General features: G+C 60.1%; 50 protein-coding genes (2 of these 50 running past the window's edge). 23 read left to right on the plus strand and 27 right to left on the minus strand.

Annotation, left to right across the window (positions count from 1 at the left end):
• From CYA_RS10185 to nrdJ, 4 genes are all read right to left on the minus strand, one after another.
• A protein-coding gene (locus tag CYA_RS10185) for an argonaute PAZ domain-containing protein (protein WP_041438497.1) crosses the window boundary here: on the minus strand, positions 1 to 1,454 show its 5' portion. 736 nt of this gene lie to the left of the window's left edge; 1,454 of the gene's 2,190 nt are visible here — the first part of the coding sequence; the start codon lies at positions 1,452 to 1,454; its stop codon lies off the left edge, out of view.
• 76 nt (positions 1,455 to 1,530) lie between these two features.
• Positions 1,531 to 1,998 (minus strand): hypothetical protein, encoded by a 468-nt coding sequence (locus CYA_RS10190; protein ID WP_011430981.1) that lies wholly within the window; start codon positions 1,996 to 1,998, stop codon positions 1,531 to 1,533.
• Positions 1,999 to 2,045: 47 nt separating this feature from the next.
• Entirely contained in the window at positions 2,046 to 3,146 is a 1,101-nt protein-coding gene (locus CYA_RS10195) for a hypothetical protein (protein WP_011430982.1), read from the minus strand.
• Between the two features lie 162 nt (positions 3,147 to 3,308).
• Positions 3,309 to 6,728, minus strand: a complete 3,420-nt coding sequence (gene nrdJ, locus CYA_RS10200) for a ribonucleoside-triphosphate reductase, adenosylcobalamin-dependent (protein ID WP_148203206.1) — start codon at positions 6,726 to 6,728, stop codon at positions 3,309 to 3,311.
• Between the two features lie 380 nt (positions 6,729 to 7,108).
• Here nrdJ and CYA_RS10205 point away from each other — a divergent pair, with 380 nt between their 5' ends.
• From CYA_RS10205 to CYA_RS10215, 3 genes are all read left to right on the plus strand, one after another.
• The gene (locus tag CYA_RS10205; RefSeq protein WP_011430984.1) at positions 7,109 to 8,299 is read left to right on the plus strand and encodes a site-2 protease family protein; all 1,191 of its coding nucleotides are present in this window, start codon (positions 7,109 to 7,111) and stop codon (positions 8,297 to 8,299) included.
• A gap of 114 nt (positions 8,300 to 8,413) precedes the next feature.
• On the plus strand, positions 8,414 to 9,721 hold the full coding sequence (locus CYA_RS10210; protein ID WP_011430985.1) for a M16 family metallopeptidase: 1,308 nt from the start codon (positions 8,414 to 8,416) through the stop codon (positions 9,719 to 9,721).
• Positions 9,721 to 11,034 carry a M16 family metallopeptidase gene (locus tag CYA_RS10215; RefSeq protein WP_011430986.1) on the plus strand — a complete coding sequence of 438 codons (1,314 nt, stop codon included), beginning with the start codon at positions 9,721 to 9,723 and terminating at the stop codon, positions 11,032 to 11,034. Before CYA_RS10210 ends, CYA_RS10215 begins: the two co-directional genes overlap by 1 nt.
• A 229-nt stretch (positions 11,035 to 11,263) precedes the next feature.
• Here CYA_RS10215 and CYA_RS10220 read toward each other — a convergent pair whose 3' ends face one another.
• Positions 11,264 to 11,983 (minus strand): DUF554 domain-containing protein, encoded by a 720-nt coding sequence (locus CYA_RS10220; protein WP_011430987.1) that lies wholly within the window; start codon positions 11,981 to 11,983, stop codon positions 11,264 to 11,266.
• A gap of 174 nt (positions 11,984 to 12,157) precedes the next feature.
• Between CYA_RS10220 and CYA_RS10225 the strand changes: the two genes are divergently transcribed.
• Together CYA_RS10225 and CYA_RS10230 are read left to right on the plus strand one after the other, a co-directional pair.
• Positions 12,158 to 12,682, plus strand: coding sequence for a GNAT family N-acetyltransferase (locus tag CYA_RS10225; protein ID WP_011430988.1), 525 nt, complete (start codon positions 12,158 to 12,160; stop codon positions 12,680 to 12,682).
• 3 nt (positions 12,683 to 12,685) lie between these two features.
• The gene (locus CYA_RS10230) at positions 12,686 to 13,396 is read left to right on the plus strand and encodes an esterase/lipase family protein (RefSeq protein ID WP_011430989.1); all 711 of its coding nucleotides are present in this window, start codon (positions 12,686 to 12,688) and stop codon (positions 13,394 to 13,396) included.
• 6 nt (positions 13,397 to 13,402) lie between these two features.
• Here CYA_RS10230 and psb29 read toward each other — a convergent pair whose 3' ends face one another.
• Positions 13,403 to 14,122 (minus strand): photosystem II biogenesis protein Psp29, encoded by a 720-nt coding sequence (gene psb29, locus CYA_RS10235; protein WP_011430990.1) that lies wholly within the window; start codon positions 14,120 to 14,122, stop codon positions 13,403 to 13,405.
• Between the two features lie 152 nt (positions 14,123 to 14,274).
• Here psb29 and proB point away from each other — a divergent pair, with 152 nt between their 5' ends.
• A complete protein-coding gene (proB, locus tag CYA_RS10240) occupies positions 14,275 to 15,390 on the plus strand; it encodes a glutamate 5-kinase (RefSeq protein ID WP_011430991.1) in 1,116 nt (371 codons plus the stop codon).
• 4 nt (positions 15,391 to 15,394) lie between these two features.
• Here proB and arsJ read toward each other — a convergent pair whose 3' ends face one another.
• The 4 genes from arsJ to CYA_RS10260 all read right to left on the minus strand — a co-directional run bounded on the left by arsJ (position 15,395) and on the right by CYA_RS10260 (position 20,875).
• The gene (gene arsJ, locus CYA_RS10245) at positions 15,395 to 16,681 is read right to left on the minus strand and encodes an organoarsenical effux MFS transporter ArsJ (RefSeq protein ID WP_011430992.1); all 1,287 of its coding nucleotides are present in this window, start codon (positions 16,679 to 16,681) and stop codon (positions 15,395 to 15,397) included.
• Positions 16,682 to 16,718: 37 nt separating this feature from the next.
• A complete protein-coding gene (locus CYA_RS10250) occupies positions 16,719 to 17,729 on the minus strand; it encodes an ArsJ-associated glyceraldehyde-3-phosphate dehydrogenase (protein ID WP_011430993.1) in 1,011 nt (336 codons plus the stop codon).
• Between the two features lie 245 nt (positions 17,730 to 17,974).
• Positions 17,975 to 18,853 carry a glutamate racemase gene (gene murI / locus CYA_RS10255; RefSeq protein ID WP_011430994.1) on the minus strand — a complete coding sequence of 293 codons (879 nt, stop codon included), beginning with the start codon at positions 18,851 to 18,853 and terminating at the stop codon, positions 17,975 to 17,977.
• 150 nt (positions 18,854 to 19,003) lie between these two features.
• A complete protein-coding gene (locus CYA_RS10260) occupies positions 19,004 to 20,875 on the minus strand; it encodes an N-acetylmuramoyl-L-alanine amidase (protein ID WP_011430995.1) in 1,872 nt (623 codons plus the stop codon).
• A 342-nt stretch (positions 20,876 to 21,217) separates the two neighbouring features.
• Between CYA_RS10260 and CYA_RS10265 the strand changes: the two genes are divergently transcribed.
• A complete protein-coding gene (locus tag CYA_RS10265; protein ID WP_187147157.1) occupies positions 21,218 to 22,138 on the plus strand; it encodes a hypothetical protein in 921 nt (306 codons plus the stop codon).
• Between the two features lie 55 nt (positions 22,139 to 22,193).
• Here the strand turns inward: CYA_RS10265 and CYA_RS10270 are convergent, their stop codons facing one another.
• The 7 genes from CYA_RS10270 to sufR form a co-directional block, all read right to left on the minus strand.
• Entirely contained in the window at positions 22,194 to 24,485 is a 2,292-nt protein-coding gene (locus tag CYA_RS10270) for a DUF1796 family putative cysteine peptidase (RefSeq protein ID WP_011430997.1), read from the minus strand.
• Positions 24,486 to 24,786: 301 nt separating this feature from the next.
• Complete coding sequence (locus CYA_RS10275) at positions 24,787 to 26,121, minus strand: sensor histidine kinase (protein ID WP_011430998.1); 1,335 nt, start codon at positions 26,119 to 26,121, stop codon at positions 24,787 to 24,789.
• A gap of 25 nt (positions 26,122 to 26,146) precedes the next feature.
• Complete coding sequence (locus CYA_RS10280; protein WP_011430999.1) at positions 26,147 to 26,752, minus strand: tRNA-(ms[2]io[6]A)-hydroxylase; 606 nt, start codon at positions 26,750 to 26,752, stop codon at positions 26,147 to 26,149.
• A 201-nt stretch (positions 26,753 to 26,953) separates the two neighbouring features.
• On the minus strand, positions 26,954 to 28,024 hold the full coding sequence (locus CYA_RS10285) for a 3-deoxy-7-phosphoheptulonate synthase (protein WP_011431000.1): 1,071 nt from the start codon (positions 28,022 to 28,024) through the stop codon (positions 26,954 to 26,956).
• 539 nt (positions 28,025 to 28,563) lie between these two features.
• Positions 28,564 to 29,919, minus strand: coding sequence for an efflux RND transporter periplasmic adaptor subunit (locus tag CYA_RS10290; RefSeq protein ID WP_011431001.1), 1,356 nt, complete (start codon positions 29,917 to 29,919; stop codon positions 28,564 to 28,566).
• An 87-nt stretch (positions 29,920 to 30,006) separates the two neighbouring features.
• Entirely contained in the window at positions 30,007 to 30,132 is a 126-nt protein-coding gene (locus tag CYA_RS15600) for a hypothetical protein (protein ID WP_255322479.1), read from the minus strand.
• Positions 30,133 to 30,182: 50 nt separating this feature from the next.
• Positions 30,183 to 30,911 carry an iron-sulfur cluster biosynthesis transcriptional regulator SufR gene (gene sufR / locus CYA_RS10295; RefSeq protein ID WP_011431002.1) on the minus strand — a complete coding sequence of 243 codons (729 nt, stop codon included), beginning with the start codon at positions 30,909 to 30,911 and terminating at the stop codon, positions 30,183 to 30,185.
• Positions 30,912 to 31,073: 162 nt separating this feature from the next.
• On the opposite strand from sufR, the gene sufB reads away from it, so the two are divergent.
• From sufB to CYA_RS10325, 6 genes are all read left to right on the plus strand, one after another.
• Positions 31,074 to 32,510: a Fe-S cluster assembly protein SufB gene (gene sufB / locus CYA_RS10300; protein WP_011431003.1), complete on the plus strand. Its 1,437-nt coding sequence runs from the start codon at positions 31,074 to 31,076 to the stop codon at positions 32,508 to 32,510.
• Positions 32,511 to 32,754: 244 nt separating this feature from the next.
• On the plus strand, positions 32,755 to 33,153 hold the full coding sequence (gene mscL / locus CYA_RS10305; RefSeq protein WP_011431004.1) for a large-conductance mechanosensitive channel protein MscL: 399 nt from the start codon (positions 32,755 to 32,757) through the stop codon (positions 33,151 to 33,153).
• Between the two features lie 97 nt (positions 33,154 to 33,250).
• Positions 33,251 to 34,066, plus strand: a complete 816-nt coding sequence (gene sufC / locus CYA_RS10310) for a Fe-S cluster assembly ATPase SufC (RefSeq protein WP_011431006.1) — start codon at positions 33,251 to 33,253, stop codon at positions 34,064 to 34,066.
• Complete coding sequence (sufD, locus tag CYA_RS10315) at positions 34,063 to 35,352, plus strand: Fe-S cluster assembly protein SufD (protein WP_011431007.1); 1,290 nt, start codon at positions 34,063 to 34,065, stop codon at positions 35,350 to 35,352. The genes sufC and sufD overlap by 4 nt, the downstream gene beginning before the upstream one ends.
• A gap of 673 nt (positions 35,353 to 36,025) precedes the next feature.
• Positions 36,026 to 36,478 (plus strand): AbrB family transcriptional regulator, encoded by a 453-nt coding sequence (locus tag CYA_RS10320; RefSeq protein WP_011431008.1) that lies wholly within the window; start codon positions 36,026 to 36,028, stop codon positions 36,476 to 36,478.
• Positions 36,479 to 36,614: 136 nt separating this feature from the next.
• On the plus strand, positions 36,615 to 38,015 hold the full coding sequence (locus CYA_RS10325; protein ID WP_011431009.1) for a 1-acyl-sn-glycerol-3-phosphate acyltransferase: 1,401 nt from the start codon (positions 36,615 to 36,617) through the stop codon (positions 38,013 to 38,015).
• Between the two features lie 321 nt (positions 38,016 to 38,336).
• On the opposite strand, the gene CYA_RS10330 is transcribed toward CYA_RS10325, so the two are convergent.
• Both CYA_RS10330 and CYA_RS10335 read right to left on the minus strand, forming a co-directional pair.
• The gene (locus tag CYA_RS10330; RefSeq protein WP_011431010.1) at positions 38,337 to 38,762 is read right to left on the minus strand and encodes an NfeD family protein; all 426 of its coding nucleotides are present in this window, start codon (positions 38,760 to 38,762) and stop codon (positions 38,337 to 38,339) included.
• Positions 38,763 to 38,845: 83 nt separating this feature from the next.
• Complete coding sequence (locus tag CYA_RS10335; RefSeq protein WP_011431011.1) at positions 38,846 to 39,085, minus strand: hypothetical protein; 240 nt, start codon at positions 39,083 to 39,085, stop codon at positions 38,846 to 38,848.
• A 142-nt stretch (positions 39,086 to 39,227) separates the two neighbouring features.
• Between CYA_RS10335 and CYA_RS10340 the strand changes: the two genes are divergently transcribed.
• Positions 39,228 to 39,416 (plus strand): hypothetical protein, encoded by a 189-nt coding sequence (locus tag CYA_RS10340; RefSeq protein ID WP_011431012.1) that lies wholly within the window; start codon positions 39,228 to 39,230, stop codon positions 39,414 to 39,416.
• Here the strand turns inward: CYA_RS10340 and CYA_RS10345 are convergent.
• From CYA_RS10345 to CYA_RS10355, 3 genes are all read right to left on the minus strand, one after another.
• Complete coding sequence (locus tag CYA_RS10345; protein WP_011431013.1) at positions 39,398 to 40,468, minus strand: SAM-dependent methyltransferase; 1,071 nt, start codon at positions 40,466 to 40,468, stop codon at positions 39,398 to 39,400. The genes CYA_RS10340 and CYA_RS10345 overlap by 19 nt on opposite strands.
• The gene (gene leuD / locus CYA_RS10350; RefSeq protein WP_041438503.1) at positions 40,465 to 41,067 is read right to left on the minus strand and encodes a 3-isopropylmalate dehydratase small subunit; all 603 of its coding nucleotides are present in this window, start codon (positions 41,065 to 41,067) and stop codon (positions 40,465 to 40,467) included. The genes CYA_RS10345 and leuD overlap by 4 nt, the downstream gene beginning before the upstream one ends.
• Positions 41,068 to 41,205: 138 nt before the next feature.
• Entirely contained in the window at positions 41,206 to 41,532 is a 327-nt protein-coding gene (locus CYA_RS10355) for a phasin family protein (protein ID WP_011431016.1), read from the minus strand.
• A 41-nt stretch (positions 41,533 to 41,573) separates the two neighbouring features.
• Between CYA_RS10355 and CYA_RS10360 the strand changes: the two genes are divergently transcribed.
• From CYA_RS10360 to CYA_RS10380, 6 genes are all read left to right on the plus strand, one after another.
• Entirely contained in the window at positions 41,574 to 41,921 is a 348-nt protein-coding gene (locus CYA_RS10360) for a hypothetical protein (RefSeq protein ID WP_011431017.1), read from the plus strand.
• Entirely contained in the window at positions 41,918 to 42,076 is a 159-nt protein-coding gene (locus CYA_RS15100; protein WP_011431018.1) for a hypothetical protein, read from the plus strand. The genes CYA_RS10360 and CYA_RS15100 overlap by 4 nt, the downstream gene beginning before the upstream one ends.
• Positions 42,077 to 42,479: 403 nt before the next feature.
• A complete protein-coding gene (gene pyk / locus CYA_RS10365) occupies positions 42,480 to 44,321 on the plus strand; it encodes a pyruvate kinase (RefSeq protein ID WP_011431019.1) in 1,842 nt (613 codons plus the stop codon).
• Between the two features lie 297 nt (positions 44,322 to 44,618).
• Entirely contained in the window at positions 44,619 to 45,155 is a 537-nt protein-coding gene (locus tag CYA_RS10370; protein ID WP_011431021.1) for a VWA domain-containing protein, read from the plus strand.
• A gap of 216 nt (positions 45,156 to 45,371) precedes the next feature.
• On the plus strand, positions 45,372 to 45,932 hold the full coding sequence (locus CYA_RS10375; protein WP_041438507.1) for a hypothetical protein: 561 nt from the start codon (positions 45,372 to 45,374) through the stop codon (positions 45,930 to 45,932).
• Positions 45,933 to 46,172: 240 nt separating this feature from the next.
• Positions 46,173 to 46,802: a biotin transporter BioY gene (locus CYA_RS10380; protein WP_011431022.1), complete on the plus strand. Its 630-nt coding sequence runs from the start codon at positions 46,173 to 46,175 to the stop codon at positions 46,800 to 46,802.
• 772 nt (positions 46,803 to 47,574) lie between these two features.
• Here CYA_RS10380 and CYA_RS14180 read toward each other — a convergent pair.
• Positions 47,575 to 47,751 (minus strand): AI-2E family transporter, encoded by a 177-nt coding sequence (locus tag CYA_RS14180; RefSeq protein ID WP_011431023.1) that lies wholly within the window; start codon positions 47,749 to 47,751, stop codon positions 47,575 to 47,577.
• Positions 47,752 to 48,185: 434 nt separating this feature from the next.
• The gene (locus CYA_RS10390; protein WP_011431024.1) at positions 48,186 to 49,292 is read right to left on the minus strand and encodes a carboxypeptidase regulatory-like domain-containing protein; all 1,107 of its coding nucleotides are present in this window, start codon (positions 49,290 to 49,292) and stop codon (positions 48,186 to 48,188) included.
• Between the two features lie 187 nt (positions 49,293 to 49,479).
• On the opposite strand from CYA_RS10390, the gene CYA_RS10395 reads away from it, so the two are divergent.
• Both CYA_RS10395 and rpmB read left to right on the plus strand, forming a co-directional pair.
• Positions 49,480 to 49,842 (plus strand): hypothetical protein, encoded by a 363-nt coding sequence (locus CYA_RS10395; protein ID WP_011431025.1) that lies wholly within the window; start codon positions 49,480 to 49,482, stop codon positions 49,840 to 49,842.
• A 24-nt stretch (positions 49,843 to 49,866) separates the two neighbouring features.
• Positions 49,867 to 50,103, plus strand: a complete 237-nt coding sequence (rpmB, locus tag CYA_RS10400; RefSeq protein WP_011431026.1) for a 50S ribosomal protein L28 — start codon at positions 49,867 to 49,869, stop codon at positions 50,101 to 50,103.
• 73 nt (positions 50,104 to 50,176) lie between these two features.
• Here the strand turns inward: rpmB and CYA_RS10405 are convergent, their stop codons facing one another.
• On the minus strand, positions 50,177 to 50,905 hold the full coding sequence (locus tag CYA_RS10405) for a pentapeptide repeat-containing protein (protein WP_228375276.1): 729 nt from the start codon (positions 50,903 to 50,905) through the stop codon (positions 50,177 to 50,179).
• 218 nt (positions 50,906 to 51,123) lie between these two features.
• On the opposite strand from CYA_RS10405, the gene gshB reads away from it, so the two are divergent.
• Positions 51,124 to 52,071 (plus strand): glutathione synthase, encoded by a 948-nt coding sequence (gene gshB, locus CYA_RS10410; protein ID WP_011431028.1) that lies wholly within the window; start codon positions 51,124 to 51,126, stop codon positions 52,069 to 52,071.
• 397 nt (positions 52,072 to 52,468) lie between these two features.
• Here the strand turns inward: gshB and CYA_RS10415 are convergent, their stop codons facing one another.
• Positions 52,469 to 54,553 (minus strand): CHASE2 domain-containing protein, encoded by a 2,085-nt coding sequence (locus CYA_RS10415; RefSeq protein ID WP_011431029.1) that lies wholly within the window; start codon positions 54,551 to 54,553, stop codon positions 52,469 to 52,471.
• Positions 54,554 to 54,658: 105 nt separating this feature from the next.
• Positions 54,659 to 56,365 carry the 3' portion of a polyribonucleotide nucleotidyltransferase gene (locus CYA_RS10420; protein ID WP_011431030.1) on the minus strand. 432 nt of this gene lie beyond the right edge of the window, so only the last 1,707 of its 2,139 coding nucleotides appear in the window; its start codon lies beyond the right edge, outside the window; the stop codon is at positions 54,659 to 54,661.

Genomic DNA, 56,365 nt, shown 5'->3' on the forward strand with positions numbered 1-56,365 from the left:
GCCTTGCACAGAAGCCCGAGGACGACGTTTAGAGCCTTGTATGGATCAGCCCCAGGGATCATAAACTGAGTCGCTATCCCTGCTTCAAGGGCCTCCATGCGGATCCTTTGCTTGCGCTCATTGGGTGACCAAGGCATAACGACCAAAACCGTTTTGATCCCTTGCTCAGCCCAGGTTTGCCAGAACCTTTTTCGGGCGAGATCGCCCTTAGGCAAGTCTTGCTGAGTGGCATAGAAGTCTACTTCAATTTCCGCGCCGCTTTTTTGGGCTACCTCAAGCAAGCAGTTGAGCACTTCGCTAGGGTACTCTCGCTTGTCGTCATAGAGGTTTAGACATGCAAACTTGGTCTCGCCTACCTTCGCACATCCCCGGTATCTAACCCGAGCAGGATTTTCAACTGGTCTGCGACCCGATCCCAATAGCTTTGGCTTGGGCAGGATGTAGCCTTGAGTCTTTAGCGGCTTAATTTCCTCAGGGGAAAGTTTGTAGACTTCCTTTATAATGGTCCTCGCAGTCTCTTCGGACTCTTCGAATCGTTCTTTCAAACTTTTTCTGATGCACTCGATAACAGCGGCGCTAACTTTTCCGCCAGGGCTTCTGTTGTCTTCTAGACTGGCTAGCATCTCCAAGGTTAAAGCAGGCGATAACCTTCGGGAGAGATGGGGATAACGTCTTTCCTTTGATGCTACTTCGACTACCCAAGAGCTCTCAACTTCTTCTACAAGTGCATTGTACTTCTGCAAATGATACTCCGCCAGACTGATGTTCTGCTCTGGTAACCGAATCTCCCGTGGGGATTGGTTAGAAAGAATACCCAGATATTTCCAAGTCAAACGTTTGCCGTTCGCATCAAAGTATGTATTTCGCACAATCTCGATTGGAACGTCCGGATAGCTTTCCAACCATTCATGCAAAGTCCACGGCGTGTAGAAGCGGTAATGAATATCGACTTCTAAGTAAAGCTTTCCGTCTGGTTCGACGGCAACATCTATCATTCTCCCTCTGTGGATTTCCCAGCCTTCTCCGGAAAGTTCTACCCCTTTCTGAGCAGTCACCCACCAGAGCAGGCCGCCTCCTATCCATTCGACTTCAGTTTTCTTGTACTGAGATTTAAGGCGCAACCCTATCCTCTTGCGCTCAAAGCTTTCGAGGGCGCTTCTTTCTTGAGCATTGGCACAGGTTAGAACCCTAAGCCCACGCTCTTCCAACTCCCACTCTGGTGTTTTGAGCTGGCTGGGCGAAACTCTTTCCTGCGTGATAATGCGACTTCCCAAACGAGCAGCTATTACATCTAGCCGATTGCAAACCCTAGCGATAGCTCTCTGCTCTTCTCCTAGCTCCGGGGGTGGGTTTGGCCTACAGTCGTACTCATAAAAGGTGAGGTCTTCCTGAGTTAGCTCCTTAACAAGAAAGCGATTGAGGATAACTGGAACTTCCTGCTGAAGCATTCTCATTGGCAACCTCTGAGTTCAAGCTTCTCTCTAGAATAAGCCCTAATTTTCCCGATCGCGCCTTGGGGATCCCCCTAGGTTAGAGCTGAAACAACTCGGGCGGAGCCAGGTCGTGGCTAAGCGCCTCAGCCTCAAAGTGGCCGCTCATGCCCACCACCTGCCACTCAGCACCGCGATTCCCCTGACGGAAGCGCAGCCGTCGAGCCCGCAACGGCACCACGGCTACAACTTCTACTGGAAATTGTTGGTATTCGCCCAAGTACTCCCGGTAGTCCGGCGGCAGGTCGGCACTGCTTTCGATTTGAATCCAAAACACTCGTCCCGCCTGGTTGCCGTAAGCGCGGATCTGCTCCTGACCCTGGTACTGCTCCACGCCGCGTAGCCGCTGCCGCCCCACTTGCATAGACTGAGCCCACTCCGGCAAGGGATCCCCCAAGCTAATCGGCCAGGCTGGTGCACCCAACCCCAGCCAACACAACAGCAGCAGAACCCAGACCCAGGGCCAGCGGCGTGTCCTTCGATGGGCAGGGATCCCTTGGGCAACCATCACTTTCCTCCGCAGTTAACTCGAGGCTTCAGAAGAGGGAATCGGCCTCAGCGCAGGCGAAAGCCGATCCGCCCCCTTTCAATATCAAAGGCAACATCGGCGTTGAAAAACAGGGGCATGCCCAACAGTTGCACTCTCTGGTTGCCGTTAACAAAAATCCGATCCCGGCTGGGCGTTACCGGAAAGCCAACCCGAATGCGGTAGTCAAAGGCTCCCTCCAAGAGAGCCCGCCATTCCGAGCCTGGGGGTAGGGTTGAGGTGGGAAAGGGAGCTGCTCCCAACAGGCGAACGTTGAGGAAGATGTCGGAAGCGCCGCTATCAAATAGGGTGGGGCTGAGGACATTTTGAATAGAAGTGTTGCCAATGCTGTAGGCCACCTGCAGGGCCTCATCCCGCCAGATGGGTGTGCCATCGGGAAAGCTACCCACCTGGGGCAGTTGCCGGAAACTGAAGCCGGCGGTGTTGGCCTCCGTCAGGCCGACTGTGAAAAGGCCTTGAACAGAGTCGAACCCCCCTGTCTGAACAATGTACCCAGAGCGGAAATTGCCCGGCAGGCGGGTGAGGGGACTAAACAAGTTGCGATCGGGGCTGCGCTCGTCCAAAGAGGTGCCGAGGATCCCGGCAAAGGGGCGCCCTGGCCCAAACAGGTTGTCGGAGCAGGTAGCCACCAGGGGCTCCACACAGGTGATTTGGTCGATCAACTGAATCGTGACCGGCTCCCGGCTCTGGATCCCGCCCAAGCTGAAGGGAGCGCGAGCCAGCACTCCGAGAAATTGCGTGCCATCGGCGAAGGTTACCGTGGAAGGGATCCCTGTCCGCTCCAGGCCAAAGCGCCCCGCCGCCGAGGACAGAATGCGCAGACCTGCCGAGCCGCTATCTAGCAAAACTTCAACCTCGCTCCCGGCCACCCCCACCCTCAAACCCAGCAACCTAAAGCGGCTGTTGCCCAGAGTGCGCACCGGCATGGGGAGCGACTGGCTGCCCGGCTCGGGCGGAGGGGGGATCAGTCCGGGAGGGGAGGTCACAGAGCCCTCGGGGCTAGAGCAGGCGATCCCCAGCAGCACCACCAGCGCCAGCACCAGCCCCCTCAGCCTGCGCCAGGTTTCCCTTGTCCAGGCTTTCCTCGGGAGCCGCGCTCCTGTCTGCATCAGATCCACTCCTCCAGCCACCAAGCGCTCGAGCAGGGAAAACCGGCCTATGCCAACCCCCCCTGCCCCTAGCTTGCCGAGGGGGCTGCCAAGGCGCGCAGTGCTCGGATATGCCGGCCAAGAACAGTGTAGCCAGAGCCCGAGGCGGGATCCCCCCCTCTGCTAGCGGGACAGGTTCTCGCCCTGCGGGCTAGCCTCCGGCATCAGACAGCCGAGGGCATCACACCCTGCTGGCCCCTCTGCGGTTAGGGCGAGGTTGCGGTCATAGCGCGCCAGCGCCTCGTAGAAGTTATCGACCTTTCGCCTTTGCTTGACCTCGGCCATCAGCCGTTCATAGGTGGCTTTGTCAATTTTCTCAAAGGGCAAGCGGGGGAAGGGAGCGTCGAAGCGGGCCAGCAGTGCTGCGCTGATGTAGCCCTCGTCGTCGCGGATGGCCTCGTAAATGCGGGATCCCAGCGCCTCGATCTCGTCCTCGCGCAGCTCGAGGGTGGCCGAGGTGTTGTGGGTGGTGTAGTACTTTTGCACCTGCATGTAGAAGTCGAACTGGGCCAGGGCAGAAAAGCGCTCAATCTCAATCTCCTCAGCGCCGGGCAAGTTGGCCCACTCCACCTCCACCGGCAGCTCCACCAGCCACTCGGTGCAGCGGGGATCAAAGGGGTCGTTGAGCAGGTTGCCGTTTTCATCCTTATCAGACTGGGCGGGCACCACCGAGTAGCCGTAGTCCAGACAGGCGAGGGCCACGGGGTCGTTTTTGGCAAAGGTGATGCGGCGGATGTAGCGCTGGGCCTTGGGCGGGTGCCAGCCGGGGGAGGCGTTGGTGAGCAGGGACTTGGTGCCGGCGGGCTGAACAGTGGTGCAGCGGTTGGGACGGCGCAACCCGTGGCGGTCGCAGTAGTCCCAGACCACGCGGTGGACGACCTCCTTCCAGAAGCTGAGGTATTCCCGCTCCTGCTGCTTAAACTCCCGCCCCAGAGGCGTATCGGGCCTCCCTTCCTGCCACCAGCGCAGCCAGTCCACCCCAAAGGCTTTGACGCAAAAGTCAAATAGACCAGTAAACGAGACGCCGACAATGGGATCCCATTCCCTTGAGCGCTGGAAGCGGGGCTCAACAAAGCGGTGGTGCAATAGCGCCGCAGCCGACAGGGCCCCTGCCGTAAAGGCCTCCTCTTGCTCCTGGCGGTTGTGGGGATCTAGCCGGTTGAGGTGGATCTCGGCCAGATTGCAGTGGAAGTCGCATCCGATGATCTCACCGCAGTTGTGGACAACCAACCCATTGGCATCAAAGCAGCTTGGGCCGGGCACGGTGCAGTCATAGACCGGTTCCACGCCGTCAGGCTCCAGGGCTGCAACTGTAACCGTAAACCACTCCCGGTTGAGCCGGCGCTGGTAGCTGCCGAGCAGTTCACCTAGCTTCTGAGCTTTGCGCGGTTCTCGAAAGCCCACCACTGCCTGAAACTGGTGCAGGTTGTCCCCGCTAATGACCAGCTCGTGCTGCACCTTGCAGGCGTAGGGGGCTGGCTGGCGCTTGCTATCAGGCAGCAGACGATACCCAGCGGGACGGCGATTCTCGTAGATGGCCGAGACAATCCCTAGACGCGCCAGCATGCGCTGCACAGCTTTGAGGGTGTCCAGGTTGCTTTGGGAAAGCCGCACACTAACTCCCTTCTCTTGACCGCCCTGCACACTGCCGTCTGCGTCAAACAGGCCGCACAAAAAGCCGCGGTGGAAATCAAAGCTTGTGGCTTCCAGTGCCGCAGTCATTTGCTTCTGTCCTGGAGCCATGCCGAACTTAGCCGCCAGTCTCGCCAAGCCGGTGGAATGGATAACCCAGCACTTCAGCTTGGGGTGATAACAGGTCTCTGGCCGGCGAGGTTCGTACCCTACCGCAGCCTGCAACACCTGAGCCGCATGGAGGCTCCTCTCCTGCTGCGTATCCTGCCCATAGCGCAGTACAGCCGTGTCATTCCCCTGGGTTGTGGCAAGGCTGCCGTCGCCCAGCAAATTCCCCAAGAGCCAGCCTTCCTCCCAGGTCCCCTCACCATCCCAGGGGGTCAGGTCGCGATGGTTGTGCAGCAGAATGCGGTCGCCCGGGCGGAGCTCTTCTGCCGGCACCCATTCCGTGTATTGCGCCTTTGGAGTCTGGGCAATGACTTTGAGAACACGATGGTTGCCCGTCAGCCGAAGAGAAAATCCCTCCTGGGTCACCAGCTTGAGCACGGGCTTGGTGCCGGAGTAGAAAAACCCCTCTGGGGTCGTGCTGAATAGCTCGCCGTTGACGTAGGTGCTGTGCTGCTTGCCAATAAGGTCTTTCACCTGGCGCGGGCCGTCGCCCGTGTGGATCCAAGTGTCTGCGGTAACGCAGGGGTTCAGCCCATACCGTTGCACCCTATGCCACGTTGGCGGTTGGACAGACGGAGAGCTACTAGCTGCCTGCCGCTCCTCTATCCAGCGCCTAGCTCCCTCGGGTCCCTCCGAGGCATAGACGTTGAGGAACTCCCGCTTCAGCTCGGGGGTGTTGATTAGGTCGGCGTTGGCCCGCGCTACGGCTTCTCCAGCCCACTGGATAGCCCCCTCGCCGGAGTAAAACTGCTTGCGCACGGCAGCAATGCACTCTTCCCGCGTTGGCTTGCGGTGAAATACCCGGGTGTGGTTGGCCATGCGCAGGGCATCTCGCTCAGGGTCAATTCTCCAGTTGCCCTGCTCGTCCTGCTGCCAGAGATTGTCTTTGGCGCTAGATCCCAGCTCGTCGTCGGCGGCAAACTGGCGCATACCTGCACTACGGCGGATATTCCCCGCCACCACCGTTGCGGCCGCCTCATCAATGAGCAGGCAGCACTCTACCGAGTTCAGTTGCCTGCCCACGGCTTTGTTGAGGATGGCGGCACAGCGCTGGTACAAGCCGGGCAGCTTGATGGGGTTGGCCACGCCCCCAAACCCTTTTAGCCGCTCCCCAGCGGGGCGCACATGGCTGAGATCCACCGTCACCTCCACCTGACCCCCAAAACTGGGATCCGCCGCCAGCTCCAGCAGCGCCTGGTAGGACTCCACCCAGCCCCGCCGGCTATCCCCCACCTGGATGTGCACCCGGGATCCCTGCCGCTGGATGGGGGTGTGCTCCTGCCGAGAATGCCGCGGCGTGGCGCCGATGGATCCCACCACCTGCACCTGCAGGCGGTTGAGGATGGGGGGCAAGCGGTTGATGAACTGGGGCTCCAGCACCGCCCCCGTGCCGCAGCCCATCATGGCCAAATCCATCATCAGGCCAAAAGAGCGCCAGTCCACCACGGTGAGGCTGGTGCAGTTGTAGGCACCGGAGTAGTTTTCCGGCTTCTGGATCCAGTCGGTGCCCATCACCCACAGGGCCCGACCGGAGATCAAGGCCTTCAACTGCCGCTGCAGACGTTCCACCAGCTCCCGCTCTTGAGGAGTAAAACGCCCTAAGCGGGCAATATCGGCCAGGGTGCGATCGCAGACGTCGCTCCAGGTCTCGCGGCTGCTATCTGGGCGACGCCGACTGTAGGTGCGGTAGAACACTGGGGCAGCCGCCGGGGCCGTGGCTGGAAATTCGCCCAGGGAGCCCATACCAAGTCCCTGGATTGCCGGAGAATGTGCTTCCTTGCTCTGAACCATAGTTACACCCCTTCTGCAAAGCTGCCTTTGGGAAAGCTCCTTTGAGCGCCGGTTTACAACCCTGCCGAGCCAATGCCCAACCACGTTATCACAATCTTCAGAAGCCTGGTGTTGTAGGTGGTGGTGTTCTCTAGGCAACTCCTCAGGATCCCCTAGGGATAGGGCAAGCTCGGTTACCTCCCCCCGCTGTTCCCCTGGGCTGGCGGCGGCGGGTGGGGAAGGAAGACCAGGCAAAAGGGCTACAGTGGAAAAGAGGGATCCCACGTCAAGTCTGCAATGGCACCTTCCTGGGCCTTCTCCCAAGTAAGAGCTTTGTAAGGAGTTGCATCGCCATGACCAGTCGCCTGCGCATCGGTAGCCTGTGGGGGATCCCCCTCTTCCTTGACTACACCTGGTTTCCGGCGGCCCTGTTGCTGGTGCTCTCCTATGGCGTGGTGACGGCCCTGGGGCTGTTTCTCTCTTTGCTGGCTCACGAGCTGGCCCACAGCCTGGTGGCCCGCGCCTATGGGGTACGGGTGAGTTCCATCACCCTGTTCATCTTTGGCGGCATGGCGGCCATTGAGCGGGAAGTCCCCCGTCCCCTGGGCGCTTTTTGGGTGGCCCTGGCAGGGCCCCTTCTCAGTTTGGGCTTGTTTGTCCTCTTTAGCGTGGCCGGAGCTTGGGCTGGGCCGGGGTCGCCCCTGACCTCAACCCTCGCCAGCCTGGCTGCCATCAACCTAATGATTGCCCTGTTTAATCTGCTGCCGGGACTGCCCCTGGATGGGGGGCAGATGCTCAAAGCGGCGATCTGGGGTTGGACAGGGGATCGGCAAAAGGGCATGCTGTGGGCGGCTCGCGCTGGGCAAGGGGTAGGCTGGGGGTTGGTGGCCCTGGGGTTGTGGGTGGTGTTCTTAGGGAGCCTCAACGGCCTGTGGATAGGCCTGATTGGCCTATTTATCGTCAACAGCGCCCGCCGCTATGAGCAGTATGCGCAACTGCAGCAGGTGCTGGCCCGCCTAAAAGCTGCGGATGTGATGACCCGCCGGTTTCGGGTGGTGGATGCGGGCATGAGCCTGCGGGAGTTTGTCGATCGCTACCTGGTGCCTTCTTCCCTCAGGCCGGAAGCCCCAGCTCAGCCAGCGGACGTTTATTTTGCCGAAGAAGATGGCCGCTACCGCGGCCTGGTCAGGCCGGAACTGCTCAACGACATCGAGCGTAGCCAGTGGGATCACCTCACCCTCAAAGCCATTCTCAAGCCGATGGAGCAACTGCAGGGGGTGCAAGAGGAAACCCCCATCCCCCAGGTGATTCAGATGATGCGCCAGGCAGAGCCGCGCCGCATTCTGGTCTTCACCCCCAGCGGCGCCATTGCCGGCTTGATCGACCGCGGCGATGTGGTAGCGGTGGCGGCGCGGGAGTTGGGGGTGGTACTGCCCCAGGAGGTGGTGCAGAGGCTGCGCGACAGCGAAGAATGGCCCCCTGGCTTCCAGGTAGAAGAAAACCTCGCCGGCGAGGGATCCCCTAATCCACAGCAGCAAGCGTGACGAGAGAGGGGCTGTGGCAGGTTTTTGATGAAAGGTGACCTCACATACTGTCTTGAGCGGCTTTCGTCGTTAAGATTTAATAAGATTAAGGATGATCTCTATCGATTAAGAATTTTGAATCGCACACACCGTCTTTTGCCTGCCCATACCTATTGCCTGAGCAACGGGCTGGGCGTCATTCTTCACCCTATCCCAATTGCCGATTCTGCAACTGTCGATGTCTGGGTTCGGACAGGCGGGCGCAACGAGCCACCAGAGTGGCTAGGCATCTCCCATTTTCTGGAGCACATGGTCTTCAAGGGCAGCGAGCGACTGGCCCCCGGCGAGCTGGATCGGGCCATCGAGGGCCGGGGGGGAATTGCCAACGCTGCTACTGGCCAGGATTACACCCACTACTACATGACAGTAGCTGCCGCCGATCTGCCGGAGACTTTGCCCTATCTGGCGGAGGCAGTGTTGCGGGCTGGGATCCCCGATCAGGAGTTTGAGCAAGAGCAGCAGGTGATTTTGGAGGAGATTCGCCGCGCTGCTGACAACCTGGGCTACACCGCCTATCAGCTCCTCATGGAAACTGCCTTTGGGGTGGAGCACCCCTATGGGCGACCTGTGCTGGGCACGCCGGCAAGCCTGATGGGGTTGACCCCAGAGCTACTACGCGCCTACCACCGCGGCTGGTACCGACCCGAATTCATGACGGTGGTGGTGACGGGAGGCATTGATCCTGAGCGAGCTCTGGCCTTGGTGGAAAAGGAGTTTGGCGGCTCCGCCGGTGGCCCTGGTTGGATTGCCCCTCCGATCTCTCCTCAGCCCCGCCCGCAGGGGGTTCTGCGCCGCGAAAGCGCCCACGCCCGCGCAGAAGAGGCCCGCCTGAAATTAGCCTGGCCCACTGTCAGCCTCGACGCCTGGGAGCAGGTGTGCGGCCTAGAGCTGTTGGCCGTAGTGCTGGGGGAGGGCCGTAGTTCGCGGCTGGTGCATCTGTTGCGCGAGCAGCGGGGCTGGGTGAGGGCTATCGGCTGCTCTTCGCTGGTGCTGAAGGAGGGGGGGCTCTTTTGCATCAGCGCTCAACTGGAGGTAGAGGATTTGGCACAGGTGGAGTCAACCATCCTGCACGAGATCGAGAAGTTACAGCAGGACGGCATTGGCCAAGCGGAGCTGGATCGCGCCCGGCGCATGCTCACCCACGAGCTGCTCTTCTCCGCCGAGTCCCCCAGTCAACTGGCCAGCCTCTACGGCTACTACGAGACCCTGGTTGGGGTACAGCGCCTGCAGGAGTACCTGGAGCTGTTGCAAGCGTTTACTCCGGCGCAAATCCGCGAGCTGGCGCAGCAGTATCTCTCCCCTCAGGCTTACGTGGTCGCTCTGCTCAAGCCGGCTGCCTCTGACGCTGCCGCGGCTTCGGAGCTGCAACTGGCCTGCCGTTGATGGCCTTTCAGTCTTGGATCCCTTGCCCAATGCACCCCACCCTGTCCACCACCCAACGCGGCCATCTGCAGCGCCTCTGCTTGACCAACGGCATCACGCTGCTGGTGGGCCAGAACGCGGCGGTGGAGATCCTGGCTGCCCACTGTTTTTTTCGCGGCGGCAGCCGGGTAGAGCAACCGCAGCAGGCGGGCTTGAGCCAGTTGCTGGCCGCTGTCCTCACCAAGGGCACCCGGCAGCGCGACTCCCAGGCTATTGCCGCTTGGGTGGAATCGTTGGGAGCTTCCCTTTCGGTAGACAGCGCCGCCGATCATTTCGAGGTCGCCCTGCGCTGTGTAGCGGAGGATTTTCCGGAGCTGTTGCAGTTGCTGGCGGAGATCCTCCGCGATCCCAGCTTTCCCGAGGCAGAGGTGGCGCGGGAGCGGGACTTGATGCTGCAAGCCATTCGCGCCCGACAGGAACGGCCTTTCAGCTTGGCTTTTGATCAGGTGCGGCGGGCCCTCTATGGGGATCACCCCTACGCCCTGCCAGAGCTGGGAGGAGTGGAAACAGTGGGATCCCTGACCCGCGAGGATTTGCTGGCCTACCACGCCACCTACTGCCGCCCAGAGGGCATGGTGATGGCGGTGATCGGCCCAGAGCCGCCCGAGACAGTGGCGGCCCAAGTGGAAGCGGCTCTGGGAGATTGGGTGAGCGCCGGCCCGCCCGCCCCCGACCCAGCCCTGCCGCTGTCTCCCTTGGAGAGGCCGCAACTGCTGAAGCTGCCCCAGCCCACCCAGCAGACGACGATCTTGATGGGCTTCCGCGGCTCCCCTGCCGCTTCCGCCGACTATCCGGCCCTGAAGCTATTGGCCACCTACCTGGGCAGCGGCCTGTCCAGCCGCCTGTTTGTGGAGCTGCGCGAGCGCAGCGGCCTGGCCTATGAGGTCTCGGCCTTTTTTGCCACCCGCCGGGATCCCGCCCCTTTTGGGGCCTACCTGGGCACGGCACCGGAGAACACTTTGGTGGCCCTGGAGCGCCTGCAAGCGGAGATCCGTCGCCTCCACGACACCCTCCTGAGCGGCGAGGAAGTGGAGATGGCCCAGCGCAAGCTCTTGGGCCAATATGCCCTCAGCAAACAAACCAACGCCCAAGTGGCCCAACTGGCCGGTTGGTACGAGATTTTGGGCCTGGGCCTGGAGTTCGACCAGCAGTATTTGCAGCGAGTAAGGCAGCTCACCCCTGCCCATCTCCATCAGGCCGCAACAACCTACCTGGTCAACCCGGCCATTGCCCTGGTGGGGCCGGAAGAAGCTTTGGCAAAAGTTGAACTGTAGGTGGGTGCCACGAGGCAGGCTGCCGACTTCTGCGCAGCGGCACGACGGGGCTTGCCGCGCACCGGGTCAGTTTCCGGATCAGGCTTTTTCAAGACGCGACCCTTACTGCTGCTGGCCCCCAGCAGCTAGGACGGCGGTCAGGGTAGGGCTTAGAGGATAGAGAGGGAGGTTCCAGACGCTCTTGTGCTGGGTTCCCTTCTCCCCCAGGGCGAGAGCCCCCTCCAGTTCCCTAGAAGTCGAGATCCCAGAGGGGGAAAAATCCCACCAGCAGCTCCACAATCACCAAAGCGGGCAGCAGGTTGGCCACCCGCAGGCGGGCCAGGCCGAGCAGGTTAATGCCAATACCCAGGATGAGGATCCCGCCAGTGGCTTCCAAGGCGGCGAGCAGGTCTGGGCGCAACAGCGGCTGCAGTTGCCGCGCCAGCAGGGCCACGCCTCCCTGAACCAAGAGCACCGGCAGGGCGGAAAACAGCGTGCCCCAGCCGAGGCTGGCCGTAAAGGCAAGGGTGGCAATGCCATCCAAGGCGGCCTTGACCAAGAGCAGCGAGGGATCCCCCAGGCCATCCTGGATAGCTCCCAGCAGAGTCATGGGGCCGACCACAAACAGGATGGTGGTGGTCACGAAGGCGCGGGCGATAGGGCTGGGGCCCAGCCAGGGGCTCACCCGCTTTTCCAGGCCCTGTCCCAGCCGCTCAAAGGCGGCCTCGAGGTCGATCCCTTCCCCCAGCAAAGCCCCCCCGATCAGGGCCAGCAAAACCGTTACCGCCTGGGCAGCGCTGCTGAGGGTGAGAGCCATCTGGATCCCCAAGACCAACACCAGGGATCCCAGGGCTTGCAACAGGGTTTGGCTTATGCGTTCGGGCAGGCGACGGCCCGCCGCCCAACCGAGGCCGCTGCCCACTAGGATCGCGAGGGCATTGACAAGGGTGCCGGTGCCGGGAGGAGCCATACAACGTGCCCAGAGCTAAGCTTTCTCGATTATTTCTCAGTCTCGGATATAAGGTTCGTCCCAAGCCTGCGCGGAAACACCTGGGCAGATGCACCATTTCTGCTGCCGATCCTGGCTATACTGAGGACACGCCCGCCCAGGCTAGAGGTGGGCTTTTACTCGGCAAAAATTCAGATGAGCTTTTGGAAAGGCCTGTTTGCGGCAGCAGGGGCCGCTACAACCAAAGAGCCGGCGCAAACAGCCAAAGCCGACCGTCGCCAGGAAACGTTGGCGGTGGGGGGGGAGACTATTGTCTTTAGCCTGGATCCCAACTTGGATCTGTATGAGCTGGAGGAACTTTGCGATGCAGTAGGGTGGTCGCGTCGCCCCATCCACAAGGTTAGGAAAGCCCTGCAACACAGTTTTCTGGTGGTGTCGATGTGGCAGCAGCGGGGCAGCTACCGTCGCCTCATCGGCTTTGCCCGCGCCACCTCTGACCACGCCTTCAATGCCACCATCTGGGATGTGGTGGTGCATCCTGAGTTTCAGGGCCGGGGGCTGGGCAGGCGGCTGATGGAAAAGGTGATCCACGAGCTGCGCGCCCAAGACATCAGCAACATCACCCTCTTTGCCGACCGCGATGTGGTTAGCTTCTACGAGCGGCTGGGCTTTACGCCCGACCCGGAGGGGATCAAGGGCATGTTCTGGTACCCCCGCTAGCCCATGGCTGCTCTGCCCACGGTGATCTTGCCCGGTTATCTGGCGGGCGCCTCTGAGTATGAGCCTTTGCGTCGGGAGCTGGAGGCCCGCGGTTACCCGGCTCGGGTGGTGCCGCTGCAGGTGCGCAGTTGGCTGCCTACCCTGGGAGGAAGGCCCGTCACGCCCATCTTGCAGGCGCTGCAGGCCACGATTCGGCGTACCCAAGCCGAGTTTGAAGTGGACCGGGTTAACCTGGTGGCCCACTCCGCGGGCGGCTGGATTGCCCGCATCTACCTGGGATCCGTGCCCTACGGGGGGCAGGTCTGGCAGGGGCGGGAGCACGTTTCCACCCTAATTAGCCTGGGATCCCCGCACACCAGCCGGGAGCGCTGGACAAGGCGCAACCTGGACTTCGTTAACACCCACTACCCGGGAGCCTTCTGGCCACAGGTCAAATACGTCTGTGTGGCGGGCAAGGCCATCCAAGGGCGGCGCGTGGGCCTGGGATCGCTATGGCGGCAGGAGCATTATCTGGCTTGGCTGGCCTACAACAGCTACCGGCTTACCGCCGGCCAAGGGGAGCTGTGGGGAGATGGCATCACCCCCATTGAGGCCGCCCATCTGCCAGGGGCCATCAACCTCACCCTTCCCGACTGTCACCATTCTGGTCGAGGCGGGCGGCGCTGGTACGGCTCGCCTGAGGTGGTGGACAGGTGGGCCCCCTATTTGGTCTAGGGGGTTTTAGCCGCTGGACTCCCTGCGATCGGCGGCGGGAGTCTCGGGCAGCGAGGCGGTGGATTGGCGGCGCTCCTGTTGGCGCCGGGCCGCTTTCACCATCTCCTCGACGATGGCCCGCGCCTGCTTCAGGCGATCCAAGTTGCTGCGGTAAAGCTCCAGATCTTTTTTGACTCGCTCCGGCGAAAAGGGTAGGTTGCCGATCACGTCCTCCAGAAAGTGGCGGGTGCGCTCTTCCGGCTCCTTGTAGAGCGAGGTGGCCACCGCTTCGTAGGCCGTGTAGAGGCCAACCGCCAAAACTCGGCTGTAGGCGTAGGGGGGCTGGGTCATGCGCTGCAAAATCGCCTTCAGCCCGCCCACATCTTCTGCCTCCGGCTTGAGACAGAGCAGGTTGTATCGCTGGACGGGATCCCCGCTGCGCATCAGCTCCAGCAGGTCGCGGGCGTTCTTGCGCAACACCTCCGGCTTCAGGTGCAGCGCCTTGCAGAGGGCGTTGAAGATGGCCTCGCGCTGCTCTGGGGGATGGTAGGCTTCCATCAGGCTGTCGTAGAGAGTAACCAGACCCAGGGCAAAAAAAGGATCGTAGACGAAGGCGCTGTTGACGGTGGTCAGGTGCAGCTCCACCAGCAACTCCTCCACCACTCGCCGGTAGGCGGCGTTGATCGGACGAGGGTAGGCGCTGAAAAAGGCCGCTTTGGTGGCGGAGAGGGTACGAACAGGGTTCACAGGCAGAGAAAGAGAGACCTTGAGGCAGATTTATTGCTTTCCTCTATTGTCCCCTGCAGCGACTCTGAGGGCAAGCAAGGGCCCCGGTTCCGCTATGGTGGGATACGGATGGGGAACCCTGGCTGGATCGAACAAGTGGATCGAATGAGAAGATGGCAGCAACAGAGGGAACAGTGGTGGTGAAGATCGGCACCTCCAGCTTGACAGACATGCAGACGGGCTCGCTGCGCCTTTCCGTGCTGGGGCCGCTGGTGGAGGTGCTGACTCGGCTGCGCAGCCAGGGCTATGCGGTAATCCTGGTCTCCTCCGGGGCGGTGGGGATAGGCTGTGCCCGCCTGGGCTTGCGCCAACGGCCGACGGCAATTGCGGAAAAGCAGGCGGTGGCGGCGGTGGGTCAGGGACGGCTGATTCGCCTGTACGACGATCTCTTCTCTGCTCTCAACCAACCCATTGCCCAGGTGCTGCTCACCCGAGGCGACTTCGTGGAGCGCAGCCGCTACGTCAATGCCAATCGCACCTTCACCCAACTGCTGCAGATGGGGGTTATCCCTATCGTCAACGAGAACGATACGGTGGCAGTGGAGGAGCTGAAGTTTGGTGACAATGATTCCCTCTCTGCCCTCGTGGCCAGCATGGTACAGGCCAAGTGGCTGATCCTGCTCACCGACGTGGACAGGCTCTATTCGGCGGATCCCCATCGGGACCCCTCCGCCGAGCCGATCGAACGGGTGTGGCGCGGGATGCCGCTGCAGATAAAGGCGGAAGCCCACGGCAACAGTGGCTGGGGCACCGGCGGCATGGCAACCAAGCTCGCTGCGGCTCAAATCGCCACCGCTGCCGGCGTGACGGTCGTGATCACCAACGGCAAACGGCCCGACCAGATCCCAGCCATCTTAGCCGGCGAGCCCATTGGCACCCGCTTTGAGCCCGCTCCTCAGCCGGTTAGCGCCCGCAAGCGGTGGATTGCCTACGGCCTTATCCCCGAGGGATCCCTGACTCTGGATGAGGGAGCCGTGCGGGCAATCTGTGAGCAGGGGCGCTCGCTGCTGCCGGCAGGGATCACCGACGTTTCTGGCGACTTTGAGGCAGGGGCAGCCGTGCGCCTGTGCGATCCCGGCGGACGGGAGGTAGGGCGGGGCCTGGTCAACTACAGCGCCGAGGAACTGCGGCGGATCAAAGGCAAGAAAACCGCCGAGATCCCCTACATCTTGGGCTACGAGGGAGTCGATACAGCGGTTCACCGGGATAACCTGGCCCTGCTTGACTAACACCTCAATCCCCCGGCTTAACCACCCACTCCACGGGGGTTTTGCTGGGATCGGGCAATTTCAGCGAAAACAGCCCTGCCATCAAAATCAACAGGGTGGAAAACCAGAGGCAGCCCTCCAGACCGTAAAGCTGGAAGAGGATCCCCGAAGTCACCGTCCCCAGCAGGCGCCCACCGGAGTTGGCCATGTAGTAAAAGCCCACGTTGAGGGCGACATCGTCATCCTCTGTGTAGGCCAGTACCAGATAGGAGTGCACCGCCGAGTTGAAGGCAAAGACGATCCCGAAGAGGATGAGGCCGCCGGTAACCACCCATTGCGGCGGCAGGCCGGCCATAAAAGCGGTAGCAATGAGTGCCGGCACCGCCGTCAAGGTGAACGTCCAGATCTGGATGGTGCGGGCCTTGGGGGCGCGACCCGGGCGACCTCCTCCCAGGAGCTGGGGCGCTAGGAACTGGATGATCCCATAGCCAATGACCCAGAGGGCCATGTAGCTGCCCACCTGCATAAAGCTCCAGCCTAGGCTGTCGTAGAGGAACACCGGCAGGGCCACCACAAACCACACATCGCGCGACCCAAAGAGGAAAAAGCGGGCGGCTGAGAGGAGGTTGATCTCGCGGCTTTTGGAAAACAGCCGCTTGAAGGGGATCTTGGCCTTGACCTTGCCCATGTCCGCCGGCAGCAGGATCCCGGAACAGAAGATCAAAGCCAGCGCCCCCGCCTGGACGAAATTGGCCATGCGGAAGCCCATGGGATCCCCGTAGATCTCAGTGAAGATCTGCAGCAGGGCCGCCCCGACGAAAAACCCTACCCCCTTGAGGGCGTTTTTGGATCCCGTCAGCATGGCCACCCAGCGGAAGAGGCGGGACTCGGCCTCCTTGGGCACCACCAGGCGGATGGCGCTTTTGGAGCTCATCTTGGTGAGATCTTTGGCGATCCCGGCCAGGGCTTGGGCCGTCATCACATAGGCCACCTGGCCCCAGACCGGCCATTGCAGGTTGATCACCCCCAGCATCACCAAGCCGAAGATCTGGATGGCGATGCCCCCGTACAGCGTCAGCCGCAGGCCAAACAGGGATCCAATCCAGCCGCCCAGAAAGTTGGTGATCACCCCAAAGATCTCGTAGAAGAGAAACAGCATGGCAATCTGAATCGGGGTGAAGCCCAACTTGTGGAAGTGGAGCAGCACCAACATGCGGATGGCGCCGTCGGTGAGGGTAAAGCCCCAGTAGGCAGCCGTTACCAGGGCATAGTTGCGCACGGCGGCAGCTTGGGCGCTCGAGACAGCAGTCATGGGCAGGCCTCCAAGGGGGATGCTTCAAAAAACGCTTCTATAAACTGAGGGCCACCTTGCGGGCCAATTCCGCCATGCGGTTGGCGTAGCCCCATTCGTTGTCGTACCAGGCCAGGATCTTCACCTGCGTGCCATCTACCACCATGGTGGAAGGGGCATCCACAATGCTGGAGCGGGGATCCCCCTTGAAATCCACCGAGACCAGCGGCAGCTCCTCATAGCCAAGGATGCCCTTGAGTTCCCCCTCGGCTGCCGTTTTTAAGAGATGATTCACCTCTTCCACCGTGGTGGGCCGCTTTACCTCGAACACCGCGTCGGTCAAAGAGGCATTGAGCAGGGGCACGCGCACGGCAAGGCCGTTGAGCTTTCCCTTCAGCTCAGGGTAGATGAGGCCGATGGCCTTGGCCGAGCCGGTGGTGGTGGGCACCAAAGACAGCAGAGCCGAGCGGGCCCGCCGCAGGTCTTTGTGGGGGGCATCCACCATACTTTGGGTATTGGTGACGTCGTGGACGGTGGTGATCACCCCGTGCAGGATGCCGATCCCCTCGTGGATGACCTTTACCAAGGGGGCCAGGCAGTTGGTGGTGCAGGAGGCGGCTGTGAGCAAATGGTGGCGAGCGGGGTCGTAGAGGTGGTCGTTGACGCCCATGACGATGTTGAGGGCCTCTTCATCCTGGACGGGGGCAGCCACAATGACTTTGCGCACCCCTGCTTTGAAGTAGGCATCCAGCTCTGCCGCCTTGACGAATTTGCCCGAGCACTCCAGCACCAGGTCGATCCCCAGATCCGCCCAAGGGACTTCGCCGGGAGATTTGAACTCGCTGAAGGTAAGGGTTTTGTCTTGGATGCGCAGCCGTTGCTCAGATGCCTCGATGTCGGTGTTCCAGCGGCCCTGCACTGAGTCGAACTTGAGCAGGTGAGCCGCAGTAGCAGGCCCACCTTTGATCTCGTTGATGTGGGCAAACTCCAGCTCCGGCCAACCCCAAGCCGCCCGCAGCACCAAACGCCCAATGCGGCCAAAACCGTTGATACCCACCCGTGCCGCCATAGATCCCCTCCCCCCAGCCGAATCTCACCTAAAGCCTACCAGAGCTAACTCGGGGTTATCAAGTTAAGGAGAATCGGCCAGGCCCTGGGCAACCTTGCACTCTTCCAATTCCAAAGCCACCCAAAGGGCCTTTCCCTGTCCCTTGCTCCGTGTCGACCTGGCTGCAGGCAGGGAACCTGTGGGATCGCTGCAGCAACAGGGGGGCAAGTAGGGCCAATTTGCCTGGGCTGGCCTGCTGCTCTCGCCTAGGGCCGGCGGGAGTTGTTGACGTCCAAGGCCGGCCATTCCACCCGTTCCACCTGGGGTCGAAAGCCCAGCCAAGGAGTGGCCAACTGGGCAAACCGCTCCGGATCCCCACTCACATAGAAGCGGTGAGGTTCTGCCTGGCTAGCAGTTGAGGGTCGGCGCAGGCCCCAGAGGCTGAGTTCCCGGGCCAGGGATCCCACCAGCGCCACGCCGGGATCCACCCGTCTGACCGAAGAGGGCAGCAAGGACTTCAGGAGAGGATCCAGCAGCGGGTAGTGGGTGCAGCCGTAGACGAGGGTGTCGATCCCCTGTTGCAGGAGCGGCTGCAAATAGCGTTCAGCCGCTTGGCGCAGCTCGGGGCCGTCCAACTGGCCGGCTTCGATGAGGGGGACGAACTCCGGGCAGGCCTGCTCCCAGCACTGGACAGGTTGGGGAAAGCGCCGGGGATCCAGAGCGCTGTACTCTTGAATGGCCTTGGAGTAGGCGCGGCTTTTGACCGTGGCTGCCGTGGCAATGACCCCAATGCGGGATCCCTGGGCCAGGGCCGCCTGGGCGCCGGGCAGGATCAGCCCCAGAATGGGCAGGGCAAACTCCTGCTGCACCTGCTCCAGGGCCAGCGCCGAGCTGGTGTTGCAGGCCATCACCACCACCTTCACCGGCTGCGCCTGCATCCAGCGGAGGATCTGCCGCACAAAAGTCAAGATCTCCTCGGCGGAGCGATCCCCATAGGGCAGCCGCGCCGTGTCGGCAAAGTAGACAAGGCGCTCCTGGGGCAAGCGACGGCGCAGGGCCCGCCAGACGGTGAGCCCGCCCAAGCCACTGTCAAACACCCCAATTGGCCAACTGGGATCCGGATCTGATCCCCACTCCCAACGCATGCTCCGTTCTCCTCAACACCTTGGCTGAAGCTGCTGTATCCTACCCTGCTTCCGAGAGTCTCGGCGACAGCTTCCCTACCCTGGGACTTCGTCCCTTCACGGAGTGGGCCGTAGGGGCGAACGGCTCAAACCAAAGATCCGACCGAGTCCCTATCTTTGGCGGCTACGCAGAAAGGCCTCGATGCCCTCGGCAATGGCCCGCGCCAAAATGGCCTGGTATTCGGGGGTAGCCAACTTTCGCCCTTCGGTTGGGTTGGTTACATACCCCAGCTCCAGCAGCACCGAAGGCATGCCCACCGGCGTTTCCCGCACCATGAAGAAGCGGGCCCGTCGCACCCCCCGGTCGGCGGCGCCGCTGGCCCTCACCAAGCTGCGGTGCAAGACCACAGCCAGCTCGGCGCTGTCGGGCCGCAGGTAGTAGGTCTCAATGCCGTGGATGCTGGAGCGCTCTAGAGCATTGGCGTGGATGCTCACCAGCAGAGTGGCGTTGGCCTGCACGGCCATATCCACCCGCGGCTGCAGCAGCACTTCCCGGTCGTCGGTGCGGGTCATCACCACCTCATACCCCCGCTCTTGCAACAGGTGTCGTACCTGGTGGGAAACGGAGAGCACGATGTCCTTTTCCTGGATCCCACCCACCCCAATGGCACCGGGATCCCGTCCGCCGTGGCCTGGATCGATGGCGATGACCGTCCGGCCCCGGCGGGAAGGAAGGGAAGCTTGGGCAGGCGGTTGCGGCTGGGGTGCGGACGGCGGAGCGTGGAGGGGGCGCAGCTCCAGGGTGATGCGGCGGGATCCCTGGCCGGGATTGGGCTCAAAGACGTTGAACTCTTCGGCAGGTTGCACCAGAATGCTGACCGTGCGGGCATCTTCCTGCACAAAGCGGATCCGCTGCACCGGCCCTCCAATTGGCAAGCCGGGATCCGGCAAGGACTCGGGTAGGCGGGCCGGTGCCACGTTGATGCGGTAGCCGCCGCTTTCCGGATCCCAGCCGGCCCGGTAGAACATGAACCCATCGGCGCTGATGATGAGCTGATTCCCCCGCAGCTCCACAGAGCGCAAGGTAGCCAGGGGCCCTTGGGAGTCGGCAGAGCTGAGATCGGGCAGAAGGCTGGCCTGGGCAGCACCCCCGGCGGGCTGGATCCAGATTCCTCCCTGCTGCGGGTCGTAGCGGGCCTCCCAGTCGCCACTGGAAGGATCCACATCCAAGACCACGCGGGCGATGGTGGGCTCGAATTGCCCCACCCGCAGCCGCGAAACCCCCAGGCGGTTGACGGTATAGACCCGCTGGGTGAGGGCGGGGCTGAGGGTGGTGTTGAGAAAATCCACCACCACTCGATCCGGATCGAGGATGCGCCGCACCGTGGTGGAAGGGCTACCCTGAGTGCGGATGAAAAAGCCCTCCGCTTGCGGAGAAATGGCCAAGATCCGATGGCTGGAAGGGGAGGTTGCAGGAGGAGAGAGTGGGCTGGCTTCGGGGCGGCGGGGCAGCGGCGGGGACGGTGAGATGGGATCCCTGGGGCCGGCTGCCGAGGGAAATAGCGGTGCTGCTGCGGGCAAGGGCTGCTCGGGTTGGAGGAACTGGACAGCCCAGCGGGAGGGACCAGCCGTGAGCAGTTGCAGTTGGTCGAGGCTGAGAGGCTGATCCGGCTGCAGGTGCAGCACAAAGCGAGTGATCGTTGGGGTGAACTGTTTGATCTCCAACGAGGTAACCCGCCCCGGAAAGGTCTGGGTTTGGGGCTCCCGCCCAAAGAGAGTGTTGGGAAAATCCAGCACTACCCTAGGAGGGTTTTGCAGCACAAACAGAAAAGGACGCACCTCTCCCTGGGTGTTGACCTCTAGCCATCCCCGCTGCGGGTCGTAGTGCCAACTCTCGATGCGAGACAAGCCAGGAACGGCGGTCAGCTCTGCTTGAGCGGGCAAGGGGGAAAATAAACCTGCTCCGGCCAAGCCCAGCAGCAGCGTTGCCCCCCACAGAGAGCTCTGCCTAGACAGTTTGGGCTCCCGTTCCAATCCAGGCATGAATTGCACCCACTCCGGCACACCTGCTGCCCTCAACTATACCAAGCTCCCCCCAGAGCGGCCTGAGAGGGAGCGCAATTTCGCCGTTGCCAGTCGGCCCAGGCCACAATGGGTAGGGATCCTCGTCCTGCCTCTGGAGTGTGGATGTCCCCCCTACCTGATCCCCTCCCCCTGGCCCGCGCTGGGGACAGCCAAGCGATCCTGCGGGTGGTTCGGGCAGAGCTCCTGAAGTGGCGCTGGCCCGCGCAAGTGTATCTTGCCGACAACACCTTGCGCATCGACCTGCTGGGATCCCCGTCCCAAAGCCCCTCTCCGCCGGTTGTTGTGGCCCGGCTGTTTTTGATGGTGAAGCAACTGCGGATTCCACGCCTAGAGCAATTGGAAATCCGCGCTTTCTGTGGCTCTCAGTTGCTTTGGCAGCGCAGCCTGCGTTTGAGATCCCAAAAGCGATGGGATCGGTTTTCTTTTGATAGCTGGGCGATAAATATCTGGGCTTACCCAGTTGCATTTGTGGTAGCCCTGCTGGTAAACAGCGTTGCCCTATTGGAGTTGTTACATTTGCCTTGGCACATTTGGATTCACGAGCTGGGCCATGCCAGCATTGCCTGGTGGAGCGGGCATCGAGCTTTGCCCTTACCTTTTGGCTGGACCAGCATCAGTCCGGAAAAGGATCCCTTTGTGTACTTTGGGATCCTCTTTTTGCTGAGCTTGCTATTCTGGTCGACCCGCAAGGAGCGGATTCGATGGCTACAGGCATTGGTTGTTGTTCTTGCGCTGCTGCAGTTTTATATGACCTGGCTAATGCCCAATCGCACCAAAGAAATGCTAATTACCTTTGGCGGCGTGGGCGGCGAGTTTTACATCAGCACCTTCTTGATGGCCTGCTTTTATCTTCGCTTGCCAGATCGCTGGCGGTGGGACTTTTGGCGATTCGTCGTTCTGGGAGTTGCAGCCAGCAGCCTCTGGAGAAGCTTTTGGCAATGGCACAGAATCCAAAAAGGGCTAGCTCCGATCCCGTGGGGAACTCTGCTGTGTGGCCAGGGGGATGCTGGTGGGGATATGAACCGCTTGGTTGATGATTTTGGCTGGAGTGCCGACCAAATTATCCAGACCTACAAATGGTTAGGGAACTTGTGCATTTTGTTTATATTGGGCTTGTATATCGTATTTTTATTGCGAATGAACGATGGGATTTGGCTAAACCTACAAGCAAGGCTGATCCTCTGGGCTGATGCTCTTTCTGTGCCAAGCAAACACCGCTGAGGTAGGGCAGAGCAGGATCCTACCGGCATCGCATTCTAGGTAGGATCTCAGGCAATTAAGCCGGCTGGGGAGGACACCAGAAAAGATTGCGGCTGGAAACTCCCAGAGAATGGAGGATCTCTCTCATGATCTCTGTGCAGTACCGCCAATGCTCGGGATCCGCACACATGCGGTCGGGGTTGAACTCCATATCGTAGTGGATGACATTGGGGATCCCGGCAAACTCCTCTGAAGGCTGAGGGGAAATGATAAGGAGTAGGAAGGGCTTGCCCTTTCGCTTAGCGGACAATTTATCCATCAAGTCGATCACCGCGCCCCGCTGACAGCCGCCTGTGCGCACGAACAAGGTCTTGTCCGCCTTTTCCAAGACATATAGAAAGCGCTTGGCGCGAGCTGTATAACGAGTCCGCATCCGCTCATGGATTGGATTCATATTCTGCAGGGGGTCTTCCCCCTCTTCCACCTCATGGCCGAAAGAAAGACCTGTCCACTTGCTGTGATAAATTCGCCTGTCTTCAGGGCTGTAGTGCAAATATTGCGGATCCCACATGCCCTGAAACTCGTGGTGGATCATATCGGCTACATCCGCTAGGTTGCTGGTGCGGGTTAGATCAAACGGAAAGGCAGGCCCGTCGTATTCCAACTTGTAGAGCAGCATCCGCACCGCACAGCGATCCCCCAGGGGAACAACAGCAACGCGATGAATATCAGATAAGGCGCATGTGTATTCCAATAGCATGACCGAGTTGGGAGCAGCCTTGACCCGGCTTTCCAACCCCCTCTCTCCAATCATCAACGTGCGAAAGGGAGCATCGCGATAGAGGGGATCCTCATAAACGCCTGTTGGCAGAGCTTTGAGGGCAGCCCGCACTTCTTTCCACATAGGGTGGATGTTGTACTCATAGCTGCTTTGGTTAATCACACACAGGCGGGGCTTGGGATCCAAGCCGGCGGATGGGTAGCTAAGTTTGAGGAGTGTTAGAGTCCCGTCACTAAAGACTATTTCTGAAGATTCCGGAGAGAAAAAATCGGCTGCCGGAGAAAAGACAAGGTCGGCATCTGGGGGAATGGAAAGGGTTGTTTGAATCAAGCCATTCTCATGAATGGAGAGGGAGTACAAAGGTTGATCTTGCCCTTTCTCACCGCTTTTACCAATATATAAGCCTGGCTGTAGTCGAGCTTCTTGAAAAGCAGCTTGTAAAGATTGCCAAGTCGGTGTCAAGGTGTAATCATAAGGAGTAATATTAACAAGGCGGAATCGATTCTGACCCTCCAAGGCCGCCCAAAAGCCAGAGGGATCCTCAAAAATCAGCTTTTCTTTGGATGATGCCAGCTTTAGGGGGGCTGACTTCACAGTGTTGGGATCAAAAATCGAGAGGTCAATAGCCGCAAACATGAGTTGGTGCCCCTTGGTATTAGGGTGGGCCGCGTCAAAAGCCAGATCTGGCTTCCAGCGCCCCTGGCCATCGTCTAAGATGGGCAGCCAGTTGAACACGGGGCATCCCCAACTGAGCATCCTTTGCTGAGTTTCCTGCAAAAGCAGATGCTGTTCTAGGCCGTAGTCTGCATGGGGGTAAACCCCTCCCAAAACTGGCAAGGCTCCAATGTCTTGAATTCGCTGAATTAACCGCTGCAGGCCGTTTTCAAACCGCCTTTGGACGGCACGGCGATGCTCCGGCAGAGCCGTGGCCAAGCCTTCATTTCCCAAAGACAAGGCAACAATAACGACATCGGGATGTTCAGGGATCACCACCTGCTCAAATCGGGCCAGGGTTCGGCTGACGTTTGCCCCCAATTCGGAGAGGTTCCGCACTTGATGGCCATAGCGTTCTCGTAGAGCTTTCTGCAACAGCCAGGCCCATCCTCGCAACAGCCAGGCGCTGCACCCCAGGGCCACCGAACTGCCCAAGACGACTATCTTCAGTCCCGGACAATCTTCGGGCTCAGGCTCGCTCACCGGCAAGGCAAAATAGCCGTATGGATAGAAAGGGATCCGGCCAAACTCGCCATCTTCCACGATCAAAACTGCCGGCAAAGGTTCCGGCTCAAGCGGCACCCAGCGATTCCTATCGGCGGCTTCCCAAATAACTTCGCCATCGGCCTGAACGCGCAGGTACCGGTACTCCAGTCGAGGGGTTTCTTCGAGTCCCTCCCCAGAGGACAGTGGGCTAGAAGTGCCATCTGCCGGGCCTAATGGCAACTCCACCCACCAGAGCGGGTAGCGATCGGGATCCGTCTGCAGCCAAACACAGCGGCAGGGATCCCAGGCGCCCAGTTGAGGGCTGGATCCCACCAGGGCAATTCGATCGCCGGGCTGAGTGGTGGCGCGAACTTGAAAGCGATACATTTTCCGAAGGAGAGGGAGAGGAACCTATTCTGGATTTGCCGGTAGATAGACAGGCTTGATCAGTTGGCTTATTACCCTGCCGACAACTGGTAAGAGAAAACAAAAGCTGCGATCCAGTTCCGCCTTGTCTGGCCTATCCTGAGTTTTAAAAAAAAGAAGTTCTCAGATCCGCAAACAGAAAACACAGAAGGCCACAAAAAAGACCTAAAGCCCCAAAGTAAAGCTCTCTAAGTAAAGAACAATTGAACTTTAGCTTGAACTTAACATACTGTCCAAGAATTGTCTGTTTTCTGGAGCACTTTCAGAGGGTTTCTGGAGTGCAAGTTTCCAATTGTCGCTGGGGCAAAATCACCTCAAAGGTGGATCCCTGCCCCACCTCGCTCTCCACCTGCACCTGCCCCCGATGCTGCTCGGCGATGCTTTTGACAATGGCCAGCCCCAAACCCGATCCCGACCGCCGATTGGGATCCCCGCTGCGGGCCGGATCCACCCGGTAGAAACGGTCGAACAGGTGGGGCAGCGCCTGGGGTGGGATCCCCGGCCCGCTATCTTGCACCTGAAGCACCAGTTCTGGGGATCCGGAGCGCAGCCGCTGCCTAAGGCGCACCTGCACCTCGCCGCCAGAGGGAGTGTGGAGAAGGGCGTTTTCGATCAGGTTGGTGAACAGGCGGGCCAACAGGTCTTCATCTCCCCAAAAGGCGAAGGGATAGCCCTCTGCTTCCTCGTCGGGGGTGACAATGTCCAGCTTGAGGTGGATCCCTTTCTGGTTGGCCAGCCCTTGCAACTCCTCTACCACCTGCAGCAGCAGAGCATCCAGCGCACAGCAGCGGGGCTGGAAAGGCACCATGCCGCTGTCGTGGCGGGCCAGAAACAGCAGGTCGTCCACCAGGCGGCCCAGCCGCAAACACAGCCGCTCCACCATCTGCCAGCGCTGGCGGGTGTCGGCGTCCAGGTGCGGATCGGCCAAAGCCACCTGTACCGTGGTTTGAATGCTGGCCAAGGGGCTGCGCAGCTCGTGGGAGGCATCGGCGGTAAATTGCTTGAGCTGCTGGTAAGACTGGCGGATGGGCTGCATGGCCAAACCGGAGAGCAGCCAGCCGATTCCCCCCACACAGGCCAAACTGGCCACTACCCAGAGGCTGAGATCCCGAATGAGCTGGCGTGTCGGCTTGCTCACCTCAAACCAGGGGTGGCTGACCCGCAAATACCCCAGCAGCTTCCCACCGGCCAGGATCGGCTCGGTGAACTGGCGCAGCCAATACCCAGGCGCGATGCGGGCGGTGTGCAGGGATCCCTCGGTCAGCAGGGGGGCAGGGATGCCGCCGGGCACCGTGGACCAGATGAGGGATCCCTGGGGATCAAACCACTCCAGGTCGATGTGGTCGTCCTCCAGGGTGCTGGGATCATCCCGAAAGCTGGCCTCTAAGCTCTGGCGGGCCTGCTGTGGATCCAAGAGGCTCTCGTCCACCACCAGGGAGCGCTCGACAATTTCCACCACATGGCCCAGCGTGTCGTCCACCCGCTCGATCAGGGTTGACTGCACATACCAGTAGAAGCTGCCGGCAAACAGCAACAAAAACACCCCTGTTACCACGGTGTACCAGAGGGCCAACCACCGCCGCGTTGCCTGGAACATGGGGGTTGCGCGGGAAGGGGATGGGTTAGCTGTGGACACGAGGCTCAGGGTGAAGGGTCGATAAAATCTCCGCTTCCACCTGCAGCAGGGTGTCCAGCCGCTCCTGCACCTCGTCAGCGGGGAACTGCTCCAGCGCCAGGTCTAGATACAACTGCCAGTGCCGCTCTTCAGCCGCCGCCAGCCAGAGGTAAAACTGCCGCAGCTCCGGGTCGGGGGCGTGGATCCCCAGCAGGCCCAGGCGTTCGTGGCTGCGGGCCTCGATGATGGCGGCCACCAGCAAAGCGTCCAAAAGGTGCTCCGGCTCGGAGCGGCGCAGGTGCTGGTTGAGACGGCTGGCGTAGGGAGCAGCCGAGAGGGGCCTGATCGGGATCCCCAGCCGTTGCAGGTGGCGATGCACCCGCTCAAAGTGCTGCAGCTCCTCCCGCGCCAGCGGCGACAGCGCTTCCACCAGCCGCCCGTTGGCCGGGTAGCGAAACAGCAAACTAAGGGCGTTGCCCGCCGCTTTTTTCTCGCAGTTGGCGTGATCCAACAAGATAAGGTCGAGGTGACGAATGGCTTGGTCGATCCAGGCCGCAGAAGTCGGCGAGGCCAGTTGTAGCGTCGGCACAGGGTCAGAAGAGGTTTCAGGCATCAACAGCTTCCAGGTTGACCCACCCTGCCCGCTGCGGGAGCAGGGAACGGAACTGGGTTAATCGGATCTTAGCTTTGCCGGCGTACCCCTTTCTAAGTCTTGGATCCCGTCTGACGCTCTGGCAGCAGTTGTCCCTATCCCCGGCCCCTCTCCCAGAGGGAGAGGGGAGTTCGGGGATTTTTCAGAAGGCTGGCCCCCGCCTCAATGGCTCAGAGCCAAGGTTTTCCCTGCTACGACCGCCGCCATCTCCTGCAACAGGTCTTCGGTCTCTTCCCAGCCAATGCAGCCGTCGGTAATGGAAACGCCGTACTGGAGCGGCGCCCCTTCCTGCCAGGTTTGCTTGCCCGGGTTGAGGTTGCTCTCCAGCATCAGCCCCATCAAGGCCCGCTGCCCCGCTTGGTACTGCTGTAGCACCGCCCGACAGACGGATCCCTGCCGGCGGTAGTCCTTCTGTGAGTTGTCGTGGGAGCAGTCCACCATCACCGAGCGCGGGATCCCTTGATCCTTCATCAGCAACGCCGCCCGCGCCACATCTTCCGGGCCGTAGTTGGTTCTGCCGCCGCCGCCGCGCAACACGATGTGCCGATCCGGGTTGCCGGTGGTTTTCACCAAGGCCGTCATGCCGTCTTGGCCAATGCCCAGAAAACTGTGGGGGTGGCTGGCAGACAAGATGGCGTTGAGGGCAATTTCCAGCCGCCCGTCGGTGCCGTTTTTGAAGCCCACGGGCATGGAGAGGCCGCTGGCCATTTCCCGGTGGGTCTGGCTTTCGATGGTTCGGGCGCCGATGGCCGCCCAGCTCACCAGGTCTGCGGTGTATTGAGGGGTCACCGGATCCAGCATCTCGGTGGCACAGGGCAGGCCCAGCTCGTTGATCTGCAGCAGGATGGAGCGGGCCAGTTGCAAGCCGGTGGCAATGTCGCAGGAGCCATCCAGGTGGGGATCGTTGATCAACCCCTTCCAGCCCACGGTGGTGCGCGGCTTCTCAAAATAGGTGCGCATCACGATCACCAGGTGCTCGCGGGTTCGGTCGGCCACCCGCTTGAGGCGGTGGGCGTACTCCAAGGCCGCTTCCGGATCGTGGATGGAGCAGGGGCCGACGATCACCACCAGGCGATGGAGATCCCGTCCGTGGATGATGTCGCGAATGGCCTGCCGCGTGGAGAGCACCACTTGGGCTGCCGTTTCCGTCAGCGGCAGCTTGGCCTTGACAGCAGCAGGGGCAATCAAGGGAGTCACCTCTTGGATGTTGCAGTTGTCGGTTTGGGGGGGCATAGAACTGTCCTTCATTGTGTCCAAGGGATGGGCAAGTGAGGGATTGAGCTGTCGAGCCATCAAAAAAGCCCTGGCACTGGGCTCAGGGCTTCAGGACTGACTCAGGTAAACCTAGGCTTTATAGTTTACGCGCCACCCTTCCGCCCTGGTCGCTGCCAGGGAAAGGTAAAGTAGCCAAAAAAGGGAGCGCGCAAGATCATCTTCAGGGGAAGGAACTCGGAATCTGTACGAGATGAGTATAGCGGAAGTATACCCAAAAAGAAACTGGATTTGCCAAGACGGGCTCAGGTTCTGGGTCGCTCCCAGGGTTCCCCGGGCGCAGCCCAGAGGACGGCTTTCCCCCACCCAGCTCAAGAGGCTTGCCCGCCCCGTAGCCATCGCTCTGCGACGCTGTTGCAAGCGGTGCGAGGAGAAAAGCTTCAGGGCAACTAGGAACTTCCTGCCGCTGCCTCAGGGGCCGCAGCGGCGAAAGCCCCGCAAGCCCGGCGGAAACTAAGACAGTCAGCAGGACTCTGGGCTTCTGTCCCAGAAAACAGGCTTCAGAAGGATCCGGCCCGAACGGCAGCCGCTTCCTGGATCACCTCGTCTCCAGGCTGCAGCCCGGCGTGGATCTCCACCAGATCCCCATAGCGGGATCCCACCGCCACCGGCGTAAACAGCGGCTTGCCGTCCGCCAGCCGATACACGCCCGTCAGGCCGAACTGTTCTACCAGGCTTGTCTGGGGCAGCAGCAGGGCTTGGCGGGTTTCTCCTGCCAACTTCAGACGGCCCAGCATGCCCGGCATGGCTCCGGGGAGCGGAGGGATCTCCGCCTTGACTTCCACGGTTCTCGAGCTGGGATCGGCGCTGGGGATGATTTGGCGAATGGCTCCCTCCACGGTTTGGTTGAGGCTGTCGATGCTGATGGGCACCCCTTGTCCCACCCGGATCTGGCCGGCCAGCGATTCGGGCACAGCCACGGAAAACCGCAGCCGCTCGCTGCTTTCTAGCTCCACTATCGGCTGGCCCGGCCCCGCCAAAGCCCCTACCTCCACATACTTGCGGGTGACGACGCCGGCAAAGGGGGCAACCAGGGTTCCGTAGGCCAGGTTGGCTTGGGCTTGTGCCACCCCCGCCTGCGCCTGGGCCATGGCCGCCTGCACCTCAGGGATCCGGCCTTTGGCCTGGGCAAGCTGGGCCTGCGCTTGGGTCAATCCCTGTTCGGCCTGCTGGATCCCGGCCTCGAGCTGGGCCAGCCGGCCCAAGAGCACGGCTACCCGCGTATTGGCCTGATCCACCTGGGCTTGGGCCACGGCCCCTTCGGCGTGCAGCTTCTGCATGCGTTCTTGGTGCAAACGGGCCTCCTGCAGCTCCGCTTCCGCCTGCTGCTTCTGGGCTTGCACCTGGCGCAAGGCTTCTTCCGCTCCCCTCACCCCTGCCTGGGCGGCCAGAAGGCCTGCTTGGGCCTGCTGCAGTTGCGCCTCAGCCTGTTGCCGCTGGGCCTGGGCCTGTTGCTGGGCGGCCTGCACATCGCTGACATCCAGACGGGCAATCAGGGATCCGGCCGCCACCTGCTGCCCCTCCTGAACCGGCAGCTCCAGAACTCGGCCCACAATGCGGCTGCTGAGGGAGGTGCGCTCCACAGCCTCTAGGCTGCCCACCAGAATCCGCTCTTGGCCGATTTCCCGAGGCTTGACCTCCATCGTGGCCAACGGGGCGGCCTTGGCAGTTTCCAAGGACTCCGTCTCGCTGACGGGAAGCTCCGAAGCGGCTACCCCTGGACCGGGCCGGCTTTGGGATCCCAGCAGCCAGCCGCCCAGCCCCCCTAGCGAGAGGAACAGCAGCGCCCAGCCCAGGTGGCCCCAGCTCCAGCCGGAAAACCTTTGTTGGTGCAACCTGCCGACTTGAGTTTCCATAGTGCAAGTGTCCAAGGCGTAACTTGAGAGTGACGAGAGAAAGAGGCTAAGGAAAGACCAAATCTCCCAATGGCTTGGAGATGGGCTCTATGAGAGCCCCACCCCCTGCAAACTGAGGCGCTCAAACCAAGGCACCGCCCACCCCCAGCGCATCTTGGCTAGGAAATACTGCTCAAAGGCGGACTTGAGCCAACTGACCCATGGCCCTTGCACGGCCAGAGCTATAGCTGCTCTTGCCTGTCTTCCGAAGCCGCCACCTACTGCTACTCGTGGCTGGGTCTAGGAGGGGATCCCATCCTGGCAATCCAGTAGCCGCACTGGTGTTCTCCGTTCACCTGCCAGGTGAGGCGCTCTACCCGGCAGTCGGGCAGGGCGGCGGCAAACATCTCCAGCTCGTGGCCGCAGACGCTGGGAAAACGCTGGGCAATTTGGGCAATGGCGCAGTGGTGCTCCACCAATACGTATTGCTCGGCATACTGCTCAGCGCCTTCTGTTGCCCTGGCCGCAGCCAGGTGGTTGGGGTAGGGGTAGTACTCCGCCATGTAGCCTTCTGCCTGGCGCAACTGCACCAAGCGCTCCAGCCGCTTGGCCAGGGATCCGCATCCCATCTGGGCTTGGTACTCTTGGGCTTTGCGCTGCCACTGCTGCTGGAGCAGGGATCCCATCTGTTCGGATCCCAGGGTTTCGGCCAGCGTATTGAGCAGGCCCAGGGCAAACTCGTCGTAGCTTGTGGGGAATTGCGCTTCCCCTTGGGGGCTAAGCTGATAGAAGTGCTGGGGGCGGCCCAGGCCACTGGCTTGAGCGACGTGGTGGATCAGCCCCTCCGCCTCTAGATCCTTGAGGTGGCGGCGAATGGCTTGGGGAGAAATGCCCAAGTGCTCTGCCAGAGTCTGGGCGGTGGCCTGCCCCGCCTTGCGCAAATAGACTAGGATGGCCTGCTTGCTGGAAAGGGGCTGCGTGAACCGCCCGGTGATCTTGTGCGCGCTCTCCACCCTCGCCCTCCTGGTTAGACTGGGTTCACTCGGCTGCCGCTGCCAGCACAGCTACTTTGACAACGGGATCATTGCTACAGTAACCTGAGGGTTAGTTAAGCAACAACCGTGTTGTTTTAGTTGGCCGTCTGTCTTGACCCTGTCCCTAACCAAGAGCCATCCATGTCTACGAGCGTCCGCACCCTCATTAGCCAGCCCTACAAGTACGGCTTTGTTACCGACATCCCTTCTGAGTCCATCGGCAAAGGCCTAAACGAGGACATCATCCGGCAAATTTGGGCCAAGAAGGGGGAGCCGGACTTTATGCTAGAGTTCCGGCTGCGGGCCTACCGCCAGTGGCTGAAGATGAGCGAGCCCACCTGGCCCAACGTCAGCTACCCGCCCATTGACTACCAAAACATTGTCTACTACTCGGCCCCCAAGGTGCAGCCCAAGAAAAAGAGCCTGGACGAAGTGGATCCGGTGCTGTTGGAGACCTTCGAGAAACTGGGGATCCCCTTGTCTGAACAGAAGCGGCTGGCCAATGTGGCGGTGGATGCCATCTTCGACAGCGTCTCGGTGGCCACCACCTTCCGGGAGAAGCTGGCCAAGGAAGGGATCATCTTCTGCTCCATGTCGGAGGCGCTGCGGGAGTACCCTGAGCTGGTGCGCAAGTACCTGGGCAGTGTGGTTCCCATTGCTGATAACTACTACGCGGCGCTGAACTCGGCAGTGTTCAGTGATGGATCCTTTGTCTATGTGCCCAAAGGGGTGCGCTGTCCCATGGAGCTTTCCACCTATTTCCGCATCAACAACGGCGAATCGGGCCAGTTTGAGCGCACCCTGATCATTGCCGACGAGGGATCCTACGTCAGCTACTTGGAAGGGTGTACTGCCCCCATGTTCGACACCAACCAACTGCATGCGGCGGTGGTGGAGTTAATTGCCCTAGACAATGCCGAAATTAAATACTCCACGGTGCAGAACTGGTATGCCGGCGACGAAAACGGCAAAGGGGGCATTTATAACTTTGTAACCAAGCGCGGCCTGTGTCAGGGGGCCAACTCCAAAATCTCTTGGACGCAAGTGGAGACCGGCTCCGCCATCACCTGGAAGTACCCCAGCTGTGTGCTGGTGGGGGAAAACTCGGTGGGCGAATTTTACTCGGTTGCCCTCACCAACAACTACCAGCAGGCCGATACCGGCACCAAGATGATTCACGTGGGCCGCAACACCCGCAGCAAAATTATCTCCAAAGGGATCTCGGCTGGGCACTCCAAAAACAGCTACCGCGGCCTGGTCAAAATCGGGCCGAAAGCGGAAGGTGCCCGCAACTTTTCCCAGTGCGATTCCATGTTGATTGGGGATCAGTGCAGCGCCAACACCTTCCCCTATATTGAGGTGCAAAACAACACCGCCAAAGTGGAGCACGAAGCTTCCACCTCCAAGATTGGAGAGGAGCAATTGTTCTATTTCCAGTCGCGCGGGATCGGCATGGAAGATGCCGTGTCCATGATCATCAGCGGCTTCTGCCGAGAAGTGTTCAACCAACTGCCGATGGAGTTTGCTGTAGAAGCCGATCGATTGCTGAGCCTAAAGTTAGAGGGATCCGTCGGCTAGGGGATTGCTCCCAATGCGAAGCTGAGCAAGTGGGCGAGGCCGCTGACACGCTGTGGGAGCAGGCGCTGCCATTTTCAGGAGAAGGGTAAGGGGTTAGGTAACTCCCAAGGCAGAGGTCTGTGATCCCCTGAAGCCAGAGGCGGCCCAAGGGCTTGGCGACGTTGCAAACAGCGCATGGATGCAGGGGGGGAGAGGGGATAATCAAGGAGTTTTGAACCGTAAGGCTAGGCAGGAGAAGTTCCCCATGAGGGCATTTCTGGAGGAGTTCAAAAAGTTCATCAGCCGGGGCAATGCCTTAGATTTGGCTGTTGGCGTTGTTATTGGAGGTGCTTTTGGGAAGATCGTGACTTCTTTTGTAGCAGATCTGTTTACTCCAGTTTTAGGCTTGATGATTGGTGGAGTGAGCTTCCAGAACTTGGTCTGGAAAATCGGTGGAAGTCCTGAAGACCCAGTTACGATTAACTACGGCAGCTTTCTGCAAGCTGTGTTTGATTTTGTGATTATCGCTTTTGCCATCTTCTTACTGGTGAAGGCGATCAACACCCTACAGCGAAAGGAGGAAGAATCTCCTCCCACATTGCCCCCACCAGAAGTGGTTTTGCTGACAGAGATCCGGGATATCCTCAATCGCCACTCCCAATAGAGCTATAGGGGATCCTTAGGCCCAAAATCCAAACCTGGTTTAGGGATCCCTTAACCTTCCAATCCCTGCCCTTCAGTGGCAACTCTAGAGTCTAGCTATGATCTGCGAAAACAGCCCTGTCATCTTATCCGTTCGAGATCTCAGCGCCGAGATCGATGGCACCCCCATTCTCAAGGGGTTGAGCCTGGAAATTCGCGCCGGAGAAATCCACGCCATCATGGGCCCCAATGGCTCTGGAAAAAGCACTTTTTCCAAGATCTTAGCCGGCCACCCTGACTACAGGGTGACGGGGGGCGAGATCCTCTACCTGGGAAAAAATCTCTTGGAGATGGAGCCAGAAGAGAGGGCTTGGGCAGGGATCTTTTTGGCATTTCAATACCCCATCGAAATCCCAGGGGTGAGCAACTTGGATTTCCTGCGCGCCGCCTACAACGCTCGCCAGAAATATCGGGATCAGCCGGAACTGGATGCTCTGGATTTTGACGACCTGGTACGGGAAAAGTTGGATATTGTCAAAATGGATCCCGTTTTTTTGGAGCGCTCTGTGAATGAGGGCTTTTCCGGCGGTGAGAAAAAGCGCAACGAGATCCTGCAAATGGCGGTGTTGGAGCCCACGCTGGCCATTTTGGACGAGACGGATTCCGGTCTGGATATCGACGCGCTGCGCATTGTGGCCCACGGCATCAACCGACTGGCCGGCCCTGAGAATGCCATGCTCTTGATCACCCACTACCAACGCTTGCTGGACTATGTAACCCCCGACTACGTGCACGTGATGGAGGGGGGTCGTATCGTCATCAGTGGGGACAAGACCTTGGCGCTGGAGCTGGAGGAACGGGGCTACGACTGGATCAAAACTCAGTCGGGTCAAGAACCGGCAGCTGCGACATCTCGGCAGGAGAAAGAGGGATGAGCGCCACCTTGCCCAAACCTTTTGCCCCAGAGAGCCGCCTATTCCTGGAGCACATCCTCGGCCAAATCCCGGAAAGGCAGGATCCCTACACCACCCTTAGGCAGCAGGCCCGCGCCCAATTGGCGGAACTGGGGATCCCGACCCCACGGGAAGAGGATTGGAAATACAGCGATCTCTCGCCACTGCTGGCCCACAAGTTTCGCCTGGCTGCCGCGGGGGATCCGTCTCTGGATGCAGCAACCCTAGAGCCCTGGCTTTGGCCGGAAGCCAGCTATAGCCGCGCCGTGTTCGTCAACGGCTACTTTGCCCCCCAGCTTTCTGATTTGAGCGGCCTGCCCACCGCTTTGCAGGTGATCCCTTTGGCCCAAGCCCCAGGGGAGTTGCTGCAAACGCTGGCCAAGACGGATGTGTTTACGGCCCTCAACACCGCCCATCTGGGCGATGGGATCCAGATTGGCCTACAGCCCGGCCAGGAAGTTCCGTCACCGCTGCACCTGCTGTTCATAACGGTGGCTCCTGAGGGAGAGGCCGTTTTGGCCCAGCCCCGCTGCCTGCTGTCTTTGCAAGCCCACAGCTCCCTCACGCTGATCGAAGATCATGTATCCCTGGGATCCGGGATCCCCTTCAGCAACGCAGTTACGGAGATCGCCCTGGCAGAGGGATCCCGTTTGCACCATGTGATCCTGCAAAGGCAGGGATCCCCAGCCTTCCACATCAACAAGACCGCCGTGCGCCAAAGCTGCGACAGCCACTACCGCCTCCAGGCGATTCAGTGGGGATCCCAGTTTTCCCGCCACAACCTGGAGATCACCCAAGCCGGAGCCCAGGCCCACACCCAACTGCAGGGGCTAACGCTGCTGAAGGGATCCCAGCACAGCGACACCCACTCCCGCTTGCTCCATCAAGCGCCCCACGGCAGCAGCCGCCAACTGCACAAGTGCATCGTGGACGAGGCGGCCCGCGCGGTCTTCAGCGGGCGGATCCTGGTGAGCCAAGCAGCCCAACTGACAGACGCCGCCCAGACCAACCGCAACCTGCTGTTGAGCCCCAAGGCGCGGGTGGATACCCGGCCCCAACTGGAGATCTTTGCCGACAACGTCAAATGCGCCCACGGAGCCACCGTCAGCCAACTGGAGGCGGAAGAGATCTTCTATCTGCAAAGCCGCGGCATTCCCCAAGCCCAGGCCAGGCAACTCCTCACCTACGCCTTTGCGGCAGAGATCCTAGAGGGGATCCCGCTGGCCCAGCTTCCTTCCCAGGTGGCCAAGCGCTTGGGATCCGGCTGAGTTGTCCCTCCCATTTCGCTCCAGCCCTTACTGCCATCGGCCAGTCTTGAAATGGCTGCTAGCGGCCTGCGTCGCCCGCGCCCGTCGAACGGCGAAAAAAAAACGCCCGTGGCGTCGCCGGCTCCCGCCGAGAAGCCCGAAATCCCTTACCGGCCCTGTAGGTGATGGCATTGGGCCGCAGGCTTGCTTTGGCTATCTTTCCGACCCGTTGTGCAAAACAACTCCAGCCCCTTTTGCTGAAGTTCGGAGAAGCTGTCTTGGGGGTTTAGGGCGGCAGAGGGGTGGGAATCGGAGGAACAGATCTAGTCTGGTTGGCGCGACTTTATCATCGCCAATCCTGGCCTGGCCCACTTCTCTTCCCCCGATTCTGCGGATCCCTCTGGCCTCTCTGCCGAAGCACCCAGCGCGCCGAAGAGCCATACCGATTCTCTAGCCTTTGGCGCCATCAAAACAAAAGCTGCAGCCCCCCTCCGCGCTTGAGTCCCTGCTCCCCCCTCACCTTTTACCACGGCAAGAACACCGATTGAACGCCTATTGAGGAGAGCCTTTCTCCTTTAGAGAACCACTTCAAGTAGTAGGAGAAAAATGTGGCCTCGAAAAGAGTCCCCAACTTTTGGTTGCAGAAGTACGCCAGGAGGTTATGATCCTGGAGAGGACTGTAGGGCATTAGAAAATGTTGGACATACCACCACAACCTTTAACCGGAAAGGCTCTCCTGCAGAAGGTAGAAGCGTTGAGCCATCTTCCGCGCCGCGAGACGGCAAAGCGCTGTGGCTACGTAACCATGACCAAGACCAACAAGCTCCGCGTCAACTTAAATGAGTTTTATGATGCGGTGCTGGCGGCAAAAGGTCTGAGCCTCAGTCCAACTGCCAAGCGTGACAGGCGCGGTCGCGAGCCAACCTTTCGCGTGAGCGTTCACAAGAATGGTCAGATCATCATCGGGTCCGCTTACACCGAAAAAATGAATCTCAAGCCCGGCGATGAGTTTGAGATTCAGTTGGGCTATAAGCACATTCACCTCAAGCAAGTGCTCAACGGTCAGGTGATGGAGGACTCAACCTCGAACGAAGAAGCTGCCCCCAAAAAGACGCGGAGCCGCAGGAAAAAAACAACAGGAGCTTGAACCTCTTCTGGAGTTGGGCAAGGGAATCCAGTTGAGAAACTGTCACTGCAGGGCTTTCTCTCTTCCAAACCCTCCTTAAGATGGGATCCGAAGCTTGGGTTTATTGACTTCGCCAACCCTAGATCTGAAGATCCCTATGTACCAGACTGTTCAACCTCCTCTCAAGTTTCTGCCGCCGCGATTGACGCCTTGGGTAGTTCGTTTGGCGCAAGCGGGTTTGCCCTTGTGGTTGCGCTGGGCCAAGGGGATCCCGCGCGTTGAGGTGGAGGGGGGCGAGCGTTTGGCCCAGCTTTATCAGCAATTTGAGGCAGGCAAGATTCGCCTGTTGGTAGCCTTTCGCCACCCCACCCTCGACGATCCCCCCTGCTTGATGTACCTGTTTTCCCATCTTCTGCCTCAGGTAGCTCGACAACAGGGGATCCGCCTGCGGCAGCGTCCCCATGTTTTGTTTGTCTACGACCGCGGCCTGCCCCTATGGCTGGGCTTCATTGGCCGCTGGGGGCTTCCCCGGCTGGGCGGGATCCCGATTTTGCGGGGCCGTCTGGATCGGGCAGGGCTGAAGAGCTCTCGCGAGCAGTTTGTGTCAGGCCCGTACCCCCTGGCGGTGGCTCCCGAAGGGACAATCAACGGCATGAGTGGGCTGCTCAACCCGCTGGAGCCGGGGGTGGCCCAAATGAGTTTCTGGGCGGTGGAGGATCTGCACAAGGCGGGGCGCCCGGAGGAGGTGCTGATCTTGCCGGTGGGCCTCCGCTACTCCTACTTGAGGGATCCCAGCCTGGCGCTGGACAGGTTGCTCCGCCGCATGGAGGCGGATTGCAAGCTCCCGGCCACGCGCTCGGCCCATGTCGGCAAAGGGTTTTTGATGGCCCGCCTGCTCCGCCTGGCCGAGCATCTGATTCAGGTGATGGAGCGTTTTTACGAGCGCTTCTACGCCCCAGCTTTGCCCGACGCGGCGCGGGTCAGCCTGAAAGGGGGAGGGGATCTGTTGGCACGTCTGCAAAGCCTATCGGATCTGGCCCTGCGCGTGGCCGAGCAGCACTTTGGCCTGCAGCCCCAGGGAGACTTGATCGAGCGGCGGCATCGCATCGAACAGGCAGGCTGGGCCTGGATCTACCGGGAAGATATCCCTGATATTGCGGCGCTTTCGGCTGTGGAGAAGGGGTTGGCCAATCGCGTCGCCTCTGAGGCCAGCTTCCACCTCTGGCACATGCGCCTGGTGGAGACCCTGATGGTGTTTGCCGTGCGTCCCCTGCCGGAGCAACCCAGTTTGGAGGAACTGGCCGAAACCGCCCTGCGGCTGTGGAACCTGTTGGCCTGGATCAAAGGCAAAAACGCCGTCGGCGCTGCCCCCCCCAGGTTGGGGCCGCGGCTGGCCCGTTTCAGCATCGGCGATCCCCTCTCGGTTTCGGAGCGCTGGCCCGCCTACCAGGCCAACCGCCGGCAAGCCGTACAAGCTCTAACCCAGGATTTGCAGGCGGAGATGGAGCGGCTGCTGCAAGGGATCCCGCGCTCCCCTGCGAGCGTGGCCGTCGGCTGAGATCTGGGTTGGCTGGCCTTGTCGAGGGGAGCGGGAAGGCCTGGGCCGAAACCGATACCGGCCTGTTGTTGGGAATTGTTGCGCCGCCTGTAGGGAAGGCCTCCCCAGCGTTCAGCCAGAAACCGCGGGAGCCCCGCCCTCTATCCCCCCACCGCCAACGGCATCTTCTACTTAGAACCTGCTAGACCTGTTGGGATGGGTAGCCGAGTACGGTGGACTGAGGGCGAGCTTCTTGTTCGCCTTCGCAGAGATTCCCCGACTCCTCAGGTGTTTCTTCAAAAGAGCCTGTCCAGTGAGTCGCAGCCAAGCCTCTGATCCCCCTCAAGACTTGAGCATCTGCATCGGCATCACGATCAGGGTATTGCCTTGGCGATCGACCACGTAGAGCTCTTGCCCAGGCTGGATCTCCAGGTCGGGGACGCTGCACTTGGCATTCCAGGTGGAGCCGAGATAGGAGACCCGACCCCGCTTGCCCGGCGGAATGGCCGTAACTGCCCGCGCTTCTCGCGATTCCTTCAGGAGATCTTCCAGCTGAGTTGAAGTAGAGGGCAGCAGACGCCGGCTGAGAACGATCAACCCAAGGGAGAGCACAATCCAGGCCGAGAACTGGGCCCAAACTGGCCACCCCCAATAGGCCAAAAGAGCAGCCCCTAGGGCAGCCACACCCGCCGGCCCGGCCACCAACTCCGGCAAAAACAGCTCGGCAGCAATGAGAACCAAGCCGAAGACAACCCAGGGCCAAACCATACAACCCAGGCATTCGACCCCATTTAATTAGTATGGCTCAAAGCACCTGGATTCTGCACTGGGATTTGTTGCCGAGCTGTTAGCTAGCCGCCCAGGCGGTAGTTCTCCAAAAACTGCAGGGGATCCACCTCTGCTTGGGGGGGATCCTTGGGTAGGTTCCTGGATTCGGCGATCCGCATCAGCGTCTCCCAGTCGGTGTTCATGACGAAGGCCACTGCTTGACGAGCCGCCTCTCGGTGGGGGCAGGCGTCGCCCAAGACACAGCCATCTCGGCAAAGAGTGGCGCAGTCGTGCTCAGTGCTCTTGAGAGTTGGGCCAGCCATGAGGTCGTTTTCTCCTAGGCTTTTACATTTTCTTCAGAATACCTGACCTGAAGAGAATCTTGCGCCTGCCGGGGATCGGAATGGGCGCAGATAGCCTGGATGAAGTGAGAAGACCGGTTAAGCCCAGAGGAGCAGTGGTTTTATGGAGTTTTCCCAACTGCAGGTGCTGGTGGAGCAAGCCCTGGAAGATAAGAAGTTAACCCGCAGCGAGGTGGATCAAATCATCGCCGCCATCCGGGCCGATGGCAAAATCTCCCCGGAAGAGATGAGCTTGCTGGAGTCCATTCGCGAGAAGGTGCTGCGCCGGGAAATTCAGGTGGTGGAAGAGTGAGGGGCCGGGATCCCTTTTTGCAGGTAGAGGGTAATTTCGCTGCGGTTGTGAAACAGGTGGCGCGCCCTCACCACCGGGAAGGCGCTGCCCAAGATGTCTAGGGTCTGGCGGAGCACCCGCAGGCGATGCTGGTGGGGGAGCTTTAGGGTCATCACGGCTGCCCCCTGCGGCTCCAGATGAGGGGCAAAAGCCGCCATCAGATGGGCAGAGGCACGGCCATCCATGCGCATGTCGTTGAGGATGAGGTGAAACTGACCTGGACAGCGGGCCAGATAGGCTTGGGCGCTGAGGCGATGGTGACAAATGCCGGCATCGTGGCGGAGGCGCTCGTCCAGCTCCGCCGGATCCACAGCCGTCACCTGCTGGCCATGCAGGCGCAAAATGCGCGACCAGCCCCCCGGCGCCGCCCCCAGATCCAAGGCCCGTCCCCCTGGTTGCAAAGGGACGCGAAACACCTGGATGGCCTCCAGCAGCTTAAACTCCGCTCGGCTGATCTGGTCGGGATCGCGGCGAAAGCGGTGGACGCCGCCGGCCCAGGTGGAGAGGTTTTGCGCCGCCAGCGACAGGCCTAGCCAAGCCCGGAGCCCTGTCGAGCTGGCCAGGAGCACCACCGAGATCACCTGCTGGGGATCCTTGACCTGCAGAGGGGATCCCACCGTCGCCATCACCTGTTCGGCCAGGGCTGCGTTAACCTGGAAGGGCTTGACGTTGAGCTTGCCAAACCGGCGCGTCTGTACCGAAAAGCTGAGGGCAGGGTCGATGGCCGCCAAGAGGTTTTGATCGAGGCGCAGCAGGGAGATCTCGTCGAGCTGTCGCTCTTGGTGGATGGGGCAGATGTGGCGCAAAAAAATGGGCGGGTTAGCCTGCCAGGCCTGGGCAAGGTCGGCAAACGAGCGCTGGCTGCACACCCGCACTAGGCCAGGTGCCTCCGGCAAAGGCTGAAAGACGGCCTCGGGATCCGCTGCCGCAATTTCCCGCCTCGCCAGATCCAGAAAATCGGGGTCGGCGCTGCCCAGCCACAGGTGAGTAGTGGGGGGAAGAAACCTGCTCACCTGACCCGCTGCCATCGCAAATAGGGCAAGGAAGCAGCTACCTCTTGAATCCGCTCCCGGGCGGCCAGCAATTGTCCGGTGGCATCCCACGTCCCCTGCACCAGCATCTGCCAGGCCCCCTGTGGGATCTCGACAGCAGCGGTTCTATCCTCCCAGCACACCTGTTTGTTGAGCACATCCAGCGTCAACCGGAGCTGTGGATTCTCGGCCACCGCCCCTTGCAGGGTTTGGATCACGCTGGCGGGCGCCGTGACGCAGGGGATCCCCAAGGCCAGGCAGTTGCCGAAAAAGATCTCGGCAAAGCTTTCGCCGACGAGGGCGCGGATCCCCCACTTGGCCAGGGCTTGGGGGGCGTGCTCCCGGCTGGAGCCACAGCCAAAGTTGGCGTTGACCAGCAAGATCTCTGCCCCCTGGTACTGAGGCAGGTCAAAGGGATGCTGGCCGGGATTCTGGGCCCGGTCGTCGGCAAATACATGCTGGCCCAAGCCCTCAAAGGTAACGCACTTCAAGAAACGGGCCGGGATAATCCGGTCAGTGTCGATGTCGTTGCCCACCAGCGGGATCCCGCGGCCCGTGATGGTCAAAACTTCGCTTGGCATGGGAATTGCAGTGACCTTCTGGACTCAAAAGCTGGGAATTGGCTTCAGAGTTTTGCAGGGTATAGCCTGGGATCCCTTGCCCAACTCTGCTTGGCCGAGGGGGCAAGCCAAGCGCCAGAAACGAACCATCCAGCTCGGCTAGCGGCGGTAAACTTGGTTTTCCAGGTTGCGCACCTGCCGCTCCAGCCGATCCAGCCGCCCGCGCAGCTCGTCCATTTCCGATTGGCGAGGAACACCCAAATCCTGCAGGACGTTGCGCACCTGCCGCTGCACGTAAGACTCCAGGTTGCTCTGCTCGGATTTCACCTGGTTGAGCAGGTTGTTGATGACGTTGGAGGCCTCTTCTGGCTTGAGCTGACCTTTCTGCACCAGCTCGTCAGCAGCCTTTTTCAACTGCTCCGCGAGCAGAGCGGTGGTGCCCACGCCCATTAGTAAGAGCTGACGTAAGATACTGTTATTGTCCAACGCTGCCCTCCAGAGAATGCTTGCCGAAGGTACGGGCTTCTATGACTACCTATTCTCCTCAGTTTGCCCTCAACTTCGCAACCGGGTCGGCCAGCTTCCCGCTTTCGGCAGAGGGGGCGCGGGAGTGGCACAGGGCTTTGCAAACCCTTGTGGAGCGGCTCAAAGTGGGGGCAAGCGGCCCCCAACGCCAGCCCCAGGCGCCGATTGAGTTTCACCATGCCGCCCCAAACTTGTACCTGGAGATGTTCTGCAATCCCAATATCTGGCCCGGCCCCCACGCCGCCAAGGTGTTAGTAATGTTGAAAACAGGGGCATTGCGCCTTTCTATTGAAGTGGAGTTCTCCCGCCTGCAAGAAGACCTCAGCCAATATCTGGAGTCTCTGAGATGAGCGAAGGCCGACACGCTTTGGGCGAGGAGCCGGCGGTTATTGCAGTAACGGAGCTGCTGGTTGAGCCGCCAGGTGGGATCCCTGGCCAGATGGAGACCGTTTCTCTCACTTGGCACGATCGCCAGCACTCTCGGCAGCGGCTGGTGAGCGACTGAGGCAGGGAAATCCAGTTGATGCTGCCACCCGTCTCCACGAGGAGGATCTGCTCTCCGCGGATGCGCAGCGACACATTCCAGTCGAGGCCCAAGATGGCATTTTCTGCCTAGAAGCGGTAAAAAAGGCTGGAAAAAGCAGGTAAGTGTGAGCTGTTTAGAACCCCAGAGGGTTGGCTCATCAACGCCGACGCCCATGCGGCGACGAATACGAAGTAACGGCAACCTTTGGACTTTGTCTGTGGAAAGTCAGCAGAGGCGCTTTGACAACGCTTTAAGAGTCTGTTTCCGGGCTGCTTGAAAATCCCCGCCACTTAAGGCCGGAAGTGTCAAAACGGGTTATCGTATCAAGGGGATCCCTGTGTGGGGAAACAATCTGGGCTGCTCTCCCTTGGTAAAGATTGCCATGCATTCGAGCGAGTCTTTTCGACGCACCAAAATTGTTGCCACTATCGGCCCTGCCAGCTCCAACCCCGCCATCCTAAGGGAAATGATCCTGCAAGGGGCAACCACCCTTCGCCTCAACTTCTCCCATGGGGATCACGACCTGCACCGCCGCAACATCCGCCTCATCCGCCAAACCGCTATGGACCTCGGCATCCAGGTCGCCATTTTGCAAGACCTGCAGGGGCCCAAAATTCGCCTCGGCAAGTTCGCCGAAGGCTCGATCACCCTTAGGAGCGGGGATCCCTTCGTGTTGACCAGCAAGCCCATTTTGGGATCCCAGGAGCGCAGTTGGGTCACCTACGACAAGCTAGCCCAAGAGGTGCCGGAAGGGGCGACGATCCTCCTCGACGACGGTCGGGTGGAGATGCGGGTGGAGGCGGTGGATCCCGAGGCGGGGGAGCTCTTCTGCCGCACCATTGTCGGCGGCACCCTCTCCGACAACAAGGGGGTGAACTTCCCCGGCGTGCGCCTCAGCATCCGCGCCGTTACCGAAAAAGACAAAGAAGACCTCTACTTCGGCCTCAACCAAGGGGTGGACTGGGTGGCCCTCAGCTTTGTGCGGGATCCCTCGGATGTGCTGGAGCTGCGGGAACTGATGGCCGCTGTCGGCAAGCGGGTTCCTATCATTGTCAAGATCGAAAAACACGAGGCCATCCAACAACTGCCCCAGATCCTGGCCCTCAGCGACGGGGTAATGGTGGCGCGGGGAGATCTGGGCGTAGAGCTGCCGGCGGAAGAGGTGCCGATTTTGCAGAAGCGGATCATTGCCATGGCCAACTGCCTGGGGATCCCGGTGATCACCGCTACCCAAATGCTGGACAGCATGGCCCACAGCCCTCGTCCCACTCGGGCCGAGATCTCGGATGTGGCCAATGCTATTTTGGACGGCACCGATGCCGTCATGCTCTCCAACGAGACGGCGGTAGGCAAATATCCCGTCGAGGCGGTGGCGACCATGGCCCGCATTGCTGTGCGCATCGAACGGGATTACTTCAGCCCGATCTATGTCGATCGCCGCCAACACCTGCGCACCCTCACCCTGCAGGAGCTGAGTCAAAATAACGGCAGCCCCGGTGGCAATGGCTCGCCCCGGCCCAAAACCCTGGTCACCGACTCAATCAGCCGCGCCGTAGGGGAGATTGCCCAGGAGTTGGATGCGGTGGCGGTGATGACCCTGACCAAAACCGGGGCTACGGCTCGCAATGTCTCCCGGTTTCGCCCGCGCACCCCGATCTTGGCTGTAACTCCTCATGTAGAGGTGGCGCGGCAACTGCAGTTGGTGTGGGGGGTACGGCCCTTGTTGGTCATGGATTTGCCTACCACCCGCCAGACCTTTCAGGCCGCCATCAACGTGGCTCAGGAAGAAGGCTTGCTTAAAGATGGCGACTTGGTGGTGCTCAGCGCCGGCACTTTGCCAGGCGTATCCGGCTCCACCGATCTGATTAAGGTAGAGGTAGTCAAGGCAGTGGTGGCCAAAGGCAGAGGGTTTGGCAAAGGCACTGTCAGCGGCCCGGCCCGCATCCTCAGATCTAGCCTCGATGCCAGCAAGATCACTGCCGGCGACATCCTGGTTGCTCGCGCTACCGATGCCAACTATGTGGAGGCGATCAAACAGGCGGCCGGGGTGATCACCGAAGAAGATGGGGCCTCCTCCCATGCGGCGGTGATCGGTCTGCGGTTAGGGGTGCCGGTGCTGGTGGGAGTTAAGGATGCTACGCGCCTCATCCGCGACGGCGCCATCGTCACCCTAGACCCAGAAAAAGGCACGGTGACCTCAGGAGCAGATGGGCTGGGCTTTTAGAGGGTTTTGCGGTCATTTCAGACAAGTTTGAGACCGTCTCCCAGTTCCTCTCTCCCCGGGAAAGGGAAGGCAGGGATCCGCGCAATGAGCGGTTTCACTGCCGTTTGACGCTTCAAGATACTCTCTCAGGGCTCTGCGCCGACAAGGATTTATCAAAGCCCATCAAGCTGATAACCTTTGCAAATAGTTGCACAGAATCCTTCACAAACGGGTCGCTGGCAGAAGTCCCAAGTTAGATTTCCTACAGGAGGCCGGTGACCATAGCAGAGGGCAGAGCCAGGGTTTGCCACCCTCACTTTGGTTCAGTTTGACTCGCAGGATCCCTACGAAGTTATCCACCGTTTCAAGCCCATCGCCGAAGTTCCCGAGCTAACCCGCGAGACCTATGTGCCGCGGGCCTCTACCCCTTTGCTAGATGCCATGGGTCGCGGCATCACCGACTTGGAAAGCGGCCTCAGCCAACTCGCTGAAGCAGATCGCCCTGCGAGGGTGGTTATGGTGGTGGTAACCGATGGCCAAGAGAACGCCAGCCGCGAGTTCCGCAAAGAGCAAGTCGAGAAGATGATCAAAGAAAAAACAGAGAAAGACGGCTGGCAGTTTGTTTTCTTGAGCGCCGATCTGGCTGCCATCCGCGATGCCAAGGCCGTCGGCGTCGCTCCCGTCGCCTCCCTGTTGTACCAGAAGTCCGGCTTGGGCAGCAAATTAGCCTGGGCTTCCCTTGCGATGCGCCTCTCCGACTACCGCTCAGCTCGTCTTCACAGTTTGATGTTCCTCGAAGAAGATCGCCAGCATCCCGACGACCCGAACAAGAAGAAGAAGAATAACAAGAGCTGATCCCTTACCGGTGCAACTTGCCGAGATCCTGGCCACGCTCCAACCCCCCGTATACGGGGGCAGGGGGGCGGGGCTCCTGCGGTTTCTAGCTGAAAGGGATCCTCACCTTCAAAGCTTCCCGCATCTGGGTTGAGACGAACCCACCCCAGAAGGTGGTTGTCGACGGAGAAGTGGTGGGCACAACCCCCGTCCAGATCGAGGTGCATCGCGCCGCCTGTGCGGAAACCCAACTCCGCCGAAAAGCTCGCCATCTTCTGGGTGAGACGGGTTTCGCCGAGCCTGACCCTGCTGAGCGCAACCGTGGGCCTGGGCGGGATCCTCGGCTCAGCTCTGGTCCTCTGGGGACTGACTCTGGCTTTGCAAGGACTGGCGCCCTCCAGTCAAGCCATCGATGCATGGATTTTGCAATGGCTGCAGCGGGCCAGCCCTTGGCTGGATCCCTTGGCTTGGGTGGGGTGGGGGTTAGGGCATCCGATTGGGCTGGTGGGTTTGACCGCCTGGGGATGGGTTTTGCTCTGGCGCAGCCAACAAAGACGGACGGCTTGGGGACTGTTGGTTGCAGCCTTAGGAGCTGCCGTGATCGCCGGGATCCTGCAGCCTACCTTTTCTCGCCCCCGCCCAGATCTTTGGGATCCCATCCTGTCGGAGTGGACAGGTCATCGCAGCAACGGTAATCTACGGCCTTTTGGGCTATCTGGTGGCAAGCTATTTCTTCATCGGTTTCAGCCGGGCCGACTGGGGGTTGAATTGGCCCAGCGATCTGCTGGCGGGGTATAGCCTGGGGGCTTTGTGGTTCATCTTTTGCCTCACCCTTCTGCGGATTCAGTGGATGCGCCAGACAAATGGCCGCGGCCAAGCAAGGTAGTGCATAGGTACAGAATCCTCCGGTTGCGATACACTACCCAGATAAGGCCCTTTGCCGGTTAGTTGCAGCCTCTGGCCAAAAGCTTTTGGGATGGGTCAGCGGATCTCGGAAAAGGGCTGTTATCTCTTGTATCTCAGCGCCCCAAATATCCTATGACTGCTACTTTTGTTCACACACCTTTGGCGCAAACCCTTCTGCCCCGTCCTTCCTGGGTTCGGGATTCCATGCTGGTGTTGGGGGGAAGTTTGTTGGTAGCGGCCCTGGCGCAGGTGCGGATCCCTTTGCCCTTTACGCCAGTACCCATCACCGGACAAACCTTCGGCGTGATGCTGGTGGGGGCAGGCTTTGGGTCGAGGTTGGGCTTTCTCGCCTTGCTGCTGTACCTGCTGGAGGGGCTTTTGGGGTTGCCCTTCTTCAACGGCGGCGGCTCCGGGCTCAGCCACCTAACCGGACCGACAGGGGGCTACTTGCTGGCCTTTCCCCTGGCCGCAGGGCTGATGGGCTGGTTTGTGGAGCGCTGGGGGGTGGATCGCAGCCCTTGGAAGATGGCCGCGTCCATGCTCTCCTGCTCGGTTTTGATCTACGTCTTGGGAGCCACCTGGCTGGGGGTGTGGCTGAACGAGAATGTCGGCCCCACTTCCGTCTTGGCCGTGCTCACCAAAGGCGTGTTCCCCTTTATCCCCGGCGATCTGCTGAAGTGTGTGCTAGCAGCAGCCCTGCTGCCCACCACTTGGCGTTGGCTGGGGCGGGAGACAGCGGATCCCAAGTCGTCCTCAAGCTAGGGCTTGCCCAACAGCAGCCCGATCGGTGTAGGGCCAGCCTCCCGAAAATCTAAAAAAAAAATGATATCTGCCGCAGTTTGGCCTTTTTTCTGAGATTCTAGTAACTGTGATCAAAACGGTGTTTAAAGCAACAGATTCAATGGAGCGCTTCCCTATATTGCTCTAGAGTTTTATAAGTCGCTGAGCGACAAGCCCCTTTATGGGGCTTTTTTTATCGGCTTTATAAAAAAGGTGGGATAGGGCTGACCCTGACTTGCTATAGCCAATTTGGCTGAGGGTGGAACGCTGTTAGAGATAAGATGGCATGGAGCAGACTCCAAGAGGCAACTCCACGAGCCACAGCCCAGACTTAGGAGAGAGTTGTAGGGTATGTTAAGGAAGGGGACAGCCCGACAATAGCCGCATAGATTTACGAAGTCAGTCGTTAACGGTTTATCGCTGGCTGAGCCGAGAAAACCTAAGACCAACAGTTTTCAAGACACGGAAGTAAAAGATGGACTGCCCTAAAAGAACATGTGGAGCAGTAGATCAGAGGATAGAGCCAAGCTGTTCAACCCAGTGCTACAGCCTAATTAAGGGGTACAGTAGCAACACTTAGCAAGCCAACCCTATCAAAAGCCAGAAACTGGATCACCGTTTCCTGGGTGGCCTGGCCGTAGCGCTGGTAAAACAGCTCCTGATCCCCGGTGGTGTAGAGGAAAACCTGAAGGGCAATCTGGAAGCGGAGATCACCGTTTTGGATGCCCTTTTACTCAAGTAAGTTGATCAACACTCACGTCACCGGAATGGCCAAGAACACCGCCAACAAGCCGGCCACAGTACCGCTCACAAACAAAGAGAAAAACATGATCACAGGGTTGATATTGACGGATCCCTGCATCACGCGAAGCAGGAGTAAGCTCTCTTCTACTTGTTGTAGGGAGATACAAATTACTGGATAGAGAGCCATACGCTCTGTGATAAGACAATATGAGCAATTAGGCTAGTCCCAATAGTGGCTCCAATACCTGGAATTAAATCAAATAAACCTGTAATCATCGATGAGGTTAGAGCTGAAGGGATCCGAAGTACTAAAAACACTGGAAAAGCTGAAATAGCGAAGAAAAACGACAACACGGCTCAACCCCAGAAAAATCCCAAAAATTCCGCCGCACACTTTCAGTAATTCGAGCTTTCCACTCCTCTGGGAACGGCTTTAGAAATAAGCTCCACAGTCGCTTTCCATCCAGCAGGATAACAATTTAAAAACAGGTTTACTAAACCGAAGACCAAGCTGCGCAAAGTCAACACGTCAGGGCCCAGTAGGCCTGTCGAAAAGGCTTCGGGCAAGCTTCTGAGCAACAAAATCCCCGCGGCCTAGCCAGCGCAAGTTAGCCTGGGCATTTAGTTGGGGATCTCGATCGTGACATTGGCCAACTGCACATCGTCATAGTCCACCCAAGCCCCACCGTCCTGGCCGATTGTGTCAGTCCCCAGCGGCACAAAGATATCCAGGGATCCACCCAAAAGAGGGATACTGATCCGGGATCCGCCGGCGATCCTGCCAGGCTGGATCACCGTTTTGCCAGTGCGCAAGGTAACCGTATTCAGCCCCAGGCGCAGATGCTCTAGTGGCAGAGGGATGCGCAGGTCGTCTCCCCCCAAGTGGATTTGCTCCACCTCCACTCCGTTTAAAAGCACTCGCATGGGAGACATATTGGCGCCGGGAATGCGGGACTGGCCGGCCCGATAGGCAGCGGCAGTATCCAACCCAATCAGGGATCCAAGCCGCAAAACCGGTGGGCGAGGCGGCAGGCGGTCTAGGCTGAAGGAGCGGGTCATCTCCACCCCTTGGGCAGGCGCCAGAAATTGCCCGGCAGCCGCCGACTTTGGAGAATATTGGTTATCGCCCAGGCGGATGACATTGGCCTCCAGCACCAGCGTGGCGTTGGGATCCCAGCGCTCCAACTGCAACTGCCAAGGCCGATCCCCGCCGGTCTGTCCGTTGCCTGTGCTCTGGGAATAGGGCAAATAGTTCTCCAGCCGCGCCACCAAAATTTCTTCTGCCGGCAGCGGCCCCGGCAGGCGAAACCGCCCTTGGGCATCGGTGCGCACCGAAATCCCTGCCCCCGGAATGGCCACCTCCACCCCGGCCAAAGGCTGCCCTGTCAGGCGATCCACCACCTGCCCAGAGTAGGCCGAGTCCAACTGCACCTGGCCGGTGGGTGCATCTGTGGCCGCCTGAATGCGCTGCTGCAACACCTGCCAATCGGCTTCTGTAATCCGCCCATCCTGATCGACATTGGCAGCCCGGATCTGGTCGTCGGTCAACTCCCGTTCTCCCCGCAAATAGGCCCCCAACAGGTTGAGATCCTGCACCGTCAAACGACCATCCCCATCCAGATCGCCTGCTTGAAAGGGCTGCGCTTGGGCAGAAGACAGGTCTATCCAACCCAGAGCCAGGGATCCCAGCAACAAGAGAGAACGGGCTAAACAGGAGACCCTAGACATCACAACTCTCCTGGGGAAAGAGCCGAAAGGCACTCTTTATGTCCTTATGTTTTAACGCAATTACTCCCCCACAGCAGGGTTGGCCGAGCCGGTGCGAAGTACTCTTAAACGCAATTTTGCTCGCCCGCCTTTGGCTGCAGGAGCCGAAAACTTGGTGGTAGGATAACCGTGGTGACTTGCTTCTCCGATGGCTCGATACTCCTGCGTTACCCAGCTCATGGGCTCAGCCGAGCAGTTAAGCGAAGCGATTCGCGCTGTCTTGGAGCGTTGCCAGCTTACTGTCCTACACAACAGCCCTGACTACTGGGTGGCCGGCGAGCCGCCTGGAAAAAATCCCTACGCCAAACTGGTGACGGTAGAGGTGTTTGTGGATCGCACCCGCCAAGCCGCTGACGGATCTGTACAGGTCACCTGCATCGCCAAAAACGAAGAGCTGCCCCTGAGAAGCGTCAACCATTGCCAACAAACCTTTGACCAATTGAGGACAGAGCTAGCCCAGTTGCAAGCTCAGCTGCAGCTTGCTGCTCGACAAAAAGAGGCCATAGAATAGCGAAGCTGAGTTCCCTTGGATCTCATGGCACGTCGCTGCCAACTGACCAACAAAAAACGCAACAACGCTTTCGCCATCTCCCACTCCCACCGGCGTACCAAGCGTCTGCAGGAGGTTAACCTGCAGTGGAAACGCATCTGGTGGGAGGAGGGCAAGCGGTTTGTTCGTTTGCGCCTTTCCACCAAGGCACTGAAAACCCTCAAGGCCAAAGGGATAGGGGCCATGGCCCGCGAAGCTGGAATCGACCTCAACCAATTTTGAGGGATCATCCGCTGCCTTGACCTCTTGAAAACCGATCTGCTGGGGCTGGCGCAAGAGTGGCCCTGGCTACAGTTCACAGCAATCCAAACAGTTTGCGTGACTTGGGCTGGAGCCCCGCCAGCAGAGTGTTGAGGGTGTCCCGCTGAGTAAGCTCGTTGGTGCCGCTCGCGCGTTCGAGCAAGAACTTGCGCATTTCGTCCGAGAGCTTGGCGTCGGTAAAGTCGGCGCCGACAAAGCTGGCCCCTTCAATTTGGGCCTCTTGGAGGTTGGCCCCCACCAGGAGGGCTTGGTCAAAGTTGGCATTCTGCAACTGGCAACTGGATAGGATGGCCTGGGAGAGGTTGCAGCGAAAGAGGTTGGCTTGGCGAAAGTCGGCGGCAAAAAAGTTGCCTTCCGTTAGGTTGGCAGCCACCAAGCTGGCCTCGCGAAAGATGGAATGGCTGAAGTGTCCCCCCTGAAAGCTGCTTTTGTCCAGCTTGGCAGCGGTGAAGTTGCTGTAGTCTCCCAGGGCTTGACTGAAGCTGGATCCCCGGAGATCGGAGGCAGCGAAGTTGGCCCGCTCCAGCTCGGCACGGCGAAAGTTGCATAACCGCAGATCTGCCTGCTGCATACTGAGCGAGCGCAGGTTGGCCCGCGTCAAGTTGGCCTTGGGCATCTGGATGCGGTCGAACAGGCCCCGCGAGAGGTAGGCGCCTTCGAGGTTGGCACCCAGCAGGGAGCGCCCTTCTCGCAGGGCTGCTAGCAAGTCCCGCGTGGTTTCAATGCGAACCGGCTCGGAGGGTTGGGGAGAAGGAACACTCACAGACAGACCATTCCTCACAGGCGAGCCAGAAACCTGGTCAACCTGGCCGAAACACTGAGGTCTAACAGGGATCTCATCTAACTAAGCTAACGTTTGCTTCGCTGGTCAGGGTTAAGGGGATGTTAAAGACGGCTCTGCATCGGTTTAACTTCCTGCCCGGAGCAATCCGCTCCAATTTGTTGCATACTCAGGGCAGCTTTTCGTTGCTCAAACCATTCATGCAGGTAGCTTTCATTGTCGATCCGTTGTCTCAGTTGCAGGTGGGCCACGACACCAGCGTTGCCCTAATGGAGGCGCTGCAGAAACGAGGCCACCGCATTTTTTGCCTTGGATTGGCCGACCTCTACTGGGATCAAGGGGAAACCTGGGGATCCGTTGAGGAGATTGTGTTGGATCTAGGAGCGGATCCCTGGTACGAAGTCAAAGAACGGCGTTTGTTGCCCTTGAGCCAGATGCAAGCCGTATGGATGCGCAAGGATCCGCCGGTGGACGCGGCCTATCTCTACGCCACCTACCTTCTGGATCATCTCTCCCCCCGCCGCACCCTAGTGCTCAACCATCCTGCCGGGATCCGCTCCGCCAACGAAAAGCTCTATGCTTTGCGGTTTAAAGAGTGGATCCCGCGTACCTGCGTCAGCAGCAGCAAGGCCTTGCTCCGCCAATTCGTCGAGCAGGTGGGGCAGGCGGTGCTCAAGCCCCTGGGCGGCAAGGGTGGGGAAGGGATCCTGCGGGTCAATGCCGGCGATCCAAACCTCAATTCCTTGATCGAGCTGAGCACTCAGTTTGGCCGGCTGCCCGTGATGGTGCAAGAGTATTTGCCGCAGGCAGCAGCGGGAGATAAGCGCATTTTGCTGCTGGAGGGCGAGCCTTTGGGCGCCGTCAATCGCATCCCTGGGGAGGGGGATTTCCGTGGCAATGTGGCCGCTGGGGGTCGGGTGGAGAAAACCGAGATTGCTGAAAAAGAACGGGCCCTCTGCGCGGCTTTGGCGCCAGTGCTGCGGCAGGAGAAACTCTATTTTGTTGGAATTGATGTCATCGGGGAACGGCTGACAGAGATTAACGTCACCAGCCCAACTATGCTGCGGGAGATCTGCCAGTTAGAAGGGGTTGATCTGGCCGATCAAGTGGCCCAGTGGCTGGAGAAGAAAGTGCCCATCAAAGCGTAAACTGCCCCACGCCCTCTTCCGAGGAATCTGGGCATTATCCAACAGATACCCTCTCCAGTCACTTTCCCCCTTTGAGCTCCCTCGCAAGAGCATCGATGCTACAGCCTGTTAAAAATAGGGTACAGGTATTCAAGAGGCAGGAGAGGAGGGGATGCCAACCCATTCTTTGGATTGACGGCAAAGAGTTGTGACAGCTTATCAGGCAGGTAAGACCTCTATCCGCTTCCGAAGTGGGTTTGCTAAGTGTTGCTACTGTACCTCTTGATTCTTTAGCAGGCTGTACCTCAAGCTCTGGGGGAAGTTACGCCTGGGGTCTGCCGGGGCTGGGCGACCAGCTAGGTAGGAGTCGCTGAAGCACAGACAAAAGTTCCCTTTTGCCCGCTGTTGTCTAAGTCTTTTAGAGCGGCATCTCCCAGTGCAGCTCGACGTAGGTATGGCCTTCCGGAGTGTGGGTGCGATGCCAGGAGCCCTTGGGCAGGTAGCGGGCAATGGTATTCATGGCTTTGCTGCCATAGCCGCCACCGGGGCTGGGGGCGTATTCTACGCCGTCATTGATGACCGACAAGCAGCAGTGGCGCTCCTTTTGCACCAAGGACACCTTGACGAAGGAGGCGTTGCCCTTGGGAGGTTGCACATGGGCGATGACATTGCCGATGGCCTCTCGCAAAAAGCGCAAGATGTCCTCCCGTTGGTCGAACCACTCGCCGGTATTGGGCTCCTCCAGAGGTTGTAGGTGGCGCTCCACAGGCAAGGTCAGGCTGCCCGTCCGAATCAGCTCGTCCAGATAGGTGTCGATGCCCCGGTGCAAGCCCTCCCGCAAGCTGGGGGAAATGCGCAGCTTGGTGGCCAGGGTGCGCACATCGTTAAGCTGCTCGCGAATGCCTCGCCCGATCCTTTCCAGTTGTTCCAGCAGACGATCGTAAATGGCAGGATCGGGATCCTTACCCTGCTGCTGTTGCCATTGCAAGCTCTCCAGCTCGTCCATCACCACCTTCAGCTCCTGCAGCTCGCGATCGTGAATGTCGGTGGCAATGCGGTAGAGCAGCTTGCGGGCTTGGTCGATAGCAGCCTCTTGTTCGGCCCGGCGCAGGCGCTCCAGTTCCTGTTGCTGGGCCAAGAGCCGCTCCTGGTTCTCCAAGATTACCAAGGTCAGAAGCAGGCTCACCCCCGTTAGACCGACGGCCAAAGCCGGCAAGGTCAGCGGCCAAATCCAACGCCACAGCAAAAATTGGGTCACGGCCCACCCTTCATAAGCAACCAGCCCCACCACTGGCCAGAGGAGAGAGCGCTGTTGTTTCCAGTCCCAGCAATTCCGTCGCGGGGAGGGGCGATAGAGCACCCAGATCAGGCCCGTTCCCGCCCCCAGCAGGAAGACAACTCCCGCCGCTAGCCCTGCCGGCAGGGATCGGTACACCTCTCCGGTGAGCAGGCTCGAGAGGATTTGCGCCTGCAGCTCGACTGCCGCAATCTGGGATCCATCCGCCGTCCGCACCGGGAAGGTCTCCGGGTAGCCGCCCACAAAGCCGACCAGGACAATTTTGTCTCGCAGTTGGTCGGCAACTTTGGGGTCGAGGGGCGGGATCCCTTCTTGGCCGCGGCAGGCTTGGCCGGGGCTGAGCGTCGGGGAGCCGGATCCCGTCTGGGAGATCAGCGGCGGACAGACCCGTTCGATGGGGATGATGGGGATGCTGTGCTGAGAGCCAAGGGGATTGAACTGAAACGGCTGTAAGCCCGGCTTGCGAAACCAGCGGCTAGCCTTCTCCGGGTCGTACTTGGCAAAAGCCAGAGCCTCCACCGAGGCGAACATCTGCTCCTCCTGGCTGTCGCGGCGTAGGTAGAGCCCCCGCAACTGGGCCTGGCGTAGGATCCCGGTTCTGTCGACTCGGTGTTGCACCACCCCCTGAACATGCTCTGGCGGCACCAAATACTCAAGGCGCAAGGACGAAAAAGGCAAGAAGTGGTTGTAGATGTTGATCTCGGAGCGTCCAAAGCTCTCGCTGCTGCGGGTGGCCAAAACCAAGCGATCCGGGTAGCGCTGCACCACCTGACGCAGGGGAGCATCTAGGTTCTCGTTGCCCAGATTCTGCGGCACCACAAAGCTGCTGGGCAGGTTCAGCACCACCACCCTGGCTTCGGCCTCTTCCAGAAGGCGCAAGGTCAGGCCGGCGTAGTTAGCCCGTTCCAAGAGAAAGTCAACATTATGCTGGCCATCACCACTTTCTCCCTGCCCATCAATGCGGCCATCGATGCCGAGGACCACCACCTCCGGGGAAGGTTGCTGAGGGCCGCGCCAAGCATAGAGCCATTCCTGGGCGTCGCTCTCCAGCCGCAGCAACAAAGGGTGCTGGGCAGAAAGGTTGAGCAAGGTGGCCCACCCCAGGCCCCAAGCCAAGGCCCAGCCCAGTCGCCGCCGGGAGGGAGACAGTCGCCTCTGAGGGCCACGCTCTTGGCCAGCAAGAAGGGGAGAAGCGAGATTCGGCATGTTGAGGCCAACAGGTTGAAGAGCGCCTCCTCTGCCATCTTGGCCGCTGACAACGGCTGGCGAGGGGATCCCTGCCCACCCAGTTGCTGGGGAAAAACCGCAGCTTCAGGGGTGATGGTTGCGCACCCGCGCCGCCTCCTCAGGACTAATGCCGAGACGGGTGAGGTTAACGCGGCCCTTGTGGTCGATGCTGCGCACCTTGACCACCACCTCATCTGCTACGGCAATTTCATCCTCCACCCTGCTGACGCGGTACTCCGCCAGTTGCGAGATGTGGATCATGCCCTCTTTGCCCGGCAAGAACTCCACAAAGGCGCCGATAGGAATGATGCGGGTCACCTTGCCCAGGTACACCTGCCCCTCTTCCACCCGCCGCACCAGGTTTTCGATCATCGCCCGAGCCGCTTCTGCCTGGCCGCCCACCGAGGAGGACACGGTGATCGTGCCATCGTCGCTGATGTCCACCTTGGCTCCTGTCGCTTCGGTGATGCTGCGCACCATCTTGCCGCCAGGGCCGATGATCTTGCCGATATCTTCCGGATCCACCTTGAACGTGAGCAGACGAGGGGCTGTTTTGGCCAACTGGGGCCGAGGCGCCGGGAGAACCTCCAGCATTTTGTCAAGGATGTAGTCCCGCCCGGCCTTGGCCTGCAGGAGGGCTTTCTCCACCACATCCACGGTGATGCCGGTAATTTTCATGTCCATCTGCAAAGCGGTGATCCCGGCCCGCGTGCCGGCCACCTTGAAGTCCATATCCCCCAAAAAGTCCTCGATGCCCTGGATGTCGGTGAGGATGCGCACCTCGTCCCCTTCCTTAATTAAGCCCATGGCTACGCCGCTGACCGGCGCTTTGATCGGCACCCCGGCATCCATCAAAGACAGGGTAGAGCCACAGACTGAGGCCATCGAGGTGGAGCCATTGGAGGAGAGCACCTCTGAGACCACCCGCACCACGTAGGGAAACTCCTCCTCCTTGGGCAGCACCGGCACCAAGGCCCGCTCCGCCAGCGCCCCATGGCCGATCTCCCGCCGTCCCGGCGAGCGCGAGGGCCGCACTTCTCCCACGGAAAAGCCGGGGAAGTTATAGTGGTGCATGTAACGCTTCTCGTCCACTGGGTGCAGATCGTCCAGCTCCTGGGCATCACCAGGGGTGCCGAGGGTGGTGATGGAAAGGACTTGGGTGAGGCCGCGGTTGAACAGAGCGCTGCCGTGTACCCGTGGGATCAAGCCCACCCGACAAGAGACTGGTCGCACCTCGTCCAGCTTGCGCCCATCCACCCGCACCCCCTCCTGCAAGATCTGCTGGCGCATCAGCTTCTTGGTCAAAGCCTTGAACTGGTTGTCCAATTCCTTGGGATTTTCCAGCAGATACAGCCGCAAGGGATCCCCCTCTGGCCGTGCCTGGATCTGGGCCTCTAGCTTGGCCTTGATCGCCTCCAGTTGTTGCTCGCGGCTGGTCTTATCCAGGAACTGCCTGAGGACGGAGCGAATCTCCTCCTGGGCGTGTTCTGCCACAAAGGCAACCAGCTCCTCATTTTGAGGGGGCGGGGGCAGCTCCACAGGGGTGATGTTGAGATCGGCGAAAACTTGCTGTTGGGCCTTGAGCAGCTCTTGAACGGCCTCGAAACCAAACTCAATGGCCTCGACCACGTCCTTTTCCGGCAGTTGGTTGGCGCCGGCCTCCACCATGATTACGCCGTCGGCACAGCCAGCCACCACCAAATCCAGATCGCCGGCCTCGATCTCGGCATAGGTGGGGTTGATGATGAACTCATCTTTAACCAAGCCGACCCGCACCGCCGCCACCGGGCC

The sequence above is a fragment of the Synechococcus sp. JA-3-3Ab genome (genome assembly GCF_000013205.1).
In the GTDB taxonomy this organism is placed as follows: domain Bacteria; phylum Cyanobacteriota; class Cyanobacteriia; order Thermostichales; family Thermostichaceae; genus Thermostichus.

Excerpts from the sequence above, each read along its gene's own strand:
- nrdJ (WP_148203206.1), bottom strand. The coding sequence starts at position 6,728 with ATGGGCTCCCTGGGCGAATTTCCAGCCACGGCCCCGGCGGCTGCCCCA.
- mscL (WP_011431004.1), top strand. The coding sequence starts at position 32,755 with ATGAGGGCATTTCTGGAGGAGTTCAAAAAGTTCATCAGCCGGGGCAAT.
- rpmB (WP_011431026.1), top strand. The coding sequence starts at position 49,867 with ATGGCACGTCGCTGCCAACTGACCAACAAAAAACGCAACAACGCTTTC.
- CYA_RS10230 (WP_011430989.1), top strand. The coding sequence starts at position 12,686 with ATGGCTGCTCTGCCCACGGTGATCTTGCCCGGTTATCTGGCGGGCGCC.
- gshB (WP_011431028.1), top strand. The coding sequence starts at position 51,124 with ATGCAGGTAGCTTTCATTGTCGATCCGTTGTCTCAGTTGCAGGTGGGC.
- CYA_RS10195 (WP_011430982.1), bottom strand. The coding sequence starts at position 3,146 with ATGCAGACAGGAGCGCGGCTCCCGAGGAAAGCCTGGACAAGGGAAACC.
- CYA_RS10270 (WP_011430997.1), bottom strand. The coding sequence starts at position 24,485 with ATGTATCGCTTTCAAGTTCGCGCCACCACTCAGCCCGGCGATCGAATT.
- sufC (WP_011431006.1), top strand. The coding sequence starts at position 33,251 with ATGATCTGCGAAAACAGCCCTGTCATCTTATCCGTTCGAGATCTCAGC.
- sufD (WP_011431007.1), top strand. The coding sequence starts at position 34,063 with ATGAGCGCCACCTTGCCCAAACCTTTTGCCCCAGAGAGCCGCCTATTC.
- CYA_RS10290 (WP_011431001.1), bottom strand. The coding sequence starts at position 29,919 with ATGGAAACTCAAGTCGGCAGGTTGCACCAACAAAGGTTTTCCGGCTGG.
- CYA_RS10215 (WP_011430986.1), top strand. The coding sequence starts at position 9,721 with ATGGCCTTTCAGTCTTGGATCCCTTGCCCAATGCACCCCACCCTGTCC.
- CYA_RS10275 (WP_011430998.1), bottom strand. The coding sequence starts at position 26,121 with ATGTTCCAGGCAACGCGGCGGTGGTTGGCCCTCTGGTACACCGTGGTA.
- murI (WP_011430994.1), bottom strand. The coding sequence starts at position 18,853 with ATGCGTTGGGAGTGGGGATCAGATCCGGATCCCAGTTGGCCAATTGGG.
- CYA_RS14180 (WP_011431023.1), bottom strand. The coding sequence starts at position 47,751 with ATGGCTCTCTATCCAGTAATTTGTATCTCCCTACAACAAGTAGAAGAG.
- CYA_RS10220 (WP_011430987.1), bottom strand. The coding sequence starts at position 11,983 with ATGGCTCCTCCCGGCACCGGCACCCTTGTCAATGCCCTCGCGATCCTA.
- proB (WP_011430991.1), top strand. The coding sequence starts at position 14,275 with ATGGCAGCAACAGAGGGAACAGTGGTGGTGAAGATCGGCACCTCCAGC.
- pyk (WP_011431019.1), top strand. The coding sequence starts at position 42,480 with ATGCATTCGAGCGAGTCTTTTCGACGCACCAAAATTGTTGCCACTATC.
- CYA_RS10395 (WP_011431025.1), top strand. The coding sequence starts at position 49,480 with ATGGCTCGATACTCCTGCGTTACCCAGCTCATGGGCTCAGCCGAGCAG.
- CYA_RS10285 (WP_011431000.1), bottom strand. The coding sequence starts at position 28,024 with ATGCCCCCCCAAACCGACAACTGCAACATCCAAGAGGTGACTCCCTTG.
- CYA_RS10320 (WP_011431008.1), top strand. The coding sequence starts at position 36,026 with ATGTTGGACATACCACCACAACCTTTAACCGGAAAGGCTCTCCTGCAG.
- CYA_RS15100 (WP_011431018.1), top strand. The coding sequence starts at position 41,918 with ATGAGCGAAGGCCGACACGCTTTGGGCGAGGAGCCGGCGGTTATTGCA.
- CYA_RS10265 (WP_187147157.1), top strand. The coding sequence starts at position 21,218 with ATGGTGAAGCAACTGCGGATTCCACGCCTAGAGCAATTGGAAATCCGC.
- arsJ (WP_011430992.1), bottom strand. The coding sequence starts at position 16,681 with ATGACTGCTGTCTCGAGCGCCCAAGCTGCCGCCGTGCGCAACTATGCC.
- CYA_RS10190 (WP_011430981.1), bottom strand. The coding sequence starts at position 1,998 with ATGGTTGCCCAAGGGATCCCTGCCCATCGAAGGACACGCCGCTGGCCC.
- CYA_RS10390 (WP_011431024.1), bottom strand. The coding sequence starts at position 49,292 with ATGTCTAGGGTCTCCTGTTTAGCCCGTTCTCTCTTGTTGCTGGGATCC.
- sufB (WP_011431003.1), top strand. The coding sequence starts at position 31,074 with ATGTCTACGAGCGTCCGCACCCTCATTAGCCAGCCCTACAAGTACGGC.
- CYA_RS10340 (WP_011431012.1), top strand. The coding sequence starts at position 39,228 with ATGGAGTTTTCCCAACTGCAGGTGCTGGTGGAGCAAGCCCTGGAAGAT.
- CYA_RS10335 (WP_011431011.1), bottom strand. The coding sequence starts at position 39,085 with ATGGCTGGCCCAACTCTCAAGAGCACTGAGCACGACTGCGCCACTCTT.
- CYA_RS10360 (WP_011431017.1), top strand. The coding sequence starts at position 41,574 with ATGACTACCTATTCTCCTCAGTTTGCCCTCAACTTCGCAACCGGGTCG.
- CYA_RS10205 (WP_011430984.1), top strand. The coding sequence starts at position 7,109 with ATGACCAGTCGCCTGCGCATCGGTAGCCTGTGGGGGATCCCCCTCTTC.
- CYA_RS10325 (WP_011431009.1), top strand. The coding sequence starts at position 36,615 with ATGTACCAGACTGTTCAACCTCCTCTCAAGTTTCTGCCGCCGCGATTG.
- CYA_RS10415 (WP_011431029.1), bottom strand. The coding sequence starts at position 54,553 with ATGCCGAATCTCGCTTCTCCCCTTCTTGCTGGCCAAGAGCGTGGCCCT.
- CYA_RS10260 (WP_011430995.1), bottom strand. The coding sequence starts at position 20,875 with ATGCCTGGATTGGAACGGGAGCCCAAACTGTCTAGGCAGAGCTCTCTG.
- CYA_RS10280 (WP_011430999.1), bottom strand. The coding sequence starts at position 26,752 with ATGCCTGAAACCTCTTCTGACCCTGTGCCGACGCTACAACTGGCCTCG.
- CYA_RS10380 (WP_011431022.1), top strand. The coding sequence starts at position 46,173 with ATGACTGCTACTTTTGTTCACACACCTTTGGCGCAAACCCTTCTGCCC.
- CYA_RS10330 (WP_011431010.1), bottom strand. The coding sequence starts at position 38,762 with ATGGTTTGGCCCTGGGTTGTCTTCGGCTTGGTTCTCATTGCTGCCGAG.
- leuD (WP_041438503.1), bottom strand. The coding sequence starts at position 41,067 with ATGCCAAGCGAAGTTTTGACCATCACGGGCCGCGGGATCCCGCTGGTG.
- CYA_RS10250 (WP_011430993.1), bottom strand. The coding sequence starts at position 17,729 with ATGGCGGCACGGGTGGGTATCAACGGTTTTGGCCGCATTGGGCGTTTG.
- CYA_RS10225 (WP_011430988.1), top strand. The coding sequence starts at position 12,158 with ATGAGCTTTTGGAAAGGCCTGTTTGCGGCAGCAGGGGCCGCTACAACC.